Genomic DNA, 57,671 nt, shown 5'->3' with positions numbered 1-57,671 from the left:
CGGCTGGTCGCCGACGGTGATGTCGGTGCCGGTCCCCGCTGCACGGATATTGTCCCCGAAGTCGAGATTGAACTTCATCGCGATGTCGCGCGTCAATTCGAGATGCTGCTTCTGGTCGTCGCCGACCGGCACATGCGTGGCGCGATAAAGAAGAATATCGGCGGCCATCAGGCTCGGATAGGCGAGCAGGCCGAGCGAGGCATTCTCGCGGTCCTTGCCGGCCTTGTCCTTGAACTGGGTCATGCGGTTCATCCAGCCGATGCGCGCGACGCAGTTGAAGATCCAGGCGAGTTCGGCATGGCCCGGGACGGCCGACTGGTTGAACACGATATGCTTGTCGGCGTCGATGCCGGCGGCGAGATAGGCGGCAGCGATCGAACGGGTCTGTTCCTTCAGGTCCCTGTGGACCAGCTGGGCGGTCAGCGAATGCAGGTCGACAACGCAATAGATGCAGTCCATCTCCTCCTGCAGGGCGACGAAACGGCGGATGGCGCCGAGATAGTTGCCGAGGTGAAGGTTGCCGGTCGGCTGAACGCCGGAAAATACGAGCGGCTTGAAGGTCATGCGAAACTCCTGGCGGACTTGTGGAGGGCCCGCGCCCTCTTTGTAAAACGGCTGCGTGTATGAGGCCGGGCGGATGAACCGTCAAGGCCCACCCGCCGTGCGGCGTCATGCGTGCGATCAGGCCGGGTTCTTCGGCCGGCGGCGGATGCCGCGCTTGAGCGCCCCCGCATCGGCACCGCCGATGGCAAAGGCGAGCGCGACGTAGAGCAGGAAGCCCGCTCCGAGAAAGCCCAGAAGCGCCACCAGCTGCTGCCAGAGCGCCGATGACGGCTCCACCCACGGCGCGATGTGATCGACACCGAAATGGAAGAAGGCTGCCAGCATCGCGGTGGCGATGACGAGCTTGACGATGCGCATCACGGCCAGGCGTTCGATCTTCCAGTGGCCGCGTCGTACGAGCGTGACGAAGAGCAGGGTCGCATTGGTCCAGCCCGCGCAGATTTCCGCCGTGGCGATGCCGCGTTCGGCGATGATCGGAAACAGCGTGATGGCGAGCGTCACGTTGAGCGCGACCGAGATGCCGGCGAAGATCATCGGCGTGCGGGTATCCTCGCGGGCGAAGAAACCCGGCGTGAACGCCTTGATGAGCACGAAGGCCGGCAGGCCGATGCCGAAGATCGACAGCACCCCTCCGACCGTCGCCGTTGTCTCGGGACCGAAGGCGCCGCGTTCATAGAGAAGGCGGACGATCGGATCGCCGATGGTCAGCAGGGCCGCGGTCGCGGGCAGGGTCAGGAACAGCGCGAATTCGACGGAGCGGTTCTGCAGGGTGGCGGCTTCCACCATGTGGCCGGCCTTCAGCGCGCGCGCGAGTTCGGGCAACAGAACGACACCGACGGCAATGCCGACGACGCCGAGGGGCAGCTGGTAGATGCGGTCGGCATATTGCAGAACCGAAATCGCGCCGTCCTTCCCGGAAGCAATGATCTGGCCGATGACCAGATTGATCTGGGTGATGCCGCCGGTGACGGCCGCAGGCGCTGCCAGCCAGAGGAGCCGCTTGACGTTGGGGGTCAGCGCGGGACGGCGGAATCCGATCTTCATGCCCGCCTTGCGCACGGCGAAGGCGACGATGCCCAATTGCAGGATACCGGCGGCGATCACGCCCCAGGCCATGTGGGTGACGACGGTTTCCGGTTCGATGCCGGAATAAAGCGCATAGACCAGAACGGCGATGAGGATGACGTTGAAGAAGACGGGCGCGAAGGCCGCGGCAAAATATTTGTGCAGCGAATTCAGGATGCCGCTCATCATCGCGGCCAGCGACATGCACATGAGATAGGGGAACATGATGATCGCCAGCCGAACCGTCAGATCGAACTTGTCGGCATCATCGGCAAAGCCGGGCGCGATCACCGTCTTGACCAGGAAGGGCATGGAAAGTTCCATGACGATGGTCAGGATCAACAGCACCGAGAAGAGAACACCGAAGACTTCCTCGGAGAAGCGCTTGGCGCCGTCCACCCCGCCGCCCTCGATCTCCTTGGCAAAGAGCGGCACGAAGGCGGCATTGAACGCGCCTTCGGCAAACAGCCGGCGGAACAGGTTGGGGAAGCGGAAGGCGGCATAGAAGGCGTCGGCCACCGGACCGGCGCCGAGTGCGGCCGCCATCAGGGCCTCGCGGGCAAATCCGAGGATGCGGCTCGCCATCGTTGCCGAGCCGACGGAGAGGAACTTGGAGACGAGGCTCAAGCGGATCGTCTCCGGCTGGACCGGCGGACCGTGGTCCCGACAGGCGCGATCACGCCGGACGGCATGCGGTCGCGCACCTCGTCCTGCTCATCGGCGAGAACCGCCGTCAGCCGCGCAATGATATTGGCCTGGCGCGTTTCGTTGGTCACCTTCATCCCCACGAGGTCCTTCACGTAGAAGGAGTCCACCACCTTCTCGCCGAAAGTGGTGATGTGGGCCGAGGAAATGTCAAGCGAGAGATCGGAGAGCACCGAGGTGATGTCGGACAACAGGCCCGGCCGGTCGAGGCATTCCACCTCGATGACGGTGAGCTTGTTCGACAGCGTGTTCGAGATCGTGACCTGCGGCTTGACCCGGAACGCCTTCGCCTTGCGGCGGTAGGTGCGCTTGCGGGCGATTTCTTCCGGCATGGAGGTTTCGCCGGCAAGCACCTGTTCGATCATGCGGCTGACCGATTTGGCGCGGCGCAACTCGTCCTCGTCGGTATCGAAGGCGCGGTTGATCAGAATCGTGTCGAGCGCGCGGCCGTCGCGGGTGGTGTAGATTTCGGCATCGGCGATGTTCGCGCCGGCGGCGGCACAAGCGCCCGTGACGATAGAGAGAAGTCGCGGGTGGTCGGGTGCCAGAAGCGTGATCTCGGTGATCGCGTGAAACGCATGGGTGCGCACCATTGTCGCCAGCGCATGGCCGGCCTGATCGGCTTGGCGAATGAACTCGGCATGACGGATCTGGTCTTCGTGCGAGACCGAGAGAAGATAGTTCTCATAGGGCAGGCGGATATAGGCCTTGCGCTCCTTCTCGCTCCAGCCGCGCTCGGCCAGGACGTCGATAAGAGAGGCACGGATGGCCTTGGCGCGCTCCTTGCGGGAGGCTTCGGAGAACCCGCCGGAAATCAGCAGTTCCGTCTCGTAATAGAGCGTGCGGAGAAGCTGGCCCTTCCAGCCGTTCCAGACCCCCGGGCCGACCGCGCGGATGTCACAGACGGTGAGAACCAGAAGCAGCTTCAGCCGGTCGAGCGACTGCACCCTGTCGGCAAAATCGACGATGGTCTTGCGGTCGTTGAGATCGCGCGTCTGGGCGACCATCGACATGGTGAGATGTTCCTCGATCAGCCAGGCGACGAGCTCGGTCTGGTGCGGCGACATGCCGAGCCGCGGGCAGAGCTTGCGCGCGACCTTCGCGCCGGCGGTCGAGTGATCCTCGGGCCGTCCCTTGGCGATGTCGTGAATGAAAACGGCGACATAGAGCACGTCGCGGTGCTCGATCCCCGGCATCAGTTTCGTGGATAGCGGAACCTGGCCGGATTCCTGTCCCTTCTCGATCGAGGCGAGGGAAGCCACCGAGCGGATAAGGTGCTCATCGACCGTGAAGTGATGATACATGTTGAACTGCATCATCGATACGATCTTGCCGAATTCGGGAATGAACTTGCCCAGCACGCCGGCCTCGTTCATCCGCCGCAGGATGTCGGCCGGATCGCGCGGCGAGGTCAGGATCGACATGAAGAGGCGGTTGGCTTCCTCGTTCTCCCTGAGCGCCGGGTTGATCAGCCGCAGCGAGCGGGTGACCTGCTTGAGCGTTTCGGGATGGATGTCGAGCGCGCGCAGATCGGCCAGATGGAACAGCCTGATCAGGTTGACCGGATCTTTCTTGAAGGCGTCCTTCTCGGCAAGCCGGATACGGCCGCGGTCGTCGAGGAAGTCGAGCGTGCCGGGTATGCGCTTGGGCTTGCCCGCAAAGCGGCCGATGACGCCGTTGATCAGCCCCGGGGCGGTCTTGGCCTGCTCGTCTTCCAGCTCGGCGCAGAAGATGCGGGTAAGGTCACCCACGTCCTTGGCCACGAGGAAGTAGTGCTTCATGAAGCGTTCGACCGCCGAAAGGCCGGGGTGGTCCTGGTAGTCGAGGGCGGCGGCAATCTCGCGCTGGACGTCGAAGGAGAGCCGCTCCTCGCTCTTGCCGGTGAGGAAGTGAAGATGGCAGCGCACCGCCCAGAGGAAATCCTCCGCCTTGGCGAAGAGATCATATTCCCTTCGCGACAGCACGCCCAGCTTGACGAGATCCTCGGTGGAACCGATCCGGTAATAATAGCGCGCGATCCAGAACAGCGTGTTGATGTCGCGCAGCCCGCCCTTGCCTTCCTTCACGTTCGGCTCGACCAGATAACGCGTGTCGCCGATCTTGCGGTGGCGTTCATCGCGCTCGGCAAGCTTGGCGGAAATGAATTCCGGCCCGGTGCCCTCGACCACTTCCGTGCGGAAGCGGGTTTCCAGTTCGCCATAGAGCGCCCTGTCGCCGCACAAATAGCGGGCCTCGAGGATCGCGGTCCTGATCGTCATGTCCGAGCGCGACAGGCGCACGCATTCGTCAATATTGCGGGTGGCGTGGCCGACCTTCTGGCCGAGATCCCACAACAGATAGAGGATCCATTCGGCGACCTGCTCCGTCCAGGGCGTGGAGCGGTAAGGCAGGACGAACAGAAGATCGATGTCCGAGCCCGGCGCCAGCGTGCCGCGACCGTAGCCGCCGACCGCTGAAACGGCCAGGCGTTCGGAGGTCGAGGGGTTTTCGACCGGATAGACGTGGCGGGACGCATAGTCGAAGATCGCCGAGATCAGCACGTCCTCGAGATGGCAGATGCGGCGGGCGCACAGCGTTCCGCCTCCATCATCCTCGAGCATGAGGCGGGCGCGCTCGCGGCCTTCGGCATTGGTTTCCTTGATCCGCGCAAGAACCTTGTTTCGCGCCTCGAGGCTGGCGCCGCCATGTTCGGCGGCGATCGCATCGAGCGCCTGCTTCAGGTCCCCGGCCTTGACGACGTCGCCAAATTTCAGCTCATCGTCGTTTTGGTCTGTCATGCAATGGTCCGCTGTCTTGTCGGGACGGCCGGCGTGAGCAGGCCTCGATTCGGCAGCGTTCCCCACCGCCGTTTGCGCCTGCCTATAGCCTGTTTGCCGCCCCGGCAAAAGGCCCGGGAGCCAGTTGCGGGGTCCGTGCATGGCCCTAGGAGACGATCCGCTCGACGAACCAGTTGGTCAGCCGGGTCCAGACTTCATCCTTCTCCGCTGCATCCTCGACGCCATGATCGAGGTTCGGATTGTCGTTGACCTCGATGACGAAGACACCGTCATCGGTTTCCTTGAGGTCGACGCCATAGAGCCCGTCGCCGATGCAGCGCGCGGCACGAAGTCCGGCATCGAGCACCGCGGGAGGCGTATCGGCGAGCGAGAACGACTTGAAACCGCCCTCGACGGGTCGACCGCCGGGATCGTGCCTGACGATCTGCCAGTGCTTCTTGGCCATCATGTATTGCACGGCGAACAGGGGCTTGCCGCCCAGCACGCCGATGCGCCAGTCGAACTTGGTCGGCATGAATTTCTGCGCGATCAGCACGTCGGAATCCTCGAGCCAGGCGGCGACGAGCTTCTTCAGTTCCTCCAGCGAGCCGACCTTGCTGACACCGCGCGAGAACGAGGAATCCGGCACTTTCACCACCATCGGAAAGCCCAGAAAATCGGCGGCCCGCGGGATGTCCTCCGCCCCGATGATCATCACCGTGTCGGGAACGGCCACGCCGTTGGCCCGCATCATCTCGTCGAGATAGACCTTGTTGGTGCAGCGGATCATCGAGACAGGATCGTCGATGACCGGCATGCCTTCCTGCTGGGCGCGGCGTGCAAAGCGATAGGTGTGGTTGGAGATCGAGGTGGTCTCGCGGATGAACAGAGCATCGAAATTGGCGAGCCGCGACAGATCCTTCCTGCCGATCGGCTCGACCGCGACACCCATGCGCCCGGCAATGCGCGCCCAGTGCTTGAGGCTTGCGATCGAGGAGGGCGGCAACTCCTCGTTGGCGTCGACCAGCGTCGCGAACGTGTAGCGGGCCGGTGTGCGCGAGCGTGCATCCTTCCACTGACGCGCCGTATAGCGCTCCATGGCGGCGAAGAAGTGAGCGCGCTCCTCCTTTTCGAGCTTGGATTCGGGCAGCAGCGCGATCTTCGTGATCTGGCACCACTTGCCGGGTTTGAGGGTGACTTCGAGCACCGGGGCACGGAACCAGTCGAAGAGCAGCCGGGCGAACTTGTCGAGCTTCTGGTCCTCGCAGGACCCGAAATGGATCCGGAGGCGCGCGGGCGCATGGGATGCCTTCTCCCCGAGCCCCTTGTTGAGCGAATCCTCGAGTTCGGGAATTGCGTTGTCGTAGAGTTCGCGCCGCGAGAGATCGATGATCGTCTCGACCGACGGGATCACCCGCTGGCCGCGGGCCGCCGCCAGAAGCGAGGCATAATAGCCGCGGCTCTGATAGGCGTAGGAGCGCGACAGGTTGATGATGTTGGGACGCGCGCCGCGGAACATCTCCGGCTTGGCCAGATAGTCGCGCGTGCCGAGCACCTTGTGCCGGGTGGCGGCATGATCGAAGCCGCTGACGGTGGAGGCGAGGATGACCCAGTCAGACATGGGCGGTTTTCCCTTCGAGGATGACCGCTGCCCTCAGGCCTGAGCGGCCATAACGGGCGATGCGGTCGAAAATGGCATAGGGCACGGGAATGTTGGCGGCATCGCCGGCGGTTTCGCCGCGTTCCTCTTCCACCCACGGATCGTGAACGATGATGTGGCGGCCGTCATCGGCATGGGCCAGCACCCAGTGCGGCACTTTCGAGCCCATCATCAGATAGCCGCTGACAAGCACGATGGCGACGCGGCCCTGAGCGAGATTGTCGCGCAGTTCGTCGAGCGCAAAGGCGCGGTGGCGGACGGCAACGCCGGCAGCAAGCGCGCGGGCGCGGAAGTCGGTCTGCGCCAGTTCCATCACCCGGCGCTTTTCCGGATCGCGGACCGTATCGAGAAACAGATAGCTTTCCGACGAACACCAGATTTCGGCGGCAAGCCCGTGATCGGTGGCGACGGTCGCCAGCCCGTAGGGTTCGCAGCCGCCCGGGCCGGCCAGCATGAAGACGGTCGTCGCCTCGCGCCAGAAACGCACTTCCCAGACCGGATCGAGATAATCCGGGGAGACGAAGCGGGCAAAGGCCATCGCAAGGCAGGCCGCACCGCAGGTGAAGTCGGTGGTCTGCTCGTAATAGGGCGTCTGCGCGATCACCGGCCGGGCGGCATCGCGGAGCACCTTTTCGAAACGCAGCGCCGCCATGCCGTCCTGGTAGTAGTCGGCAACGCGACCGATCGCGCGATAACCCATCTTCCGGTACAAGGCGATGGCGCCTGAATTGTCTTCCCGCACCTCCAGCCGGAGGAACAGCCGGTCGTGTTCGTAGGCGGCGTCTTCGGCGGCTTCCAGCAATTGGCGGCCGATGCCCTGTCCTGCATGATCCGGATGGACGGCAAGTGAATAGAGCCGCGCCATGCCGGTGCCCGCACGAAACAGGATCATGCCGTAACCGGCGATGCGACCGTCGCGCTCGGCCACCAGCGTCTCGGCCGTCTCGCGCGCGATCAGCGAACGGAAGGACCGCCGTGAAATCCGGTCGGTCGCAAACACCGCCTGTTCCAGCGCGTCGAGTTCATCAATGTCGGAGAGTGTGGCGGGTCGAATCCGCTGCGCGGACATCCAGGTTCCGAAGACGAAAGCGCGGACCCAGCGCCCGCGTGAGCCACGCAGATGGAGATCAAAACACGGCGGAATTGTGTTGAGGCGCAACAGATTTGCGTTTTAACCGTCGAGCGATCTCACTATTTCGGCGCAAGCCGAAATCGCTGCCGCTTTCACCCTTGCGTTCCCCGCCAAGATTTCACAGATGTTTCCTCGCAATGAGATCTTGCCGGCCCCCAGCCGCCCGACCTCGGTTGCAGGCAAATCCCTCGGATAAAGCGGACACAGAGAAAAGAGCCCCCTCGAAATGCCCATATCGCCTGCCGATATCGACCTGCCCAATATCGATCCCGACCATCTCTCCCCCATCGATCCGACGCTGTTCAAGAGCCCCGACGACCCCGGCCACCCGCCGCGTATCCTGCTTCTCTACGGGTCGCTGCGAAAACGGTCCTTCTCTCGCCTGGTGGCGCTGGAGGCCGAACGGTTGCTCAAATGGCACGGCTGCGAAACGCGGGTCTTCGACCCCTCCGGACTGCCGCTGCCGGACGCCGAGGATACGAGCCATCCGAAGGTGCAGGAGCTGCGAGAGCTCGCCATGTGGTCGGAAGGGATGGTCTGGGTCTCGCCGGAGCGCCACGGCGCGATGACCGGGATCATGAAGGCGCAAATCGACTGGATTCCGCTCTCCGTCGGCGCGGTACGGCCTACCCAGGGCAAGACGCTCGCCGTCATGCAGGTGAGCGGCGGCTCGCAGAGCTTCAACGCGGTCAACCAGCTGCGCATCCTGGGCCGCTGGATGCGCATGGTGACCATTCCCAACCAGTCTTCCGTCGCCAAGGCCTTCACCGAGTTCGACGATAACGACCGGATGAAGCCGTCGGCCTATTACAACCGTATCGTCGACGTGGTCGAGGAACTGGTGAAATTCACCTGTATGGTGCGCGGCCGGTCGGCCTGCCTGGTCGATCGCTATTCGGAACGTGTCGAGAGTGCGGAGGAACTCTCGAAGAGGGTCAACCAGCGCTCCATCTGAGCAAAGCGGCACCCGGCGCGCGACGCACACCAGCCGCTTGAATGTTGAACTCGACGGACGATACGCCCACATCAGCAGCATCGAAACAGGGATGCGAAACCGAGCCATGATCTTTGAAGCTGCCCGCAGGGGTGCCGCCAATCTCTTGTCACCCGCCTCGCGTTCGGCGCTGTTCAAGTCGCTCGGCATCACCGTCCTGATCCTGATCGGCTTGTGGTTCGGTCTGAGCGGTACCTTCGAGCACTACGCCATGCCCTGGCTCGCACAGCTGGTCCCCGGATTGCCCGACTGGGCCGGATGGCTCGGCTTCGTGGCCGGCATCGTCGCGGGGCTGGGGCTGGCGCTGGGGCTCGGCATCCTGATCGCCCCGATCACGGCCATCGTGGCCGGCCTGTTTCTCGACGACATCGCCGAGGTGATCGAGCGGGAGGACTATCCCGCCGATCCGCCCGGTCGCGCCATGCCTATGGGTGCTGCGATCACCCAGTCGGCGCAATTCATGCTGGTGGTGATCGCCGGCAACGTCTTCGCACTGTTCCTGCTCCTGATCCCCGGCATCAACATCGCCGCATTCTTCCTGGTGAACGGCTATCTGCTCGGCCGGGAATATTTCGAGTTCGCCGCCATGCGCTTTCATTCGCCGCAGGAAGCCCGCCGCCTGCGCTCACGCAATGGCGGCAGCGTGTTCCTCGCCGGCCTTATCATCGCGGCATTCCTCTCGGTGCCGATCCTCAACCTGCTGACACCGATGTTCGCAGCCTCGATGATGGTTCATCTGTTCAAGATGACCGAGCGGCGGCGGCTGGCGGCGACGTAAGGCCTGCCGACCGGCGTGAGCCCGCCTTCGATGGCGGGACTAGGTCGGAAGAGCCTTCTCCGCGTACTGGGCGGCGAAGGCCTCTGTCGGAGGGATCGGTTTGATGACATCGATCAGGACGCCGTTCGGATCCGTCGTGATGAAGTGTCGCTGGCCGAAATCCTCGTCGCAAAGCGCCTTGAGAATCGGCAGACCGGCGGCGACGAGTTCATCGTAGACCCGGTCGACGTCGGTGACCTCGAAATTCAGAAGCAGGCCCGATATCTTCCCACGCGCCTCTGCCGGGATGGTCGAATGCGTGCCGTCGAGAACAGCGAGCGCTACATTCTCCTGTTCGCTCGACTGCAGATGCACGTACCAGTCGCTCGAAAACGCCGCCTCGAAGCGGAAATGCTTTCTGTAGAAGTCTGCCGTGCCCGCGACGTCGTCAGTCATGATGACGGGATAATAGCTGGTGGCTCTCATCTTTCCTGCTTTCCATGTTCATCATACATTCAGCCTGTATCTATATATTAACAAACATTCTGTATGTATGTAAAGAGGAAGCATGTCCATATCCAACAAGGCGCGTTCGGAAGCCATGCGGCGCACCCTCGTGGAAGCCGCGAGGAGCCTGTTCGTCGAAAAGGGCTATGCCGACACCGCAACGCCCGACATTGTGGCCAGGGCCGGTGTCACGCGTGGCGCGATGTACCATCATTTCGAGGACAAGAAGGCTCTGTTCAGGGCTGTCGTCGAACACGAGGCGGCAGCCGTTGCCGCAGCAATCGACGACACCCCCTTTTCCGGCGGCAATCCGCGCGAGGCGCTTCTGGAGGGAACGAGGCGGTATTTCGACGCCATGACGTCCGATGGCAGGACCCGGCTCATGCTACTCGACGGGCCGTCCGTTCTCGGCTGGGAGGCGATACGCGAGCTCGACGAACGGACCGCCGAATCACGTCTCCGTGCCGGGCTGGAAGAGCTTCTGGACGGCACGCCGAACCGGGGCAAGGCGGATGAACTTGCCATGCTCCTGTCGGCGGCGTTCGACCGTGCCGCCTTGGCCATCGCGGGAGGTGCCGACCGGCGCAGTTGGGAGCGCGCCATCCTTGCCTTGATCGACGGCCTCGCCGCTTGAATGACGTCAAATCACCTGCGCCGGCAGTTCGACCAGTGGCGCGGGAATGTCGGTGGTCTTTTCCTTCGACTTGCACAGATCGGCGATCACGCATTTCTCGCATTCGGGCTTGCGCGCCTTGCAGCAGTAGCGTCCGTGCAGGATGAGCCAGTGGTGGGCGTGGTAGAGCCAGTGGTCGGGGATGATGCGCATGAAGCGCTCCTCCACCTCGTCGGGCGTCTTGCCGGGCGCCAGCCTGAGCCGATTGCCGAGCCGCAGGATATGGGTATCGACGGCAAGGGTGGGGATGCCGAAAGCCATCGACATGACGACATTGGCCGTCTTGCGCCCCACGCCGGGCAGCGTCACCAGTTCCTCGCGCGTCCTCGGCACCTCGCCGCCGAAATCCTCGACGAGCTTCCGGCTGAGCGCGATGACGTTCTTCGCCTTGTTGCGATAGAGACCGATGGTGCGGATATGGTCGCGAACCTTTTCCTCGCCGAGCGCCAGCATCTTTTCAGGCGTGTCGGCGACCTTGAAGAGTTCCCTCGTCGCCTTGTTGACGCCCGCGTCGGTCGCCTGGGCGGAGAGTGCCACGGCCACCACCAGCGTGAACGGATTGACATGGGCGAGTTCGCCCTTCGGCTCCGGCCGCTGGATCGAGAAACGACGGAATATCTCCTCGATCTCCGCCTTGGTATAGGGGATGCGCGGCGCCGGCTTGCGGGGCGCTGCCTTGGCGCCTGATCTCGATGCCGGTTGGCGGGAGGGCTTGTCTTTTGCTGCGGGCTTATCCATCATTTCCCTATAGCCTTGCGCCCGCCGCAGTGGCAACGCGGTAACCGCCATCGAGATCACGCAACCCGTCCGCCCGGGAGACGATGATGAAAGAGGAACCTGTTTTCGAAGCCATGCTGAGCCCGCACCGTTCGCTGGGCAGGACCGGGCTTGTCATTCTCGTGGTCCTCACCGCGTCGGCCTCGATCTTCCATCTCGGCTTCTTCGCGATCGCCGGCGCCTGGCCGATCGTCGGCTTCTTCGGCCTCGACCTCGCACTGCTCTATGGCGCCTTCTGGCTGAGCTACCGGTCGGGCCGCGCGCGCGAATTCGTCACCGTCAGCCGTACCGATCTCGAAGTGCGCAAGGTGGCCCCATCGGGACGGCAGTCGGCGTTTCGCTGCAACCCGTTCTGGGCACGCTTCACCGTCGAAAGGCACGAGGAAATCGGCATCACCCACATGCGGGTATCGAGCCGCGGTGACGGCACGGAGGTGGGCTCGTTCCTCAATCCGGACGACAAGGAAAGTTTCGCCTCCGCCTTCCAGCGGGCGCTCGCGACGGCGCGCCGCTGAAACTGTTCGGCGAGACGTCCAAAATCGGGTGGCGACGGATCCATCCGCGTGGTTCAAGGCTGGCAAGGAGATTTCGCCATGAACATGCCAGCCATACTCGAACGCGACATCACGCCGACCGGCAACGATTACGACCTCGTGCGCCAGGTGATCGAGCGCATTTCCCTCGACTACCGGTCGCAGCCCTCGCTGGAGGATATTTCCGCCGATCTCGGCCTGTCCCCCGCACGGCTGCAGAAGACGTTTACCCGCTGGGCCGGCCTGACGCCCAAGGCCTTTCTTCAGGCCGTCACGCTCGATCACGCGCGCCGGCTTCTCGGCACCGAAGGCCTGCCGCTTCTCGATGCAAGCCTTGAACTCGGCCTTTCCGGACCGGGCCGGCTGCACGATCTGTTCGTCACCCACGAGGCGATGAGCCCCGGCGACTTCAAGTCGGGCGGCTCGGGCCTCGTCATCCGCTACGGCTTTCATTCCTCCCCTTTCGGAACGGCGCTCGTGATGACCACCGATCGCGGGCTCTGCGGTCTGGGTTTCGCCGATCCCGGCGGCGAGGCCGAGGCCCTCGAGGACATGGCGAAGCGCTGGCCCGGCGCGAAGCTGGAACACGACCAGGCGGGAACGGCCAGCCTCGCCACGCAGGTGTTCGCGCCTGGAAGCTGGTCGGCGGACCGGCCGCTCCGGATCGTTCTGATCGGCACCGATTTTCAGGTGAAGGTGTGGGAAGCGCTTCTCAGGATCCCGCTCGGATCCGCCAGGACCTATTCCGACGTGGCCACCGAAATCGGCAAGCCGTCCGCCTCACGCGCGGTGGGCGCCGCAGTCGGCAGGAACCCGATTTCCTTCGTCGTGCCCTGCCATCGGGCGCTGGGGAAATCCGGTGCGCTCACCGGCTATCACTGGGGACTCACCCGCAAGCGCGCGATGCTCGGCTGGGAAGCGGGCCAGCTCGGCGGCTGACCCGGCAAACGCGACGGCTCAGTGCGCCTTGGACATGTCGCCCAGAACTTCCTTGGACGCCACGGTGGAATCGGCCTTGAGCTTGTAGACCATCGGCACGCCGGTCGCGAGGTTGAGCTCGAGGATCTCGTCCCTGGTCATGCGGTCGAGGATCATGACGAGGGCGCGCAGGGAATTCCCATGGGCGGCAACGAGCACCTTCTGGCCGGAGAGCACACGCGGCAGGATTTCCATCATGTAATAGGGCCAGACGCGGGCGCCGGTGTCCTTCAGGCTTTCGCCGCCCGGAGGCGGGGTGTCGTAGGACCTGCGCCAGATATGGACCTGCTCCTCGCCCCATTTCTCGCGCGCATCGTCCTTGTTCAGGCCCGAGAGGTCGCCATAGTCACGTTCGTTGAGCGCCTGGTCCCTGATAGTTTCGAGATCCGTCTGGCCGGTCTGCTCGAGGATGAGCTTGAGCGTGTGCTGGGCGCGGGAGAGATCCGAGGTGAAGGCGATGTCGAAATCGGTCAGCCCGTACTCCTTCAGCGCCACGCCGCCGGCCCTGGCTTCCTCGATGCCTTTCTCGGTGAGCGCCGGGTCGCGCCAGCCGGTGAAGAGGTTCTTCAGGTTCCATTCGCTTTGGCCGTGGCGGACGAGGACGAGGGTTCCGGACATGGTGATTTCCTTCACTGGCTGAAATCGGGACTGACAGATCAGACGGAGGCCGTGAGGCCCAGAACGTCGTGCATGGAATAAAGGCCGGGCTTCTGATGGCGCGCCCAGAGCGCCGCCTTGACCGCGCCACGGGCGAAGATCGAACGATCGAGCGCCTCGTGCCGCAACTCTACCATCTCGCCTTCGGCTGCAAAGAGGACGGAGTGCTCACCGACCACCGAACCGCCGCGAAGCGTCGCAAAACCGATCGACCCCTCCTCGCGGGCGCCGGTAATGCCGTCGCGCACACGCACCGAGGCATCTTCGAGATCGACCCCGCGACCATCTGCAGCCGCCTGGCCGAGAAGAAGCGCGGTCCCCGACGGCGCGTCGACCTTGTGCTTGTGGTGCATTTCCAGCACCTCGATATCCCAGTCGGGGCCGAGCGCACGGGCCGCCTGCCTGACCAGCACCGAGAGAAGATTGACGCCGAGGCTCATATTGCCGGACTTGACGATGCGGGCGTGCCGGGCGGCGGCCTTGATGCGCGCGTCGCAATCGGAAGACATGCCGGTGGTGCCGAGCACGTGGACGATACGGGCCTGGGCGGCGAGATCGGCAAATTCGAGCGAGGCTTCGGGGGCCGTGAAATCGACGACGCCTTCCGCATGGGCAAAGGCTGCGAGCGCATCGTCGGTTACCAGAACGCCGGAGGACGGCAGGCCCGCCAGTTCAGCCGCATCCCGGCCGATGGCATCCGATCCGGTGCGTTCGACGGCGGCAGCGAGATGCACGCCTTCGATCCCGTCAATGGCGCGGATGAGCGAGCGGCCCATGCGGCCGGACGCGCCGACCACCACCAGTCCCATGCTCGATGTCGTCTGCGTCATCCTTCGGTTCCCTTTTTCTTCTTCACGCCCGGTTCGGCGCCGCGACCGCCGATCATCTTCATTTTCTGATCACCCGCAAGCTTCTGCAGGCGCGTGTAAATGCCGGCCTCGTTGCCCAGGAGCTGCTGGTGGGTGCCGCTTTCGACAATCTGCCCGTCCTGCATGACGATGATCTTGTCGGCCTTGTAGATGGTCGACAGACGGTGGGCGATGACGAGCACCGTACGGCCGGCCATTGCGGTTTCGAGCGCCTTCTGGACGGCAGCCTCGGATTCGTTGTCGAGCGCGGAGGTCGCCTCGTCGAGGAGCAGGATCGGTGCGTTGCGGATGAGCGCACGGGCAATGGACACACGCTGGCGCTGACCGCCGGAGAGGTTCGCTCCGTTTTCACCCAGCGGCGTATCGTAGCCCTTCGGCTGGGCAAGAATGAAGTCGTGGGCCTGGGCGCGGCGTGCCGCTTCCTCGACCTCCGCATCGGTCGCATCGGGCCGGCCGTAACGGATGTTGTCGCGGATGGTGCCGTCGAAGAGATAGGGCTGCTGCGAGACATAGGAGAGCTTGTCGCGAAGCGAGGCCTTTTTCACCGTCATGATGTCGGTGTCATCGATCAGGATACGCCCCTCCTGGACGTCGTAAAAGCGCGGCAGCAGATTGATCAGCGTCGATTTTCCGGCACCGGAGGGCCCGACGAAGGCCGTCATCCTTCCCGGCTCGGCCTGGAAGCTGACATGGTTGAGAACCCGCTCGCCGTCATCATAGGCGAAGCTGACATTCTCGAATTCGATGCGGCCCGCGGTCACGGACAGCTCGCCGGCATCCGGCGCGTCGGCCTGTTTGGGTTCGGTATCGAGGATCTCGTAGATCATGCGCGCGTTGACGACCGCGCGTTCGAGCGAAACCTGCAGGCGGGCGAGACGGCGGGCCGGATCGTAGGCAAGGAGGAGCGCGGTGATGAAGGCGATGAAGGAGCCGGGAAGCTCACCCGAATAGATCAGCCGGTAGGAGGCATAGGCGACGACACCGGAGATCGCGAAACCGGCAATCGTCTCGGTCAGCGGCGAGGTCCGTTCGCTCAGGCGCGCAATCCGGTTGGACTTTTCCTCGGCGATGCGGATCAGCTGGCCCGAGCGTCTGCTGATCTGCTCTTCCATGGTGAAGGCCTTGACGACGGTGATGCCCTGGATCGCTTCCTGCATCGCGCCGAGAACGCGGCTGTTGATCACGACAGCCTCGCGGGTCACGAAGCGGATGCGGCGCGAGATATAGCGCAGCGAAAGGATCAGCGGCGGCGCCATGACGACCGCGACGAGCGATAGAAGCGGATCCTTGGCGACCATCACGACCACCAGACCCACCAGCGTAATCAGGTCGCGGGCGAAGGATGTGATCGTCATGTTCATCACATCGCGAATACCGGAGACGTTCTGCGAGATCTGCGACGCGACATGGGTGGAGCGGTTGTTGGAGAACCACGACACGTTGAGGGCCATGAGGTGATCGATCATCCGCTGCTGATATCGCGCAACGATATTGTTGCCGATCTGGGCGAGCGTCACGGCCTGACCATAAGAGGCGAAGCCGCGGATGACGAAGGCCGCGAGAATGGATCCGCAGATCAGCCAGAGGGAGTTCGGGTCCTTGCTGGCGAAGGCTTCGTTGATGATGTCTTCCATGATCCAGGCGGTAAATGCCGTGGTCCCGGCGACGAGCAGGAGACAGAAGATGGCAAAGGCATAACCGCGGATATAGTCACGCCCCGTCTCCCGCATGATCCGCGAGATGATCGCGGTCATGGTTTCAAGTTCGACGCGTTTGGTCTTGGGTCTGGGAAAATCGATCACTGAACGATCCTGGTTCGGAGTCCAAATGGGCCGGACTTCGGCCATGGCGAGTTCCGGCGGGGGCTCTATAGCCCTTTCGCTGCCATTTGCCTATGCCTTCCAGCGGCGGCCTTCCGTCGCCAGGCCGAATAGCACCGGCGTACGGGCGTAGGCCGCCATACCGCTCAGGGCTGCCAGCGGGTGGGTCACGACGAAGCTCGGGATCTGGCGCATGATCTCGCCATGCGGTGCCTTGTCCTCGAAAGCCTGACGGAAACCCGGATGGCGCAACACGGGCAGCACGATCTGGGCGATGCCGCCCGAGAGATACACCCCGCCGCGCGCCATGAAGACGAGGGCGAGATCGCCGGCCAGCCTGCCGAGATAGGTGCAGAAGAGTTCGAGTGTCTCGACCGCCACGGGATCCATGCCGTCGAGCCCGGCCGCGGTCACTTCCGCCGGGCTTGCCGCCCTCGCATCACGTCCGTCTGCCTTGCAGATGGCGCGGTAGATATTCATGAGCCCACGACCGCAGATGAGCTGTTCGCCGGAAATGCGGCCGCCGATGCGCTCGTAATGGGGAAACAGCTCGAAGTCGCGATCGCTGCGCGGGCCCACATCCATGTGGCCGCCCTCGCCGGGAACCGGGTACCAGGTGTGGCGGGCATGGACGAGACCGGCGACACCGAGACCGGTGCCGGGGCCGAGCACGACGCGGGAAGCCGCCTGGCGGACTTCGCCGCCGCCGATCTTCTCGAGATATTTCGATTCCACCGAGGTGGTGGCCATGGCCTGGGCTTCGAAATCATTGATGAGGATGACGTCCCTGAAGCCCATCTCCGCGATCATCTGCCGTGGCTTGACGATCCAGGGTGCATTGGTCAGATCGACTTCATCCTCCTTGATCGGGCCGGCAATGGCCAGGATCGCGGTGCGGGGCTGGACGGATGTCTTGTCGAGCACGCCGCGCTGGATCGCCTCGTCGATCGTCTTGTAGGAAGCCGTCGGGATGACCGGGAATTCCTTCGGCGCGGCATAGGCATCCACCAGGATGGCGAAGCGCGCATTGGTACCGCCGATATCCCCGATCAGGACAGGAAAGGCGATAGAGGGATTGGTTTCGTTGCCGGTCTGCATGTCTTGTCCTGTCAATGCTGCTCCAATTGCCCGGGCAATCGCCCCGTCTTGCGCTGGAATGACAGCTGGCCTTTTTATTTAAACCGATTTGAGTATCGGATTAGAGCTAATTCATCACATCTGTAAAGGTGGCGATGGACGGAAGGGTCCCTGGTTAGACCGCCATCATGTCAGTCAGTTGACGGGCCTGGGTGTCGGAATCGGAACGCCACTTGCCGGAGGGGCGGAAAAGGCGCTCGCTCTCACGACCGCCATTCCGGGCTGGAACGTGGCCGCGGCCTCCGATGACGGCGCGGGCGCATCGATGATGCGCGCGCAGGCCGCGGGCATTTCCGACAGCCGCATCTCGCGCTTCTTTTTCGGCTTTTCCCCGGGCTTGGCAGGCTTGGCCGGCTTCCACGGCTCGTCGGTGAACCACCAGGCAAGGGACTGGTCGCAACCGGTGCCGGACGGGCTCGGCGCCTGCGAGCGGCAGTCCTTCGCTCCTTTCGGGCAATTGATGCGGATATGAAAATGGTAGTGATGGCCCCAATAGGGGCGGATCTTGCCGAATGACGAGCGATCGCCCTTCCAGGTATCGCAAAGCTTCTTCTTGATGCCGGGGTGAACGAAGATGCGTTCGACTTCCGGGTAGCTCGCCGCGCGCACGATCAGCCGCGCATGAGACTCGGTCCAGCGATCGGGATCCACATAAAGCGTGTCATCCTTCAGCATCGAGACGGCGGAGGTATCCTCACGCTCCCGGTCGCTGAGCTTGCGGCTCGGCATGGGGTTGAGCCAGATATCGGCATCCAGCCCCATCTGATGGGAAGCGTGGCCGGACAGCATCGGCCCGCCGCGCGGCTGCGAGATGTCGCCGACAAGAAGTCCGGGCCAGCCGTCATACTGGGCCGCTTCGCGCGACAGGCGCTCGACGAGGGCAATCATGTCCGGATGGCCCCAGCGTCTGTTGCGCGACAGGCGCATGGCCTGCCAGGTCGGACCATCGGTCGGAATGGCGACGGCGCCCGCGATGCAGCCCTTGGAATAGAAGCCATGCGGTTCGGATGCGATGGCTGCCGGAAGCCGGGCCTGGCCGAAAAGCTGCTTGGCGACGGCATCGCCATCAGCGGCATGCGCGGCCGGGTTTCCTGAAACCAGGACACAGGCGAACAGGGCTGCAGATGTCAGCCGGCGAAACGGATTTATGCGGCTCAAGTCGTCCTCCGGCACGGGCCCACCGTGCAAATCACTTGAGCGCAAAGGATACTCCCCGGGGCGCGGGTTGCAACCGCCCGCACCGGACATGCCGTACCGGGTCACGCCGCACTAGGGCAGATAGCGGAATATCTCGACCGGCTTGCCCATCGTGCCCTCGACCGGCTGCAGCCAGGCCGGAACGTTGCCCTTCACGATCTGTGCATAGAGACCATCCGGGGCCACTTTCGTCACCTGTCCATCCTGCGGGTCCGCAGCACAAAAGGCTATGAGGGTGACGCCGGCCCGATCCAGATAGTCTTTCGCCTCAGCCGGCGGCGACATGGCGATATGCAATGCGCCCAGCATGCCTGCCTGGTTGCGGTGATAGGGAGCGGACAGCGTGCGGTGGCCGGTGAACCGCAGGATCGGCGCCCCCAGATTGGAGGCATTGGCGACGGCGCCATCGGGCTCGTTGCGAAGCGGCGCGAGAGCCTCCTCGGTCACGCAGTCACCCGCGGCGGAACTCATGGCCGCGCGTTCTTCCCGCACCTCCTCGGCGCCATCGAAGGCCCTGGATACGAGAAGCCCCAGGATGGCCCAGACAAAGGGCACGCAGGCAAGCGCTGCCGCGGCGAAGGTCAGCCCCTTCTTCACGTTCGTCGCATCGGCGTTGGCGCGGGCGCGCAGCAGGGCGAGCATCGGTGCGAGAACGAATATCGAAAGCAGGTTGGAGAAGACCGCGCCACGAATCTGGACCAGGGCGATTCCGTAGGCGGCAATGATCAGGGCAAGCAGGATCAGGTGTTCGCGCACCATCCGCCCCTTGCGGATGGCGAGAATGCCGACGACGGCGGCGATCAGCGGCGTGACGTAGAACGCACCGGCGGTGAAGGGCTGGTATCTGATCTGTTTCCAGACGGGCTGCGCTTCCATCACCCAGTCGAGCCACATCGTCCGGAGCAGCGGATCGAGGTTGTCGAGCGGACTGGACAGGCATTGCGGCGCGATCCGGAAAGCCGCGAGCGCAGTCGCCAGACCCACGCCGGAAAGCCCCGCAGCCCTCAGCATCCTCGAGCGCCCGGACAGGGCAAAGGCAGCCAGCGACAACCCAGCAGCCCCGGCAATACCCAGCGCGTAATAGCCCAGGGACAGCGCGTCGCAGACAACGAGACCGTAACGGGCCGGCGGAATGGTGAGATAGAAGAAGGCCGTGAGCGCCACGGCCAGCGTTATCCCGAAAGCCAGCGTCGCGCTGCGTGCCTTCTCGCCGTACCAGAACCAGTTGACGGCGACGATGCCGCAGGCGACCGCGATGAGCGGCATGGTCTCCGCGCCGATGGCGATGGCGAGCGCGGCGCAGAAACCGGCAAGCCCATGCGATCTTGCGCGTTCCGGCGACTGGACGAGACAGGCCGCCAGAACGGCCATGATCGCAAGCTGGACATTGTGATGGTCGATGGAGCCGGGACGGAAGCGGTTTGACGACAGGACGAAAAGCACAGCGCCGACAAGACCGATGAAGCCGGCGACCTGCCATTCGCCCCGGGCGACGCGCCGCGATCCCGCGGCGACGGCATAAAGGAGCGGTACGGCGGTCAGGAGCGGCCAGACGAGAAGCGCTGCGGCTTCCGCACGGGCCTGCGACAGGAACAGCGAGAAGAACTGGATGAGAAATGCAATGGGCAGGTCGATAAGCCGCGACCAGTGCATCGGCGTGCCGCCTTCCATGCCCAGGCGGTACTGCATGTTGTCGAACCAGCCCTGACCCTGAAGGAAATCGCGGACGACGACCAGACGCATGATGTCGTCGCTGTCCTGGCCGACATAATCTCCCGGCCAGATGAACTGCTTGGCGACGAAGACGAGGACGAAAAGCAGAAAGGCTATCCAGACGGGCCGGTGCAGACCGGTCAAGACGTCGGATGCAACCTGCGGCCTTCCTCCGAAATCTCCCGAAGGGCCAAGGTTTTCCCGAAATGCCAACGCATGCTCCCGACCATATTCGAACAGGGCGCAACCTAGCCTTAACCTTCTCAAGAAATAGTAAAGCGGGCGGTGCGGGCCCCTGTCCGCCGCCGTGGAGAATCCTATGAGCGACGGTCTCGTGCAAGATCTGCAAATTGCGGTGCTGCTTCCCTGCTACAACGAGGGACAGACCATCGGCAGCGTGGTGAAAGGCTTTCGCGAAGCGATCCCCGAAGCGCAGATCTACGTCTATGACAACAACTCGTCCGACGACACGGCGCTGAAGGCCGCGATCGCCGGCGCCACAGTGGTCAGGGAGCCGCGCCAGGGCAAGGGCCACGTGGTGCGACGGATGTTTGCCGATATCGATGCCGACATCTACCTGATGGCCGATGGCGACGGGACATATGCGCCCGAGGACGGGGCCGAACTGATCCGGACGCTGAAGTCTGAACGATGCGACATGGTGGTGGGGACCCGGCGCGGCGTGACGTCGGATGCGGGCCGCCGCGGACATGCCTTCGGCAATTCGCTTTTCAACCGGCTTTACCGGCTTCTGTTCGGCCGAGGTTTCACGGATATCTTCTCCGGATACCGCGCCTTCAGCAGACGTTTCGTGAAGAGCTTTCCCGCCGTCTCAGGCGGCTTCGAGATCGAGACCGAAATGAGCGTCCACGCCTCGATGCTGAAAATTCCGGTCGCCGAACTCGAGCTCGACTACGGACGACGCCCCGAAGGTTCGGAATCCAAGCTTTCGACCTTCGGTGACGGCGGCCGCATTCTCTGGATGCTGGCGATGCTGATGAAGGAAACCCGCCCCTTCTCGTTCTTCAGCTATCTCAGCCTCGGCGTCCTGGCCGCATCGATGATCTTCATGACGCCGGTCCTTGTGGAATATTTCGAAACCGGCCTCGTGCGGCGGATGCCGACCTGGGTGCTCTCGATGGCGCTCCTGATGATGGCGCTGATGCTGTTTGCGGCCGGAATGATCCTCGATTCGGTGGCGCGCGGCCGTATGGAGCAGAAGCGTCTGCATTACATGACCTTCACACCGCTCGGCGGGCCGCGCGCGCTTTCGTCCGCCGGGGAGCACGCCGGCGAGGCGGGTCAATTCGCGGAAACTGAACCCGCAGAGCTTGCAAAACACACGGTGTCGCGGTTAAAGCGCAACAAATCCAAGGCATGACGTAAGGCCAGATGCGCAAGATCATCAAATTCCTGATTGCCGGCGGGACCGGCTTCATCGTCGATATGGCCGTGCTTTTCCTGGTGCTCCACTACACGCCGTTCGGCCCGTATGTCGGTCGCGCGCTTGCCATCGCGGCGGCAATGACCTGCACCTGGATGATCAACCGGCGCTTCACGTTCGATGCTTCCGGGCGGACGCTGAGAGCGGAAGGTGCCCGCTATGGCAGCGTCGGCCTGGCCTCCGCTCTCATCAATTACGGCGTATTCTCGGCGATCATCGCGCTGGCGCCGGGCATCTCGCCCTTTCTGGCGCTTATCGTCTCATCGGCGTCGGCGACGGTGTTTTCCTATCTCGGCTATTCGCACTTCGTCTTCGGCAAGCCGAAGGCCGAGACCGAGCTCAACTGAGCCCGGCCCGGCGGCATTCGTCGACAGGGCTCAGACCTGTTCCCAGCTGTCCTTGTCCGACGCACGGTAGATGGCGTCGATAAACTTCTGGTTCTTGACCGATTCCTCGAGCGTGAAGATCGGGTTGCCCTCGCCCTGAACGTGGCGGACGAAGTTCTCGGCCTCGGTGCGATACTGGCGCACACCGGCGAAGCGGAAGATTTCCTCCTTGTCGTGACCGGCGGAATGTAGCCTGACCTCCGGCATGCCCCATTCGATCGCATTGAAGGGCGCCGTTACCTCGATGAAACCCTTGTCGCCGTGGAAGACCATCAGCTGACGCGCGGCGAGCTGGGTCGAGACGTAGAAGCTCATGGTGAAATCGCCGAAATCGGCGGTGACGTCGGCAAAGATGTCCGTACCGAAATTCGGGTCCCGATGAACGATCGAGCGCACCTTCTGCGGCTCCTTGCCGGTGGCGAAGCGCGTCGACACGGTAGGATAGACACCGATATCCGGAAGCCCGCCGCCGCCGAGTTCCGGCCGGTTGCGCATGTTGTCGGGATCGACGTTGAAATAGGAAAATGCGCCCTGAACGTGCACGAGCCTTCCGATGGCGCCGTTCTCGATGAGTTCGCGCACCTTCAGCCATTGCGGATGGTAGGTGACCATGAAGGCTTCCGAGACGACGACGCCGGCCTTGTCGCGCGCTGCGATGACCGGTTCGATTTCCTCCGCCCTGAGGGCGATCGGCTTTTCGCAGAGCACGTGCTTGCCAGCTTCCGCGGCCTTGATCGACCATTCGATATGCTGCGATGTCGGCAGCGGAATGTAGACGCCGTCGATTTCGGGATCGCCGAGCAACTCCTCGTAGGAACCATAGGCCCTTTCGATCTGGAATCGCTTGGCGAACGCGTCGGCACGCGAGATATCGCGGCTGGCGACGGCGGCGACAATGCCGTTCTCACTGTCCTGGATCTGCGGCACCACGAATTCGCGACCGATCTTGGCGGTCGACAGAATACCCCAACGAAACATGATTTCTCTCCCGATATCAGCCGTCATGCGGCCCGTTCCTGATCGGCGCGCAGGAAATCCGCTTCGCGCTGAAATTGCAAGGCGGCGCAGGCGGGCGATTTCCCGACTTCCCCGCAAGGACGGCCCGAACTAGGGTGGTGCCCCATGGAGACAATTTCCCATCCGGGTGCCGATCCCGCCCGACCGAACACACTGCCAAGGGACGTTTCGGCGACATTCTGTCCGCAGAACCGGCGGCGGCATGTCCTTTTCGCCGCAATCCTGGCGTCCGCGCTCGGCTTCATCGACGGCTCGGTGGTTTCCGTCGCCATGCCGGCGATCCGCGCCGATCTCGGCGCTTCGCTTGCCGACGCGCAGTGGATCTCGAACGCCTATGCGCTGACCCTTTCCGCGCTCATCCTGGTGGGCGGTGGAGCCGGCGACCGTTTCGGCCTGCGCAGGACCTTCATCGCAGGCATAGTCCTCTTCGTTCTCGCGTCGATGATCTGCGCCGCCGTGCCGACGGCAGGCACGCTCATTCTTGCGCGCGGCGTGCAGGGCGTGGGGGCGGCCCTGATGATCCCGGGCAGTCTTGCGATCATCGCCAAGGCCTATCCGAAGGGGGAACGCGGGCGCGCGATCGGCATCTGGGCGGCGGCCTCGGCGCTTACGACAGCGATCGGACCGGTGATCGGCGGCGGCATGCTGTCCGTCCTCGGTGACGGCGCATGGCGACTGATCTTCGCCATCAATCTGCCGCTCGGCGCAATCGCGGTCGCCCTTCTGCTCCGGGTGCCCGACGATCCGCCCGGCGAACGCAGGAGGCTCGATTTCGGCGGCGCGGCACTTGCAATACTGGCGTTCGGCGCGCTCGCCTGGGGGCTGACCGACATGGTCGCGGAAAGCGGCTCGCCCGCGCCGTACCGGTCGATCACGGCCAGCCTCATCGGTCTTGGCGCGCTCACGATCTTCGTCGTCTACGAATTGCGGGTGAAGGCGCCGATGGTGAACCTGTCGCTGTTTTCGATCCTGCCATTCGCGGGAGCCAATGCGGCCACCTTCGTTCTCTATTTTGCCTTGAGCGCCAACCTGTTCTACCTGCCCATGCTGCTGATTGCCGGCTGGGGTATCGAACCCGCAACGGCCGGGTTCGTCTTTCTGCCGCTCTCCGCCTCTATCGCGCTCCTCTCGGGCCCGGTCGGGCGGCTGTCGGACCGATACGGTCCGCGATTGCCTATCACGGCGGGCAGCGCCATGGTCGGGTGCGCCTTCGCCGGTCTAGCGGTGGCGGTCGGGATGGGCCTTCATCTTTTCTGGGAAGCGGTGTTCCCCCTGATGATCGTGATGGGGCTCGGCATGTCGCTCGTCGTCTCGCCGCTATCGACCGCGGTCATGACCTCGGTCGAGGACGACGATACGGGCGCGGCCTCCGGCATCAACAATGCGATCGCGCGCATTGCGGGACTGGTGGCGGTTGCGGCGATGGGCAGTCTGGCCGCCCTCGTCTACGCCAGCCACCTGGGCGAGGCGCCGGACCATATACCGGGTTTCGGGGAGCCGGCCAGCGGCCTGCCCGCGGCAAGCGAGGCGATGCGGCTGGCCGCTGGCGATGCGGCCTTCGCGGCGATTGCCTGGACCATTGCCGCCTGCTGCCTGCTCGCAGCCTTGCTCGCCTGGACGACGCAGACCGCCGTGCGGCCGGAGAAGGGCTGAGAGCCTATTTGCCGTTGGCCCGATTGCGGATCTCGCCAAAGGTCCAGTCGACCAGCAGCTCGCCATTCTCCCAGACAGGCTTGAGCATGTTCTCGCGATCACCGAGATCCTTGAGCGGCACGGAGATGGGCGCGCCGTTTTCCATCACCACCGCCTGGCGATAGCGCTTGGAGGCCTTGCCCGGGTCGGTCTTCGGGTTCTTGTTGATGCCGTGCCATTCGCCGTCCTTGTCCTGCCGGGCATTGGCCTTCATGGCAAAACGCAGCGTGTCGCGATTGACCTTCTGGAGAAGGCCGGCGCCCATGCCGAAGGCCATGTTTTCGGCCGACCAGCCGAGGTCCTCCATACGGCCGAGAATGACCCTGATCGTCTCCGGCGTGATGCCGTCGCCCTGGATGACGCGGACGGCGGGGTTGAGAACCTTGAAACCCTTCTGGTTGGTGGTGAAGCCGAATATTTCGCCGAGCATGACAAGTGTGTCGACCGGTACGCGGCTCGCATCGCCCGAATCCGGGCGGACGACCAATGTGCCGCCGGTGGCCTCGACCTCTGCCTTGAGTTCCTCGCCCCAGATGTTCTTGACCGCGCGATAGAGGTCGTAGGAATCCGAGACGACGGCGACCAGCTTGCCGGGTCCGCCGAACTGGGTGAGCATGTTGCGATAGGCTTCCGTCTCGCGATCCTCGCCCCAGCTCGTCATGGTCGAGTGCTCGGCCGCGGGGATGGAGAAGCCGGCCATCGGCTCGTGGTAGTAGCGCCGCGCGGCAACGACGCCGGCCACGGTGTCGGTTCCGAGGAAGCTCACCAGATGCGCAACCCCGCCGAGACCCGCCTGTTCGAGCGAGGTGGTGCCGCGCGCGCCGAAATCATGGAGGCGGAACGGCAGCACCTCGTCCGGCGTGTCGCAGGTGCGCTCGAGAGAGGCCGAGATGATCTTGCGGACACTGTGCGAAAGCGTCGCGACGGTGGACGGATACCAGATCGCGCGCAGCAGCGCGGTTTCCAGAAAAGTCGGCAGCCAGAAGAAATCGGGATCGGTATTGCGCACCTGGATAAGCGGCGTGCCGACCGGCACGACCTGCCCTTCGGGCAGTGCCTCGATCAGCAGCGGCAGCTTGCCGCCATGGCGCTCGACCAGCGTCTCCCAGCCTTTCCGGTTGAAGGGCAGGCCGTGGGCGGTGATCAGCTCGTTGGCCTCCTCGACATCCTGCATCGTCACCCGGCCGGAAAGATACTCCTTGAGGAACATCTGCAGGCCGAAGAACAGCACATTCTCGTAGGGCCCTCCCCGCCGCGCCTCGGCATAGGCCGAGATCGTCGCCGTCTCCGGCGGGTACTGCAGGAAGTGGGAGTATTTGTAGCTGTCCGAATTCAGGATGAGGTTCATGAAAGGCCTTCCAGGGAAATGTCTGCGAGGTTTTACAACCATCCTGCATGTTTCGGCTAGCCTCGCGGGCCGATCGCGCGACTGGAGAGACACGATATCGGTCGCCCCGTCAAAAAGTGAAGAGGCGCTTGTCATGCCGTTCAGCTTCGTCTAATCCAGAAACGTTACGTAATAACGTTACGATTCGTGCCAGCGCGGATCATCTGCATGTCCAGGAGGCTACTGAATGACGATTTCCCTTCCCAAGACCATTTTCCGCGCCTGTGCTCTCGGCCTGGCCCTCACTGCCGCATCCGCCGCCGCGGGAGCCGCCGACAAGACCGGTCATTCCCACGCGCATTCCCATGGCGACGACAACAAGGATATTCATGCCGGCTACTTCGATGACAGCCAGATTGCCGCACGCGATCTCTCCGACTGGGAAGGCGACTGGCAGTCGGTCTATCCCTATCTTCGCGACGGGACGCTGGACCCGGTCTTCGCGCACAAGGCAGCACATGGCGACAAGAGCGCCGAGGATTACAAGGCCTATTACGAAGCCGGCTACAAAACCGATGTCGAAGGCATCGAAATCGATGGAAACGAAGTCACTTTCGAGCGCGCCGAGGGCTCGGTCAGCGGGCGCTATGAAAGCGACGGTCACGAGATCCTGACCTACAAGAAGGGCAACCGGGGCGTTCGTTTCATCTTCAGGAAGGTCGAGGGGGATGAGAGCGCGCCGGACTACATCCAGTTCAGCGACCACAGGATCGCACCCGAAAAGGCGGATCACTATCACGTCTATATGGGCAACGACCGCGCTGCCCTTCTCGAAGAAGTGACGAACTGGCCGACCTATTATCCGGCGTCGCTGGACGCCGCGGGCATCGTGAACGAGATGCTGGCCCACTGACGCAAAACGAGAAAGTGCGGGGCAAACTCAAATGCCCCGCACTTCAAATCTGGACCGTTCAGATCGAAACCGCTGAGAGCGAAGGACCTAGCCCCTGAGCGTCCCGCCGGTCGACTTCTCGACATTGGCGACGACCTTGGCCGAGACCTTTTCGAGCTCTTCCTCGGTCAGCGTCTTGTCGCGCGGCTGAAGCGTGACCTCGATCGCCACCGACTTCCTGCCTTCGCCCAGCGAGGCTCCCTCGAAGATATCGAAGACCTTGACGCCGGTTATCAGTGCCTTGTCCGCACCGGTCGCGGCCCGGACGATGTCGCCGGCAGCCACGTCGCCATTCACCACGAAGGCAAAGTCGCGGCGCACGGCCTGGAACGGCGAAAGAGCCAGAACCGGCTTGGTGCGGGTCGCCTTGGCCCGCGGCTCGGGGATCGCGTCGATATGGACCTCGAAGCCGCAAAGCGGTCCCGTGACGTCGAGCGCCTCGAGGGCGCGCGGGTGAAACTCGCCGAAATAGCCGAGCACCACCTTGGGACCGAGCTTGATGACCCCCGAACGGCCCGGATGGAACCAGTCGGGCGCGCCGCGCTCGATCATCAGGCGGTCGACCGGCGCGCCGCAGGCCTCGAGCACCGCGAAGGCATCGGCCTTGGCATCGAAGACGCCGACGGCTTGCGCCGCGCCGTCCCAGTGCCGGCCAGCCCCTTCGAGCGTGGCGGTACCGCGGCGGATACCGCCGGCGACACGCCGCTGCCCTTCGGGAAGATCGCTTTCATAGGTGGCTGCGACCTCGAAGACCGCCGTATCGCCGAAGCCCCGGTCGGCATTGCGACCTGCGGCTGCCACAAGCCCCGGCAGCAGCGAGGGGCGCATGTCCGACATGTCCGCCGAGATCGGGTTCGACAGCTTCAGCTCGGGCTTGCCGCCGCCGAAGGCCCTGGCATGGTCTTCCGGGATGAAGGACCAGGTGACGGCTTCGTGCATGCCACGGGCGGCAAGCGTGCGGCGGGCCAGCCGGGTGCGGATCTGCAAGGTCGTCAGGATCCTGCCATTGACCGCCGCATGGCTGCCGAGCGGTCTCATCTCGATTTCGTTGACGCCGTGGATGCGCATGACCTCTTCCACCAGATCGGCCTTGCCGTCGACATCGGGACGCCAGGAGGGAACGACGAACCGGATGGTGTCGCCATCAATCGCGCCCTTGGCCTTGAAGCCGAGCTTTTCGAGGATGGCGATGCTCTCCTCGCGATCGACATCGAGGCCGGTGAGGCGTTTGGTTTCAGTCAGCGGGAAGTCCACCTCGTGATAGTGATGTCCGCTCTCGCCGACGAGTTCGCCCTCCTTCGAGGTGGGCTCGCCATACTTGATCAGGGTTTCCGACGGGGTGCCGCCGCAAAGATCCGTCACCAGGCGGGTGGCGAGCTGAATGCCGTCGGCCATGAATTCCGGATCGACGCCACGCTCGAAACGGTAGCGCGCATCGGTGACGATACCGAGATCGCGACCGGTACGGGCGACATTCATCGGATCCCAGAGGGCGGATTCGATAAGCACGTCGGTGGTGGTCTCGTCGCAGCCGGAGTGTTCCCCGCCCATGATGCCGGCAATGGATTCCACGCCGTTGTCATCGGCGATCACGCACATGTCGGCGCCGAGCGTGTATTCGCGGGTGTCGAGCGCCAGCACCGTCTCACCGTCTTTTGCCCGGCGAACGACAAGGTTGCCTTTGACCTTGGCGGTATCGAAGACGTGCAGCGGACGGCCGCGGTCGAAGGTGACGTAATTGGTGATGTCGACAAGCGCATTGATGGGGCGCAGGCCGATGGCGATCAGCCGCTTCTGCATCCAGAGCGGCGACGGGCCGTTCTTCACGCCGCGCACCAGGCGCAGCGCGAAACCGGGGCAGAGATCTGTTGCCTCGATGGTGACGTCGACCGGGCAGGCGCCCTCGCCCGTGACCGGTTCCACCGAACCGTCCTTGAGCGTGCCGAGACCGGCAGCGGCCAGATCGCGGGCGATCCCGTAGATGCTGGTGCAATCGGGGCGGTTGGGCGTGAGGTTGATGTCGATGACCGGATCATCGAGACCGGCATAGGCCGCGTAGGGCGTGCCGACGGGCGCATCTTCAGGCAGGTCGATGATGCCCTCGTGATTGTCGGAAATCTCCAGCTCACGCTCGGAGCACATCATGCCGAAGCTCTCGACACCGCGAATGGCGGCCGCTCCCAGCGTGACGTCGATCCCGGGCACATAGGTGCCGGGAGCCGCGAAGGCGCCGATGAGACCCGCGCGCGCATTGGGCGCGCCGCAGACGACCTGCACCGGATCGCCCGAACCGGTATCGACCTTGAGCACCTTGAGCTTGTCGGCATCGGGATGCGGTTCGGCGGAAACGATCTTGGCGATCGTGAAGGCCTTGAAGGCCGCCTTGTCGTCGACCTCTTCGACCTCGAGGCCGATCATGGTCAGTGTCTCGACGATCTCATCGAGCGAGGCGTCGGTTTCAAGGTGATCCTTGAGCCAGGAAAGCGTGAATTTCATTTCAATTGTTCCCGTTCATAGCCACAGGGCGGGATGTCGTTGTGTGTCGGCTCACGCGCTCAGCCCCGCAAACAGGGTGGGGATGTCGAGCGGGCGGAAGCCGTAATGGTCGATCCAGCGCACGTCGGCGTCGAAGAAGTCGCGCAGGTCCGGCATGCCGTATTTCAGCATGGCGATGCGGTCGATCCCCATGCCCCAGGCAAAGCCCTGATAGACGTCGGGATCGAGCCCGCCGGCCTTGAGCACATTGGGGTGAACCATGCCGCAGCCAAGAATTTCCATCCAGTCATTGCCCTCGCCGAAGCGCACTTCGCCGGGCTTCGAGCGGTCGCACTGGATATCGACCTCGAGGCTCGGTTCGGTGAAGGGGAAGAAGGACGGACGGAAGCGCATGTTGAGCGACGGCACCTCGAAGAAGGTCTTGCAGAACTCCTGCAGCGTCCACATCATGTTGCCGACATTGGCGGTCTCGTCGATCACGAGCCCTTCGAGCTGATGGAACATCGGCGAATGGGTCGCATCGGAATCCTGGCGATAGGTCTTGCCCGGGATCACGATGCGGATCGGCGGCTTCTGGCTCTCCATCGTGTGGACCTGAACCGGCGAGGTGTGCGTGCGCAGCAGTTTCCTCTTTCCGTCGGCATCCGGCGGGAAGAAGAAGGTGTCGTGCATCTCGCGCGCCGGATGGCCTTCGGGGAAGTTGAGGGCGGTGAAATTGTAATAATCGGTCTCGATATCCGGGCCTTCCGCAACCGCGAAACCCATGTCGGCGAAGATGGCGGTGATCTCGTCGATGACCTGGCTGATCGGATGAATGCGGCCACGTTCCGACGGCGAGGTGCGGACGGGAAGCGAGATATCGACGGTCTCGCGCGCCAGGCGCGCGGTGATGGCGGCGTCCTTCAGCTCGACCTTGCGTGCCGAGATCGCATCCGTCACACGCCCCTTCAGGCCGTTGATCGCGGGACCGGCCGTCTGACGCTCCTCGGCGCTCATGCCGCCGAGGCCCTTGAGCAATTCCGAGACCGAACCCTTCTTGCCGAGCGCGCCGACGCGGACAGCCTCGATCGCCGCTTCATCGCTCGCATTTTCGATATCGGCCATGATGGCCTTTTCGAGTTGTTCCAGATCGCTCATCGTCTCATCAGCCCTTTCCGGCTTTGTTCATTGTCGATGCGCCTCGCAGCTCCGGTCGAGCGGGCGCCTCTTCACTGCCCTTGCCGGCGCCATGTTGCAAGGCATCGGAGAGAAATCGTGTTGCGTTGAGAAACCGCTTGCCGTCCTTACCGAGCCCGCGATGCTTGAAAAGCCCCACCAGCGGTAAAAACGGCTTGACCGGCGCGATGATCGGCCCGACCCGCGGCAACACGCCCAAGGGTGCAGCGGCGCGGTAAGCGGCGAGCGCTCTTTCGGGCGTCTCCGGCTTCGGCGGGTCGGCACAGATCTGCATGAAGAGAAGCCAGACGTCGCGGGCCTGAGCATCGGCAAGCGGCATGCGTGCTTCCGGCTCTTCCTCGAAATCGTAAAAGCCGATCCGGCCGTTCCCGGCGACGAACATGTCGCGCGGATGCGGCCGTCCGTGACACAGACCGGCGGCATGGACCGCGCCGAGAGAGGACGCGATACGCAGGATCAGTTCCTCGGCAAGTTCCGTTTCGCCGGCTTCCACCAGCGCCCGAAGGCGCTTCTGTACATCCGCGCCGGTGTCGGAAAAGACCAGCGCCCGGTCACCTTTCAGAACGATGCGCGGAACGGGAATGCCCGCTGACGCAAAGGCTTCAAGCTTGCGCTGCTCGCGCTCGAGCTGAGCTGCGGGATCGGCAAGCGCGGCCGAGCGCAACGCGGCAACGGGGATCAGCGGGCTGAGGGCTGCGTGCGCGCGCTGGACAAGGCGAACCCGTTCGATGCCGAACCGCTTGACCCAGAAAACCCCCTCGCTTGCGTCGTTCGGGGCGGCGGAACCGGTCGCTCCCGGCAACACGACCCGGACGACGCGCTTGCCGTCGTCGGCCGTCAGCACCTGCATCAGCAGAGCCAGCGCATCCGACGCCAGGTCGTTCTCCGGTATGTTTGCCGTGTCGTCCATCGTGTCCGTTACGAAGGTGTCCAAAACGAAAAGATCCCGCGTCAGCCCAGGCCGCCGCGGGATCCCAAATGGTCAGATTTTATGCCTCAGGGAAAGCGCCGGCTTATTGAACCGCGCCTTCAAACTCGTTCGGCGTACCGGTTTCCTTGAGGTACTCGAGAGCCTTCTTGGAAGCCGCGACCAGAGCGGCGAATGCTGCCGGCTCATGGATAGCCATGTCCGAGAGAACCTTGCGGTCGATCTCGATACCGGCCTTGCCGAGGCCATCGATGAAGCGGCCGTAGGTCAGGCCATGCTCGCGGACGGCAGCGTTGATACGCTGGATCCAGAGCGCCCGGAAATTCCGCTTGCGCGCCTTGCGGTCGCGATAGGCGTACTGCATCGAGCGGTCGACAGCGGCCTTGGCCGTGCGGATGGTGTTCTTGCGACGTCCGTAGAAGCCCTTGGCTTTCTTGAGGACCTTCTTGTGCTTGGCGTGGGCGGTAACGCCCCGTTTTACGCGTGCCATGTCATGATCTCCTTAGATTGGGTCCGGTTCTCAAAGCCCGTTGGGCAGGAACTTCTTGACGATCCTGGCATCCGGCTCCGAAAGAACCATGGTGCCGCGGGCGTCGCGGATGAACTTGTTGGACCGCTTGATCATGCCGTGGCGCTTGCCGGCCTGAGCCGACTTGACCTTGCCGGTCGCGGTGATCTTGAACCGCTTCTTGGCAGACGATTTCGTCTTCATCTTGGGCATTTCGCTACTCCTTGCAGGCATTGATCGCTTCTCCCTCGCGGGTAAGCGACAGCCCTTGTTGTTCGATTGAGACGGTTGAAGAGACCGTCAAGCGTGTAGAACCGCCTCGGCATGCCCTGCCGGACGGTTCGGACGCGGCCTTATAGAGTGAAGGCGCCCAGGATGCAAGGGCGAAAGGGCAAGCGGAGAAACCGTTATCATCCGCTGCGCACAAAAAGAAAAAGACCGCAATGAATGCGGTCTTTCATCGGTAGGGGGCGAGTGGATCTGAACCGGGCCCCGCATCCTTGTCGCGGTCAGAGCCTCAGCGCGGCGCCAGGACCATCATCATCTGGCGGCCTTCGAGCTTCGGCTCGGCTTCCACCTTGGCGATTTCCTCGGTTTCAACCTTCACCCTCTGCAAGAGCTGCATGCCGAGTTCCTGGTGGGCCATTTCGCGGCCGCGGAAGCGAAGGGTGACCTTCACCTTGTCACCGTCGTCGAAGAACCGTCGCATCGCCTTCATCTTCACCTCATAGTCATGGGTGTCGATGTTCGGACGCATCTTGATTTCCTTGACCTCGACGGTCTTCTGCTTCTTGCGGGCCTCGGAGGCCTTCTTCTGGGACTGATATTTCAGCTTGCCCAGATCGACGAGCTTGCAAACCGGCACCTCGCCATTGGAATTGATCTCGACGAGATCGAGTCCCGCTTCCTCCGCGAGGTCAAGTGCCTCGGTGGTCGGGATTATGCCGCGGTTCTGGCCTTCTGCGTCGATAAGCTGAACCTTGGGGGCACGAATATCTCTGTTGGCGCGCGGCCCGTCATTCGTGGTAGGGGGCGCTCTGAAAGGTCTGCGAATGGCTCTGGTCTCCTGGACTATTGATCGGACGCGTGTTTGACAGCGGTCGGCCCCTTTGCGGGCTTCCGTCTGCCATGTCTACAAGACAACGCCGGTGTCAATAGCATGGTTGCGTGGAAAAATCACCTGCCACGCAAAGAGACTGTCAAAAGTCGCGTCTGCGCCGTGAGAACGCCGGGGACGGACATCCGAGAGCCGCACCGACACGGCACCGCCGGGACGAGAGATAGGGAGCAAAAAGCGTAATGACAATGAGCGATGTCCAAGAGAAACGCATCACGGTCGGCGAAAACGGACAGGCGCGCGAGATCGCCGCGCTGATCCGTCCGGCGACGTCGGTCGGACGTCCGGGAACGGTCTGGCTCGGCGGTTATCGCTCCGACATGACTGGCAGCAAGGCCGAGGCGATCTGCGTCCATCAAGGCTCGAGGGCCGCCTCCAGTATCCGCTTCGACTATTCGGGCCACGGCGCATCGGGCGGCGCCTTCACCGACGGAACCATCTCGCGCTGGCTCGAGGAAAGTCTCGCGGTGTTCGACCGCTTTGCCGAGACCCCGCAGATCCTCGTCGGCTCATCGATGGGCGGATGGATCGCGCTTCGCATGGCGCAGGAGCTAAAGAAGCGCGGACAGGCCGACCGCATCGCCGGCATGGTGCTGATCGCTCCGGCTCCGGACTTCACCCACGAACTGATGGAACCGGAGCTGTCCGCGGAAGAGCGCCGGTCGCTTGAAACCCGGGGCTATTTCGAGGAGCCCACGCCCTACGGCCCCGATCCCAACGTGTTCACCAAGGCGCTTTTCGACGACGGACGCGCCAACCGGGTTCTCGACGGCATCATCGAGGTCGACGCGCCGGTGACGATCATACAGGGGATGGAAGATCCGGATGTGCCGTGGCAGCACGCACTCAGGCTCGTCGAGCACCTGCCCTCGACCAATGTCGACGTGCAGCTCATTCGCGATGGCGACCACCGCCTCTCGCGTACCGAGGACATTCAGCGCATTCTCGCCGCTGTCGACAGGATCGCCGACGCGGCTTGATCCCGGGGTTTCGACGCGGCGTTTCCGCCCCGGAAACACCCCGATGTGTGACTTAATCTCCGCACTCGCCCCTCGGCGGTAACCATATTCCCATTCTAAGCGGAAGGCGGAATTGACAGTTCCGCTTCCCCGTATTTACCCTTTGTTAACTATCGGGCATGGGTAGGACGGGGAACCAAAGCATGATGAGCCTTCACCGGACGATGGTTCTTGCCATCGGCGTACTGGCCGGCGCTGCAGCCAACCAGGCAGCCTCTGCGCCTGCCCTTTCGGATTCCGCCGCGCCCGAGATCCCCGCGAAAACGATTTCCATGAAGACCGGCCGCATCACCTCCCAGCCGATCGGTCACTATGAATTCTGCAGGTCCTACCGCTCGGAATGCGGCCCGGTTTCCAGCCCGGCGGCTCCGCCGCGGGTGACCGATTACGGCTGGAAGGTCGTCCACGAGGTCAACGAGGCCGTCAACTTCTCCATCATGCCAATGACCGACATGGAGATCTACGGCCAGGAAGAAGTCTGGGCCTACCCCGATATTGCCGGAGACTGCGAGGACTATGCGCTCCTCAAGCGTCACATGCTCATCGAGCGCGGTTTCTCGGCCGGCGATCTGCTGATCACCGTCGTTCGCAAGCCGGATGGCGAAGGCCATGCCGTGCTGACGCTCCGGACCGCCGAAGGTGACTATGTCCTCGACAATCTGCAGGAGCAGGTTCTCGCCTGGACCGATACGCCCTACCGCTATCTCAAGCGTCAGTCGTCGGAAAATTCCGGCCGCTGGGTCACCATCGAGAACGGCACGGACCTGCTGGTGGGCTCGGTCGAGTAAGAGCCGTCAGGCTGCACGCCTTAGGTCCGGAAATTCCGCGACCTCAGACGCTGCCGATCAGCATGCCCGCGGCGAAAACCAGCGCGCCGCCCAGCACCACCTGAATGATGGCCCGGCTCCAGGGCGTTTCCATCCAGTGATTCTGGATCCAGGCGATGGCCCACAATTCCACGAAGACGACGGCAATGGCGACAGTCGTTGCCGTGCCGAAATGGGGTATCAGATAGGGCAAGGCATGACCCAGGCCGCCAATGGTGGTCATGATACCCGAGGCGAGCCCGCGCTTGACGGGAGAGCCTCTTCCGGAAAGCACGCCGTCATCATGGGCGGCTTCGGTGAACCCCATGGATATACCCGCGCCCACCGATGCCGAAAGACCGACGATGAAGGTCGTCGCCGTGTCCTGCGTGGCAAATGCGGTCGCAAAGATCGGCGCGAGCGTCGAAACCGAGCCGTCCATCAGGCCGGCGAGCCCGGGCTGGACATAGGTGAGGATGAAGCGTTTGCGCTCGGTCGATTCTTCCTCTCGCGCGACATCCTCCGGCGCGTGGGTTTCGGCGAGCCGTCGGGCGAGCGATTCATGCGCCTTTTCCTGCACCGCGAGATCGCCGAGCAGCTTGCGGGTCTCGGCATCGGACGACCGTGCGGCAGCCGCCAGATAGAAGCGGTGCGCCTGGCTTTCCATGTTCTCGGCTTCCGCACGGATACGGTCGAGCGGCAGGTTGCGCGCCAGCCAGTCGGGCTTGCGATCGTAATATCCGCGCACATGCTCGCGGCGTATCAGCGGAATGCGGTCGCCGAACTTCTTCTGATGCAGTTCGATCAGCCGCGCCCGATGGGTGTTTTCCTCCTCGGCCATGTCGTCGAAGATCCTGGCGGAATGCGGAAAATCGTCACGCAGCATGCCGGCATAGGCGAGATAAATCCGGGCATCGTCCTCCTCGGACGAGATGGCCAGAGCCAGCACTTCCTGCTCAGACAGCGTTTCGAAGGATCGTTTGCCGAAACTGAAAAGGGGAGCGAACATTTGGAGCACCTTTTTAGAATAATTCTAAAGTAGGATCGTTCGCGCCGGACGTCAATATGGATGGCGGCGCATTCGCAGGGATGGCGTCTTGAAACAGACAGGCTTGACTGCGATGACACAGCATGACCGACGAGATGAAAACAGGTGGCGGGACGGTCCTCGACTGGATCGGTCACAAGCTGGCCAACTGGCTCGACGAACCGACCTCCGGCTACGAGCCCTACACGCCCTCCGATCCCGATACGCTGCGCCGCACGCTCCGGCCCGGCGACGTGCTGCTTGTCGAAGGCAACCGCCGCATCTCCAAGACCATCAAATACCTTACCCAGTCGACATTCTCGCATTCCGCCCTCTATGTCGGCGACGCGCTGGATGAAGAAGGCGACGATCGCAATGACCGGCCGAGCCTTGTCGAGGTCAATCTCGGGCAGGGCTGCATCGCCGTTCCGCTTTCCAAATACGAGACCTACAATACCCGGATCTGCCGACCCGTCGGCCTGACGCAGGAGGACCGCGACCAGGTGGTCCGGTTCATGATCGGCAAGCTGGGCCTCAAATACGATCTGAAGAACATTCTCGACCTGATCCGCTACACCTGGTCGGCGCCACCCGTCCCCGTCGCATGGCGCAGGCGGATGCTGGCCCTCGGCTCGGGCGATCCCACGCGGGCGATCTGCTCGTCGCTGATCGCGCAGGCCTTCCAGAGCGTGAACTACCCCATCCTGCCGGAAATCACGCGAGCGCCCGGCCGGGCCGCGGCGACTTCCGATCACTCGCGACGCGAGATCCTGCACATCCGCCACTATTCGCTGTTCACGCCGCGCGATTTCGACCTTTCGCCCTATTTCCGCATCGTCAAGCCGACCATCGAGTTCGGCTTCGACTACAAGGAAATCGAGTGGGGTCCGGCGGGCGTGCCGCAAAACAGGACGATCGAGACCGGCAAGGCGGGAGATTGACAAGCCCCGCAGGGGCGGCGCATCACAGATGGCGAGGAGATGCGGATCGCCATGAGTGAGAACACCGGCAATGAGGCGGCGGAAAGCCAGGCAGCCGCGGACGGGAATGTCCGCGACCGGGTCTTTCACCCAAAGATCCTGACCACGCTTTCCGACTACAATCTTCCGACTTTCGGCTCAGACCTCATGGCCGGGCTGACGGTCGCCATGGTGGCGCTGCCGCTGGCCATGGCAATCGCGATCGCCTCCGGCGCGGAGCCGGGCGCCGGGCTGGTGACGGCCATCGTGGCCGGACTGGCGATCTCCGCATTCGGCGGCTCGCGCATCCAGATCGGCGGCCCCACCGGCGCCTTCATTGTCGTCGTCTACGACGTGATCGCCCGCCACGGCTATGACGGATTGCTGGTGGCCACGCTCATGGCCGGCGTCATCCTGATCGTCGCCGGCTTTCTGAAGGCCGGACGCTTGATCCGGCATGTGCCCGAGCCGGTGATCAACGGCTTCACCATCGGGATCGCGGTCATCATCGCCACGAGCCAGATCTCCGATTTCTTCGGCATCGACGCCGGCAAACTGCCCGCTGATTTCATTCCCAAACTTGCGGCCCTGTGGCAGGCGCACGGCACCTGGTCTGCAGCAAGCACCGTGATCGCCCTCCTGACGCTGTTGCTGATCGTCGTGTTCAGGAAGGCCGCGCCGAAACTGCCCGGACTGCTGGTCGCCGTGGCGCTCACTTCCGCAGCGGTGCCACTTCTCGGGCTGGATGTGGATACCATCGCCAGCCGCTTCGGCGGCATAGCCTCGGCACTGCCCACCCCTTCCCTGCCGGCGGTCGATCTCGACACGCTCCATACGCTGCTTCCCTCGGCCATCATCATCGCTTTTCTGGCGGGCATCGAATCCCTGCTTTCCGCGCTCGTGGCCGACCGGATGGCGGGGACGGCGCATCGCTCCAATACCGAACTTACCGCCCAGGGACTGGCAAACTGCATCTCCGCCGTCTTCGGCGGACTTCCCGCCACGGGCGCGATCGCGCGGACCGCGACGAATATCCGCGCCGGGGCTAAAACGCCTGTCTCCGGCATTGCGCATTCCCTGTTTCTTCTCGGGTTCATGATGCTGGCCGCTCCTCTGGCGGGCATGCTGGCACTTCCCGCTCTCTCCGCCGTTCTCGTTCTCACCGCCTGGAACATGGCCGAACCCCAGCACCTGAGGGAGCGGTTCAGGGGTGATCGCGCGGATATCTTCCTGCTCGTGATGACGTTGCTGCTGACGGTTCTCGCCGACCTGACGATCGCAATCGGCGCAGGCGTGGCTGTCGGGCTCATGCTGAGGCTCAGACGGCGAAAGGCTCCGGAGCCGGAATGGAAGGTGCCCGAACGCTAGACCATGCTGCCTTGAATTGTATAAACCACAACCTGCACCATCCCGCAGACGACACTGCGCCCACATCCCATGCGAGTCCGAATGTCCAAACATGCGAGTACCAGCGCGAACGAGGTGACGGTGGGCGATCCAGGCGTCTATCTCATCAATCTCGATCGCGCCGTCGAGCGCAGGGTGTTCATGGAAGAGCAGTTCGAACGGCTCGGGATCGATCACAACCGCATCACCGCAGTCGACCGGCAGGACATCGACGCATCATGCCCGGATTTCGACGCCGGCGCCTACGCCCGCCTGCACGGCCGCCGGTTCAATGGCAGCGAGATCGCCTGCTATCTCAGCCATATCGAGGCGCTGAGGGCCTTTCTGAAGACCGGCGCCGGCCATGCGCTCATACTCGAGGATGATGCGAAGCTGCCCGATGACCTTGCGGACGTCATGAAGGCGGCCATCGCCCGCTCGGGCGAATGGGACATTCTCAGACTTTCCACGGTCAATGACGGTATCCGGCTTCCCTATTCGCATCTCACAGGCAAATACGACCTCGCCATCGCACTCACCCGGGAGAAGGGGGCTGCCGCCTACATGGTCAACCGCCGCTGTGCCGAGCGCTTCATCGAGAAGCTTCTGCCCATCCAGGTTGCCTGGGACATCGCCTTCGATCTCGAATATCTTCACGGCTTGAGGTCGGTCTTCGTCGAACCGCCGCCTGTCGATCAACGCAGTCATTTTCCGACCCAGATCCAGAATACCGTCCGGCAAAGCAAGCTTCCCTCCAGCCGCTACCTGACCGTCTTCCCGTTCCGGGCGAAGATCGAAACACTTCGCTTTCTCACGCGCGGGGCAAGGCTGCTTGCATTGAAGCTCGGCAAGAACCCGAGCGGCAGCGGGAAGCCGACGAAGAGGTGAGAATGGATTTCCGGTCCGGCACCCTGCTCCATTTCCTTCTCCTGCGCCGGCGGGTCGATCCATGGCTGCTGACGATCGCGGCGGCATCGATCCTGGTCGTCGAGAAGGTTTCGATCGTGCTGTTCGCGTGGTTCGTCGGCACCGGCATCTATTACGCCATCTTTCGTCCCCGGACGCTCCGTGCGGTTGATCCCGGTCATGCGGTTGCGGCCATCGGCCTCGCGGCCGGCGCTGTCGCGATCCACCTTCTCAATGGCAGCCTGCCCGAAGATGGCCGCTATGCAAGCTACCCGCTCTATTTCGCCGCCTTCCTGCCCATGGCGGCGGGCATGACGCTGGTTCGCGATCCGGTCCGGCAGGTCGTGATCGGAATGCGGGCAGGCCTGCTCATGGTGGCCGTCTGGGCGGTCGGCGCGTTGATCGTGAACGCGCTCGAGGGGGGAGCCGGGCCTTTCCGCTACGGCTTCGGCGTTACCCAGACCAATGCGGCTTTCGCCATCACCTTCTGCGCCATCTGGAGCCGCATGAAGGTCACGGGCCTGACCGGCGGGCTCGCCAACCGGAGAATCTGCTTCTATCTCGCTCTCGTCCCGGTGCTCGCCACCGGAACGCGGGCAACATTGCCGGTCTTCCTGATTGCCGGCCTCATGGACATCGTTCATCTGTCGCGCCGCGCGCGCACCGCGCTGCCGTCCCGCAAGGTCGTGACGGCAGCGGGACTGGGCTGCGTTCTGGCCGTTGCGGCGGCGGGCTGGCTGCTGGCCCCCAGCCTCGAAAGCCGGTTCGACGACACGATAAGGGAGGTCTCCGCGCTGGCTCATGAGCCCGACCCGACCAAGGGCGGGGCGCCCATCCGCGCGATCCTGTGGGGAGCGGCGGCGCAGGTCATCGCCGCGCACCCCGTCATCGGCATTGGCGGGCAGCGCACGATCACCGAACTCGATGCGCACCTTCCCGAGCAACACCGCACCATGCTCGAGCCGCTCACCTTTTCGCACAATGCGCTTCTCGACGAATGGATGCAGCGCGGCATACTGGGCATATGCCTTCATGCCGCCTTCTTCGGTTTCTGCTTCTGGCGCATCTGGCGCGACGGACCGCCGGATATCCGCGAGAACGCCATCCTGATGGGCACGCTCACCGTCGCATTCGGCGCGCTTCACTACCTGCTGCTGGTCGACCGCCATGTCGCGCTTTACGCGCTCTATTTCGCCGTGGTGATCTCATGCCTCCGGGGTGTCCGGCCGCCCTTCAGGCCCAGGGTCAGGATCTGCGAACAGAACTGGAATGGCGCGGGCGATCGCAGCCAGATCGGCAGCTCCCGCCCCTGAGGTCCGCGAAGTCCCGATATTTCAGTAGCTGAGGCAGCCTGGGCGACAATTCAAAGATTGCCTTTTTCCGCCGGACTGATAAATCCCGCCTCATGACCGACACCCCGCTTTCCCACATTCGCAACTTCTCGATCGTCGCCCATATCGACCATGGAAAGTCGACGCTCGCTGACCGCCTGATCCAGAGTACCGGATCGATCGAGCAGCGCGAGATGAAGGAACAGATCCTCGACTCGATGGATATCGAGCGCGAACGCGGCATCACCATCAAGGCCCAGACCGTGCGCCTGGAGTATGATGCCGAGGACGGCCAGCATTACGTGCTGAACCTGATCGACACGCCCGGACATGTCGACTTCGCCTACGAAGTCTCGCGGTCGCTGTCGGCCTGCGAGGGCTCGCTGCTGGTCGTCGACGCCTCGCAAGGGGTGGAAGCCCAGACGCTCGCCAATGTCTACCAGGCCATCGACAACAATCACGAGATCGTCACGGTTCTCAACAAGGTCGACCTTCCTGCCGCCGACAGCGAGCGGGTGAAGGAACAGATCGAGGAAGTGATCGGTCTCGACGCGTCCGACGCGATCCCGATCTCGGCTAAGACCGGCGTCGGCGTGCCCGATGTTCTCGAGGCCATCGTCAAGCGGCTGCCTGCGCCGAAGACCGGCGATCCGAATGCGCCCTTGAAGGCGCTCCTCGTCGACAGCTGGTATGACGCCTATCTTGGCGTGATCGTGCTGGTGCGCATCATCGACGGCAAGCTGCGCAAGGGCCAGCAGATCCGCATGATGGGCACCGACGCACGCTATCCCGTCGATCGCGTCGGCGTGATCACACCCAAAATGGTGATGGTCCCCGATCTCGGACCCGGCGAAATCGGCTTCATCACCGCCTCCATCAAGGAAGTGGCCGATACCCGCGTCGGCGACACGATCACCGATGACAAGAAGCCGACGGCGGAAGCGCTGCCGGGCTTCAAACCGGCGCAGCCGGTGGTGTTCTGCGGCATCTTCCCGATCGACGCGGCGGACTTCGAAGACCTGCGCTCGGCCGTCGGCAAATTGCGGCTCAACGATGCGAGCTTCTCTTTCGAGATGGAGACGTCGGCAGCGCTCGGCTTCGGCTTCCGCTGCGGCTTCCTCGGCCTTCTGCACCTGGAAATCATCCAGGAAAGGCTCGAGCGCGAATTCAACCTCGATCTCATCGCCACCGCGCCGTCGGTGGTCTATCACATGACGATGACCAATGGCGACCAGCTGGACCTGCACAATCCGGCCGACATGCCGGACGTGGTCAAGATCGCGGCGATCGAGGAGCCCTGGATCAAGGCCACGATCATGACGCCGGACGATTATCTGGGCGCCATCCTCAAGCTGTGCCAGGAACGGCGCGGGCTGCAGATCGACCTCTCCTATGTCGGCTCGCGCGCTATGGTGACCTACGAACTGCCGCTCAACGAGGTGGTGTTCGACTTCTACGACCGCCTGAAGTCGATCTCGAAGGGCTATGCCAGCTTCGACTATCACATCATCGGCAATCGCGAGGGCGATCTGGTGAAGATGTCTATCCTCGTCAACGAGGAACCGGTCGACGCGCTGTCGATGCTGGTTCACCGGTCGGCGGCCGAAAAACGCGGTCGCGCGATGTGCGAAAAGCTCAAGGAACTCATCCCCCGCCACATGTTCAAGATCCCCGTCCAGGCGGCGATCGGCGGCCGTGTGATCGCCCGCGAGACCATTGCCGCGCTGCGCAAGGACGTGACCGCCAAGTGCTATGGCGGCGACGCCAGCCGCAAGCGCAAGCTTCTCGACAAGCAGAAGGCGGGCAAGAAGCGCATGCGCCAGTTCGGCAAGGTGGAGATCCCGCAGGAAGCCTTCATCGAGGCGCTGAAGATCGGCGAATAGGATGTTTTCCACCCGGCCGAAGACCGGCCGGAGCGCCTCTCGGGACCTCATGCAAGGATCGGCGAAACTATTTCGGCTTCATCCCGATTATGAAGTTGACATGACGGGCCGCACCGCCTAAATCCGGCCCCGTCGCCCAGATGGCGGAATTGGTAGACGCGCCAGCTTCAGGTGCTGGTACTGGCAACGGTGTGGAGGTTCGAGTCCTCTTCTGGGCACCAATTCTTTCTTCCGGCTCGCCCCGGAAAATCCAAGAAACCCCGCGAAAGCGGGGTTTTTTGTTGCTCGGCGACATCTTGCACCTGATGTTGAAACGGGCCCCTTGCCGGCGGTTCCGAGCGAGGGCGGCGGTCCGCCCCGGTCCGGCAGATCATGAGCTGCAACCGAAACGAACCGCCGATGCGACCGCATGCGGGGGAGGCCTCGCCTGCCCATGGGCTCGCGGCCAAGCGTGCCGCCGGCTGCGCAGCGGGGGCGTCCATTTCCCTCCCGCCCGATGGAAGATGCTTTATATATATTCATTGTTATTTACCGATCCTTTAGGAGATCAGAATATTCGGAATAACACAGCGACATGAAAGCACCTGTCATTTCGGTCGGTCGCTGCGATTGCCGCGAAAGGCGTCTGTGGGGCGCGGTCGTGGAGAATATCGTCCTCGTAGGCGGGGACCGGAGTAGATTCATATGAAAATCAGCGGGAAAATTCAGCTCGTCGGCGGCGTCATGGGGCTGGTCGCCGTCCTGATGGGCATCATCGCCGTCGCCGTCGTATTCGGCTACAGCGATCAATTGAAACGGTACGAAAACGCCTCCGAGCGCGCCTTTCTGGGCGAGCACCTGAACCGACAGGTTACGGCGGTCGTGATGGACGCACGCGGCGTCTACATGGCCGAATCGACCGAAAAGGCGAAGAAGTTCGCCGACAACATTCTCATAAATCTCGACGGTATCGACGAGACGCTCGCCCAGTGGGGGCCGCTCGTCCCCGCAACGCAGACAGAAGCCTTTGCCGGCGTCGTCGAAGGCGCAATGGGTTTCCGCGAGTTCCGGTCGGAAACCGCGCGCCTGGGCACCGAGGTTTCGCCCGAGGCAGCCAACCAGCAGGGCAACAACGAGGCCAACCGCGCCAACCGCAAGGCATTCCAGGCCTATATCGATGAAGTCATCGGCCAGGACCGCAGCAACCTCGATACGATCAAGGCCGATATGGGCCAGTTCAAGTCCTCCATGCTGCTGATGGTCGGTCTGACCGGCATTATCGGCCTTGCCGTGGGTCTGGGTGTCGCCTCGTTCATCGCCCGTCGTCATCTGAGCCAGCCGATCCAGAACATCACGAACACAATGAGCGAACTCGTCAGGGGCAATCTCGACGCGGAAGTCCCCTATGCGGGACGCCCGGACGAGATCGGCGAGATGGCAGCAGCCGTCCAGGTGTTCCGTGAGAACGCCATCGACAACCGTCGCGTCCACGCCCAGGAAGAAGCCCTGCGCGCCAAGAGCGCCGATCTGCAATCGTCGATCGCAGGCGTCGTCAAGGCGGCCGCTGCGGGCGATTTCTCGAGCCGTATCACCAAGGACTACGAGAACGAGGACCTCAACCGTTTCGCGGCTTCGATCAACGAGCTTCTGGCGGGCGTCAGCGACGCGGTGACCGAAACCCAGCGGGTGATCGGCCAGCTTGCCAGCGGCAATCTCACCGACAGCATGAACGGCGAGTTCCTCGGCGTGCTCGGCGACCTGCAGCGCGACGTCAACTCGGCACTGTCGACGCTGAAAGCCACGATGCTCGATGTTCGCGCATCGTCGGACTCGGTCAATTCGAGCGCCAGCGAACTGAAGGTCGCCTCCGACGACCTCGCCAAGCGGTCCGAACAGCAGGCGGCCTCGCTCGAGGAAACCTCGGCCGCTCTCGACGAGATCACCGCCGCGGTGAAGAACTCGACCGAGCGCGCCCAGTCCGCGACCGTCATGGTCGGCGATGCCACCCGCAGCGCCAAGCAGTCGGGCGAAGTCGTCCGCAACGCGATCGATTCGATGGAACGGATCGAGCAGGCCTCGCACGAGATCACGCAGATCATCAACGTGATCGACGAGATCGCCTTCCAGACCAACCTTCTGGCGCTCAATGCCGGCGTCGAGGCCGCCCGTGCCGGCGAAGCCGGTCGCGGATTCGCGGTCGTCGCCCAGGAAGTGCGCGAACTGGCGCAGCGCGCGGCGAGTGCCGCCAAGGACATCAAGACGCTCATCCTCAAGTCGGGCGAAGAAGTCCAGGTCGGCGTGCGTCACGTGCAGGAAACCGGCACCTCGCTGTCCGAGATCGAGAACCATGTGCTCAAGATCAACGATCACATCAACGAGATCGCAACCGCGGCCCGTGAGCAGTCGGTCGGCCTGCAGGAAGTCTCCACCGCCATCAACGAGATGGATCAGGTGACCCAGCGCAATGCCGCGATGGTCGAGGAGATGTCGGCAGCCACCCACAAGCTGGGCGGCGACGCCGACAGCCTCAATTCGATGGTGTCGCGCTTCCGGGTCGACAATGGTGCGGCCGCACGCCCGGCAGTCGCCCGGGCGCAGTCTCACGCTCCGGTCGCTTCGCCCGCACGAGCCATGATGGCGAAGGTATCCCGCGCGGTCGGCGGTGGCGGAGCCGCTGCTCTGGCGCAGGCTCCGGCTGCCGAGGGTTGGGAAGAGTTCTGATAGCGGCGTGACGCTACGCGAAATGAGAGCCGGCCACCGCGAGGTGGCCGGCTTTTTTGTTTCGTGCCGATGGTGAACCGGTTTTCGGCCCTGTCTTCCGGTGGTCAGGCCGTCAGGATCCGCTCGCTTGCGGCCGAGATCAGCGCCTCGGCATCAGCCTGTGTGGCCGCTTCCGCATAGACGCGCATTTCGGGTGCATTTCCCGAAGGGCGGAGGTGGAGAATACGGCCGTCGGCTAGCGTCATGCGCAATCCGTCGGTCATGTCGAAACTGGCGACCTCGCCGATCGGAGCCAGGAAGTCCGCGCGCGCCGTTTCATCGCCCGAGAGGCTGGCTACCAGCGCCTTGCCCTTCCCGGTCGGAAAATTCTCGATCCGGCCGCTCGCGGCCACCGGCAGTGCAAGCCCCTCCACCAGGGCCGACAGGGCCAGCCGGCTTCCCAGCGATACCGCGAGCATCGCAAGGATCGGCAACACGCTGTCGCGGGTCGGCAGCGCGGACAATTCCGCCTTTCCGAAGGTAAAGGGCGAGCCGGTCAGCACGCCGCCATTGGCCTCGAAACCGACAATGCGCCGCGCACCATCGCCCGCAGCCGCAGCCATCTCCGCGATGACGTAGGGAGAGCCGACCTTCGTGCGGCGGGTCCGGGCATCGACGCGGGTTTCGATGCCCGAATTCGACGTCACCGGCGTGATGACCGCATCGGCCTCCAGAAGCCGTGACACCACGAGCCCGAGCACATCGCCACGGATTACCGCACCCTTTTCGTCGGCAACCAGTGGCCGGTCTCCGTCACCATCGGCGGAGACGAGCGCATCAAGCCCGTAGCGCTCGACCCAGACCCGGATGCGGGCGCGGGTCTGGTCGGACACCGCCTCGGTGTCGACCGGAATGAAGGTCTCGGAATGGCCGACGGGAACGATCTCGGCGCCGGTCGGGGCAAGAATATCGGCCAGGACCGAGCGAATGACGGATGAGTGCTCGTAGATGCCGATGCGCCTGCCGGCGAGGCAGCCTTCGGCAAGAAAGCCGCGATAGCGCGCAACGAAGCCGGCGCGGGCGCCGGCTTCCTCTTCGGCGGGCTTGTGGTGGGCCGTCCATCGCAAGGCCGCCTTGTCGACCGTTTCGACCGAGGCTGTCATCGCGGCTTCGTCGCCCTTGTCGATTTCACCGTCCGGACGGTAGAATTTCACACCGTTTCGATCTGCCGGAATATGCGATCCGGTGATCATGATCGATGCGGCCTTGCGGGCCATCGCATGAACCGCAAGAGCAGGAGTGGGCAGGGTGCCGCAATCGACCGGCTCGAGCTTTTCGTCCTCGATTGCGGCCATGCAATGGGCCGCGATTTCCGCGCTCGAAGGGCGCAGGTCCTGGCCGACGAAGACGGGATCGCCATCGGCGATCGATCCGCTCGCCCTGAGGTGACGCAGGAAGGCCGTCGTATAGGCCGCTGCCGTGCCGTCATCGAGTTCCCCGACAAGGCCACGCAGCCCGCTTGTTCCGAATTTGGCTGCCATGGTGAGGGCCCTCCTGCGACGCCCGCAACGCTTATGCGCCGGCTTCACGCTCCTGGAAATCGAGATACTCCACCAGCGCGCAGAACACATGGTAGAAGGTGCTTGTCGGCATGTCGGCGGAAATCACGCGGCCCCGCGCATCCAGCTGATCGAACCAGCCCCCTTTGACGGGCGTGACGAGATAGCGGTTGAAAATGACATCGAGCATACGGATGAACAGGGTCTCGTCACCCGGCAGACCGTCGGCGCGGGCGCGAAGCCCCGCCTTGAGGGCTTCGGTCTGCGGCCAGAGCCGAGAGGTTCCCGACATGTTGGAGCCGTCGGGCGACATGCGGTCGCACACCGCATCGGTGCCGCGCGCATGGCCGAATGCGTGGGAGGTGGCGTAGAGCTTGCGGCAGTAATCGCGCACCTGCGTGTCGCCGGACATCTTCGCGTAGCGCAGCAGAAGCCAAATCCACTCATAATGATGTCCCGGCTCGATCTGCGCCTCGCGGTCGGTCGCCGGCGACCAGTCGGGCGCGAAATATTCGGTCACGCTCCAGGTTTCCGGGTCGAAGAAGTGGTCGCGAAACAGGTCCACCATCTTTTCGGCCCGCTGAAGATAGGTCTTTTCGCCGGTTGCCTCATACCAGGCGAGGAAGGCCTCAAGCGCGTGCATGTGCGGATTGGCGCGACGGTAGTCGGTCCCCTGCGATGCTTCGAAGAAGCCGCCGTTCTCGGTGTCGGCAAGGTTGCCGTCGATGTAGGCCACCGTGCGCTCGGCCCATTCCTTGGCCTCGGGCCATTTGGTTGCCCGCCACAGCCAGGCAAGGGCGAAGAGAACGAAGAACTGGTCATAGGTGTCGCGCCGGTCGTCCTGCACGGAGCCGTCGGTGTTGAAGGTGTGGATCCATCCGTTTTCGGCATGCCAGCCGGTGCCGGTCAGCGTGTTGAAGAGATGGTGCAGCACGTTGTCGGAATTCCCGTTCCAACCGAGCATCTTCGCGTGGGAGAAACAGTAGATCTGCCGCGCCAGGACCCTGAGCCGCTTGAAACCGGGATCGGCGGGCGTGCCGTCATGGTGGAGCGCTTCGTGGACGCCGCCATTGATGAGGTCGACGCCGGCTGTCGACCATAGAGGAAGGGCGCTTTCGAACAGCCAGCTGCGAATGTAGTCGAGCGAGGGGACTGGACGTCCCGAATGAGCGACCGCCAGCGGCGGCCAGTCCATCTTCTTCACCTTCTCGACCAGGTTCTTGACCATGTAGGACCGGTCACGATGCGTGATCAGCAGCGCATCGGGCTGGGAGACGACCACCAGGTCGTCGAGACCGGCGACGGCGAGCAGCCGGTCTTCGGAGCGCAGATAGCTGTTCTTCACATCGATCGTCAGAACATCACCGAAACGGGCGTTTCCGTGCTCGTCTTTCCTCGACGCTTCGTGGAGCTGGGTCCAGGAGCCCAGGTCGCTCCAGTCGAAGGAGGCTTCGGTGACGCCGATGCGGCTGGCGTTCTCCATAACCGCATAATCGATGGAGATCTTCGGTGCGGCGGCGAAGGCTTCGGGGTCGAGGCGTACGCATTTGCCCACGACATCCGCACGTTCGACGGCGAGGCGCGCCTGTTTCCATACCTCGGGCTGCTGGCGCTCGAGTTCGGCAGCCATGTCGGCCACCTGGAACATGAAGATGCCGCCATTCCAGAAGTAGCGACCGGACTGGACGAATTGCTTGGCGGTGCCAAGATCGGGTTTCTCGCGGAAACGCAGGACGTCGTAGACCGGACCGTCACCGTCGCCGCGCTCGATATAGCCGTATTGCGTTTCGGGCCGGGTGGGAGCGATGCCGATGGTCATGATGCCGCCGCGCTCCGCAAGGGCCTCGGCCGCGGTGCGGAGTACGCGGTGGAAGGCAGCCGCGTCGGGAATCTCATGGTCGGACGGAAGCACGAGCACGATACGTCCGGGATCGTTCTCGGCGAGATCGGCGACGGAGGCGGCGATCGCTGCGGCGGTATCGCGGATCATGGGCTCCAGGACATAGCGCTCGACAGCGGTCGTCCCCGTCTCGCCCTGCTCTACGAGCTGCTCCTCGAAGGCGATGCCGCCGACGATGCGGGCCGGCAGGTAATCAAGGCCCTTGCCCTTGTATGCAACGCGTTCCAGCGTGTTCACCAATAGCGTCTTGTCATTGATGAAGCGATGGAACTGCTTGGGCTTGGACTCGCGTGACATCGGCCACAAACGGGAGCCTGCGCCGCCGCACAGGATGATCGGTGTCAGGGCGATATTGTCCGCCATCAAATTCTCCGGAATCACTGTTCGCGGGACCTATATAATGAAATGTGCTTAAAACAGGTATACAGCTCCCGGGTGCATATTCGCAGTTTGGAATCGCTCCAAACTAGAGTGTTTGACTCCTGTTTATTCCGCCGCTATTTTCCGGCCCAGTCTCAATGATCGGGACGGACGCGCGATCGAACGCCGCCGCCTTTTCAACCGCCGGATCCGGATATGCTGGTCTGTCACTGCAACATCATTACCGAACGCGACATCGTTTCCTCCATCCAGGAACTTCTGACCGAGGATGAGTGGCGCCTGATCACGCCGTTGCAGGTCTATCACGTGATGAGCAAGCGCGGCCGCTGCTGCGGCTGCTTCCCCAAAGTGGTCGACATCATCGTCAAGACCACGGAAGCCTGGCACCGCGAAAAGGCCACGCCGGAAGCGGAAGTTGTGGATTTCGTCGGCCGGCTTCGCGCCGAACATGACCGCATGGCCCGCCAGCAGGCCGAAGCCCGCGCCCGCATGCGCAAGATTCGCGGCGCGGCCTGACTCCTTAACTTGCCGACATGATGCATTGCGTCTGCGGCATGGATCGCTAATGTGTTTCGCCATTAGCGAACAAGGAGCATTCAATCCAATGAAGGGCAACGAACAGGTTATCGAGCGGCTGAACCAGGCGCTGTTTCTGGAGCTCGGCGCGGTCAACCAGTACTGGCTTCACTACCGTCTCCTGGAAGACTGGGGCTACACGCTTCTGGCCAAGAAGGAGCGCGCCGAATCGATCGAGGAGATGCAGCACGCGGACAAGCTGGTCGAGCGCATCATCTTCCTCGAAGGCCATCCGAACCTGCAGTCGGTGGCGCCGCTGAACATCGGCCAGAACCTCAAGGAAGTTCTCGAAGCCGATCTCGCCGGAGAGCACGAGGCGCGCGACGCCTACAAGAAGTCACGCGAAATCTGCAACGAAGTGGGCGATTACGTCACCATGAAGCTGTTCGAGGAACTGCTGGCCGACGAGGAAGGTCATATCGACTTCCTCGAAACCCAGCTCGAACTGCTCGAGCAACTCGGCGAACAGAAATACGGCCAGCTCAACGCGGCGCCGGCCAACGAGGCCGAGTGACCAGACGTCGCACGGCAACGCGATATCAGAGCCGTGCCCGGCAAACGGGCACGGCGCAATGACCGACGGGAACGCCCTGGCACTGAAGATGTACCGCAGCGTGCGCGCGGCGGAGACTTTGGACCCGCAGGCATTCGATCGCCACTTCGGCCGGCAGAGGGGCCTGTTGACCCGACACGCCGCGGCGACATCTCCGTTCCACGCGGAGCGTCTGAAACACCTCGGATATCTCGACGACGGCCGCATCGATCCGGAAAGCTGGCTCGACACTTCGGTGATGAGCAGGCTCGATCTCCGAGATCATTTCGAGACGATCAAGAGCAGTTCAGTGCCCGAGCATCACGGGCAGATCACGCTCAGCCGGACCTCCGGCACATCCGGGATGCCGGTCGAGATCAACGTGACCGGGCTCGAGCTGATGATGAAGGCCGCATTCATCCTGCGCTTCTACGCCTGGCATCATGTGGACCCTCAACGCAATTACGTCTTCATCACCGGCGACGCGATAGGTCCCTATCCGGAGGGCCAGAGGCTCGATGCCGAGTGGATGCCGCATTATCTGCGCGAGGGGTCTTGCGGGTATTCGATCCGCCTGCGTCATCCGATCGAGCCCGAAAAGCAGATCGAATTCCTTTCCCGTCAGGGCGCCTGCTATATGGGCACGCAGCCGAGCAATGCGCTTTCGCTCGCCATCACTCTGGAAGAGATGGACGAAAGCCGACCCGAACTGGACGTCGGCGCGCTGTTCTCCGTCGGTGAGCTGGTGGGCGACCACCATCGCAGCGCGGTGCGGCGACAGTTCGGCTGCGAGATCCTGGACGTTTACAGCGGCAGAGAAACCGGGGTCCTGGCATGCCAGTGCCCCGCGGGGCGCCATCACGTCAATGCCGACGGTATCCATCTCGAAATCTTGCGCGATGACGGCTCTCCGGCGGAGCCGGGTGAAGATGGGCGCATCGTCATCACCTCCCTGTCCAACTGGGCGACGCCGCTCATACGCTACGACACGGGCGACATAGGCAATCTGGGCGAGCCCTGCTCATGCGGACTGAAACTGCCGGTTCTCACCCTGACGACGGGACGGAACAGGCATCTCTTCCATTTTTCCGACGGAACGCGGGTGACGGGCTTTGTGGGTTTGGAGAAGTTCCGGGCCTTCTTTCCGGCCCTGCAATGGCAGGTCGCCCAGATCGCGCCGGAGAAGCTGGAGATCCGCTACGCCTCGCGCCACCCGGCCGAAGCCCACGATCATGCGAGGGTTGCGCGCGAGATATGTGACTATTTCGGCAGGGATCTCGACGTCGCATTCGTCCGACTGGAAGCCATGCCGCATGGGCAGACCGGCAAGCTCCCGGAAGCCATACGGGAGTATGATTGAAAAAGGGCGCAATAAGCGCCCTTTCCCGTTCTGCTCGAATGTGCCGACCCAGGTCAGTCCACGGTAATCGGCGGGGTCGACGCGCCAGGCACGAAAACCCCGTCAGGAAGCGCGCTGCCTTCGGCAAAATCGAAGAGCATGCTTTCCGGATCGTCCTCACGGTGGCGGGCGATCAGGGACTTGCCGGGCGCACCGAAATGAATGCGCAAGCCGGCGTTCACGGACGTCGTATCGTCGGTGAAAGTCGCCTTGGTGTAGAGGGAAACGTTGTTGGATGCGAAGGGCAGCATCGCCTCGGCACCGATCACACCGGCCGTGCTGTCGAAGCCGTGATCAATCCCGGCGGAGATTTTCACGTTGTCGGTCACGTAATAGGAAGCCGTGAAGTCGAGCTTGGCGTAGGTCTCGTCACCGGAGACGAGATCGACCGTATCCGCGCCAGCGAAGCCCGACAGCGTGACGCGATCGAGATAGAGTTCCGCCTCGACGCCGTAACGGTAGATGTCGAATTCGGGAATGCCTTCCGCATCCACATTCACGTAATGCACATAAGCCCCGATCAGGGCCTGGTCCGGATTACGCCAGAAGAAGTGACCGCCGATGCCCGCACTGTCGATTCCGGCACCGTCGTTATCTTCCGCCTCAAAGAGGCCCGCATCGATCTGGGCGCCAAACCGTTCTCCGACCGGAGCGGAAACGGAACCGATACCGTAGAAGCCGTCTGCGCTTGCATCGAGATCAGGGATATCGATGAAGAGATAACCGAAATCAACTTTTCCATTCAGACCCGAAACGGCAGGCTTGGCGCCATCGAAACGCTCGACGAAATCTGCCGAGTAACCGTAGGCCGTCATCGCGAGCGCCATTGCACTCGACGACGCGAGCATCAACATTGTGTTTTTCATCATTCACCCCAACTTGAAGAAACCGTGCCCCATACGGCGTATGTGTTTCAGTCTACCAAGCGGCTTCTAAAACACGAGCTCCAATTCCTCGTTAATTGAACGGATTTTGTATTTTGGCTGACTGTGTGGCAGCAGGGCCACAGCAAGTATTCTTTTAGAATTCTCTAAATTATATTGACGGCACTGCCGAGCCTTACGGAAATCGAACTGCAAAGGGCGCAATGGGTGCCCCTTCCCGTCCACCCCGTCTAGGCAGAATCAAAGCAAGCCCTGAGCCACGAAAACCCCGGGAAACGCGCCGCCTTCCATATAATCAAAGAGCTGGTTTTCGGGATCGTCCTCACGGTGGCGGGCGATCAGGGACTTGCCGGGCTGGCCGAAATGAATACGCAGGCCGGCGTTGACCGACGTCGTGTCGTCGGTGAAATTTGCCCTGGTATAGAGCGAGACATTGTTGGAGGCGAAGGGGAGCATCGCTTCGGCGCCAATGACACCGGCAGTGATGTCGAAGGCGCGATCCACGCCAGCCGAGATTTTCACGTTGTCGGTGACATAATAGGAGGCCGTGAAGTCGAACTTGGCGAAGGTTTCGTCGCCGGAGACGAGATCGACCCTATCCTCGCCCGCGAAGCCTGCCAGCGTGACGCGACCGAGATAGAGTTCCGCCTCGACGCCGTAACGGTAGATGTCGAAATCCGGAATACCGTCTGCGCTGCCATTGACGTAATGCGCATAGGCTCCGACAAGGGCCTGGTCGGGATTTCGCCAGAAGAAATGACCGCCGATACCGGCGCTGCCGGTGTCGAAACCCTGGCTGTCTTCCGCCTCGAGGAGGCCTGCGTCGAGCTGGGCACCAAACCGCTCTCCGAGCGGAGCTGAAACCGAGCCGACACCGTAAAAACCGTCCGCGCTTATATCGGAATCAGGAAAATCGATGGAGAGATAACCGAAGTCGGCTTTCCCGTTCAGACCCGAAACGGCAGGCTTCGCGCCATCAAAACGCGCGAGGAAATCGGCCGAGTGCCCGTAGCCCGTCATTGCAAGCGCAACGGCGCACGACGACGCGAACATGAAAACTCTTTTTTGCATGACGAACCCCATCACCGAACATCGACAAGCCCCATGGCTTTTCTGATTCCCGAGTAGGGTCGACTGTCCTGCATTAGAATCTCAAATCCGTTACCATGAATGAGAATTAGGCTATTCTTTTTCATGTGTTGCCAAGAAGCCACAGGGCGCCGGTCATGCGTATCTCACCGTGAATGCGCACCACGTGCGGCCAGTTCGTCAAGCATGCCGATGATGACTTCGCCGTCCACCGGCTTTTCAAGCCACAGGACGGGCGCAAGGCATTCGCCCAGGCGACTTTGCTCGAGGTCAAGGCACCCCGACATCACGATAGCCGGCAATGCCACGCCGCGCTGCCGCAGCGCCCGGAGCATCTCCAGACCATTGCCGTCCGTGAGATGAACATCCATCAGCAAGCACGCCCCGTCTTCGGGAAAACGTGCCGAAGCGAAGGCGGCAGCCGTCGCATAGGGGTGAACCGTCGCGCCACATAGCTCAAGGAGCGCGGTCACGGACTCCCGGACCGATTCATCGTCATCCAACAGATATACGATCGAGGCCACGCCCGTTCCCTTCCACTGCGGGAGTCGTACTCGGCTACAGACCCTTGATGGAACAGAACCACACCGGAAATTGCAATTCGTGGAAATGCCTACAACTTCAGGAGGCGGCGGATTCCTTGGCGAGCCGCACGAGTTCCGCGGTGTTCTGGACCTCGGCCTTGCGCATGATCTTGGCGCGATGGATCTCCACCGTGCGCCGTGAAATGCCGAGTTCATGCGCGATCACCTTGCTCGCCGAGCCCTCGACGACGAGGTCGAGAACCTGCCTCTCCCGCTCGGACAGCCCCGACAACCGGCTGGCCGCCTGGCGCTGGACGGAAGCCTTTTGCCGCTCCTTGCGCCCCTTCGCCATCGCATCGGCGATGACGGACAGCAACTGTTCGTCATCATAGGGTTTTTCCAGGACGTCATAGGCGCCGAGCTTCATCGATTCGACCGCGGTACCGACTTCCGCAAAGCCGGTCACCAGAATGACCGGCAGGATCCGTTCGCTGCGGGCAAGGCAAGCCTGCAGCTCAAGGCCGTTCATCTCCGGCATGTTGAGATCCAGGATGAGGCATCCGTTGTCGCCGACAGGTTCGGACAGGAACTCTTTTGCGGAGTTGTAGGCCACGACGCGATACCCTGCGGTTTCGAGAAGGACCGTCAGGGAATCGAGAACACTCAGATCATCGTCAACGACGAAAACAATCTCATCTGCATTCATTTCACGCATGCTCCTTGGGCAAGGTGAAGGAGAACTCGGATCCGTGTTCATCCGAGTTCACGAACATGTGCCCGCCGTGAGTTTCAACTATCGATCGGGAAATCGTCAATCCTATTCCCATGCCTTGCCTTTTCGTCGTCGCGAAGGGCTCGAACAGATGCGCCATCACCTCGTCGCTCAGCCCCGGCCCGGTGTCAGCCACCGTCACGGCGACATAGGTCGGATGGTCGGTGGTTCGCACCGACAGGTTCTGCCGCGGACTGCCGTCCATCGCCTCCCTCGCGTTACGGATGAGGTTTGCGACCACCTGCTGAATCTGGACCCGGTCAAGCGGTATCGTCGGCAGATCGGGCGAATAGCTGCGCACGACGTTGAGCGACGTGCCCGCATCGTCCGACAAGGCCGTTTCGAGCGCCCCCTCCACGACCGCATTGACGTCCTCGCGTTCGATGCGATCCTGCCGGTTTCCGATGAACTGCCGCAGACGCTTTATGATGGCGCTCGCGCGCTGTCCCTGATCTGCCGCCCGGTCGACATACACGATGACTTCGTCATCCTCGGCGACCCCTCGCTTGAGGAGGATGCGACGGGCCGAACGCGCATAGTTGACCACTGCTGTCAGCGGCTGGTTCATCTCGTGCGCAAGGGCTCCCGCCATCTGGCCGGCGGCACTTATGCGCGCGGCATGGGCCGCCTCGGCCTGAAGTCGGCGCAGGCGCCGCTCGGAGGCGAGCTTGGCCGTTATGTCGCGGGCAATTCGCGATGCACCGATCACATTGCCCTGCGAATCATGGATCGGCGCCACCGTCAGAGAAACGTCGATGGGTTCCCCGGCCTTCGTCAACTTGACCGTCTCGAAGACATCGATCGATTCATTGCGCGAAATCCGCTCCATCAATTCCGCGAACTCGCCGCGGCGATCGATCGGCGTGAGTATGTTTATACTCTGCCCGATGGCCTCCCTGGCGGCATAACCGTAAAGCCGCTCGGCCGCGGGGTTCCAGGTCGTGATCAGGCCGTTCATGTCGACGGTCACGATCGAATCCACCGATGTGCCGGCGATGGCGTTGAGCAGGGAGTCGCGCTCGAGATAGCGGCTGACCGCGCGGGCGAGTTCACCGGGCTCACCGGTCGCATTGACCGGCAACGTCGCGGGCTTGCCCTCCGAAGCGGCACCGACCGCGCGGGTGATGGCTCGCAGCGGATCGGTGAGCGTGGCAGCGATCGCGATTGCAAGAAGGCCGGCGAGAACGACGGCGACCGCGCCGGTCATGGTGGCGGAACGCGCGACGGTGGCCGCCCCGCGAAAGACGATCTCGGTGGGCACGGCCTCGATCAGGGTCAGGTGTCTTTGCTCGCTCAACTGGATCGGCCAGGCGGAAACTGCGTATTCACGCCCGTCCGCATCCCTTGTCCGGCCGCCGACGGGCATCGGCGTATTGACCAGGGAGGCAATGCCCGGCCAGTCGCTCTGGAAGGTCGATGCGTTGCCGTACTCGAATGCGAAGGCCTGTTCCGGATTGGGGCTGATCAGATAGTAGCCGTTTTCATCGAGCAGATAGACTTCGCCGCCCCTGAAACCGCCCTTCGGCAACTGGGTGAACAGTTCTTCGAGGTGGAGGTTGATGACGACGAGGCCCAAAGGCACGTCGTTGTCGTCGTGAATTGCCGTGGCGAGACGGAGCGTCGGCCAGGCGGGAAGTTCGATCCTCCCCTGCTCGCGGTTGTAGCTGACCTGGGACACGTAGAGGGCGCCAACCGGCATGCTCACTGCATCGCGGAAATAATCGCGCCCCCCCTTGGACTGAAGATCCCGATCCGGCACGATCATGGTCGCGTCGGTCGACAGGTTGCGCTGGACACGCACCAGTTCGCGCCCGTCATCATCGAGGCCGATCAGGCGGATCTGGGCGTAGCTGTGCTTGGCCTTGATGAGGGCAAGCATTTCGGCAGCGAGCTGGGAGCGCCACGCGGCATAATCGCGACCGTCGATCGTGCCGCCGGTGCGCTTCAGCTTCGCCGTTGCACGCACTGCCGGCAGATCCGCCATCATCATGACGTCCTCCTTGGAGCCTGAGACATAGTCGGTCACGCCATCGGCCAGAATGCCGGCACGTGCTTTCAGGCTCTCGAAGACGACAGGGCGGGAGGCATCGTTGGCTCGCTTGTAGATAAGCATGCCGGTGCCCGCCGTGGTGATCACGACGAGAAGGATCATGGCGATGGACAAGCGCAGCGCGAGGCTCATCTATCCATGCCGGTCCGCCAGAAAACCATCTCCGCAGACATACGACTTCTCCGAAACTGGCCAGCACCCGCATGACCGGCAAACTGCATTGTCGAAGCTACGCATGACCGAAACTCCGATGCGAGTCAGTCGCCACACATTAAACGGTCGCTGCGCCGGGCGGAATAGTTCTTCACCAGGCCAACTCGCGCCGGGATAGGCTAAATATGGTGGGTTTCCAGTCCATTGAGCGGACGACCGCCTGCCGTTTTCGGGCCATGCCTGAACCGAATCAGTCGCAGGCAAGCTTCAGGGGGAACTTGGGAAAACCTGGCCTGCGTGCGCAAGGTGTTCTTCATTC

At 63.0% G+C, this 57,671-nt stretch carries 49 protein-coding genes and 1 tRNA gene (1 of these 50 running past the window's edge); 21 read left to right on the top strand and 29 right to left on the bottom strand.

The features are described 5' to 3' along the window. The 5 genes from trpS to E2A64_RS02375 all read right to left on the bottom strand — a co-directional run. On the bottom strand, positions 1-564 hold the 5' portion of the coding sequence (gene trpS, locus E2A64_RS02395) for a tryptophan--tRNA ligase (RefSeq protein WP_133282839.1). 495 nt of this gene lie to the left of the window's left edge; only the first 564 of its 1,059 coding nucleotides appear in the window; the start codon lies at positions 562-564; its stop codon lies beyond the left edge, outside the window. Between the two features lie 117 nt (positions 565-681). Beyond that, positions 682-2,256: a murein biosynthesis integral membrane protein MurJ gene (gene murJ / locus E2A64_RS02390; RefSeq protein ID WP_133282838.1), complete on the bottom strand. Its 1,575-nt coding sequence runs from the start codon at positions 2,254-2,256 to the stop codon at positions 682-684. Continuing rightward, complete coding sequence (locus E2A64_RS02385) at positions 2,253-5,111, bottom strand: [protein-PII] uridylyltransferase (RefSeq protein WP_133282837.1); 2,859 nt, start codon at positions 5,109-5,111, stop codon at positions 2,253-2,255. The genes murJ and E2A64_RS02385 overlap by 4 nt, the downstream gene beginning before the upstream one ends. A 145-nt stretch (positions 5,112-5,256) precedes the next feature. After that, positions 5,257-6,711: a RimK family ATP-grasp domain-containing protein gene (locus E2A64_RS02380; protein ID WP_133282836.1), complete on the bottom strand. Its 1,455-nt coding sequence runs from the start codon at positions 6,709-6,711 to the stop codon at positions 5,257-5,259. Next, positions 6,704-7,819, bottom strand: coding sequence for a peptidase C39 family protein (locus E2A64_RS02375; protein ID WP_133282835.1), 1,116 nt, complete (start codon positions 7,817-7,819; stop codon positions 6,704-6,706). Before E2A64_RS02375 ends, E2A64_RS02380 begins: the two co-directional genes overlap by 8 nt. A 289-nt stretch (positions 7,820-8,108) precedes the next feature. Here E2A64_RS02375 and arsH point away from each other — a divergent pair, with 289 nt between their 5' ends. Together arsH and E2A64_RS02365 are read left to right on the top strand one after the other, a co-directional pair. Beyond that, the gene (gene arsH, locus E2A64_RS02370) at positions 8,109-8,837 is read left to right on the top strand and encodes an arsenical resistance protein ArsH (RefSeq protein WP_133282834.1); all 729 of its coding nucleotides are present in this window, start codon (positions 8,109-8,111) and stop codon (positions 8,835-8,837) included. Positions 8,838-8,943: 106 nt separating this feature from the next. Beyond that, a complete protein-coding gene (locus tag E2A64_RS02365; RefSeq protein WP_133282833.1) occupies positions 8,944-9,654 on the top strand; it encodes a sulfate transporter family protein in 711 nt (236 codons plus the stop codon). 39 nt (positions 9,655-9,693) lie between these two features. Here E2A64_RS02365 and E2A64_RS02360 read toward each other — a convergent pair whose 3' ends face one another. Continuing rightward, positions 9,694-10,119 (bottom strand): VOC family protein, encoded by a 426-nt coding sequence (locus tag E2A64_RS02360; protein ID WP_133282832.1) that lies wholly within the window; start codon positions 10,117-10,119, stop codon positions 9,694-9,696. 82 nt (positions 10,120-10,201) lie between these two features. On the opposite strand from E2A64_RS02360, the gene E2A64_RS02355 reads away from it, so the two are divergent. After that, complete coding sequence (locus E2A64_RS02355) at positions 10,202-10,774, top strand: TetR/AcrR family transcriptional regulator (protein ID WP_133282831.1); 573 nt, start codon at positions 10,202-10,204, stop codon at positions 10,772-10,774. A gap of 6 nt (positions 10,775-10,780) precedes the next feature. Here E2A64_RS02355 and nth read toward each other — a convergent pair whose 3' ends face one another. Continuing rightward, positions 10,781-11,551 carry an endonuclease III gene (nth, locus tag E2A64_RS02350; protein ID WP_133284216.1) on the bottom strand — a complete coding sequence of 257 codons (771 nt, stop codon included), beginning with the start codon at positions 11,549-11,551 and terminating at the stop codon, positions 10,781-10,783. A gap of 86 nt (positions 11,552-11,637) precedes the next feature. Between nth and E2A64_RS02345 the strand changes: the two genes are divergently transcribed. Together E2A64_RS02345 and E2A64_RS02340 are read left to right on the top strand one after the other, a co-directional pair. Further along, positions 11,638-12,105 carry a DUF2244 domain-containing protein gene (locus E2A64_RS02345; protein ID WP_133282830.1) on the top strand — a complete coding sequence of 156 codons (468 nt, stop codon included), beginning with the start codon at positions 11,638-11,640 and terminating at the stop codon, positions 12,103-12,105. A gap of 78 nt (positions 12,106-12,183) precedes the next feature. Beyond that, positions 12,184-13,062, top strand: coding sequence for a methylated-DNA--[protein]-cysteine S-methyltransferase (locus tag E2A64_RS02340; protein ID WP_133282829.1), 879 nt, complete (start codon positions 12,184-12,186; stop codon positions 13,060-13,062). Between the two features lie 18 nt (positions 13,063-13,080). Here the strand turns inward: E2A64_RS02340 and E2A64_RS02335 are convergent, their stop codons facing one another. The 6 genes from E2A64_RS02335 to E2A64_RS02310 form a co-directional block, all read right to left on the bottom strand. Then, positions 13,081-13,719 (bottom strand): 2,3-bisphosphoglycerate-dependent phosphoglycerate mutase, encoded by a 639-nt coding sequence (locus E2A64_RS02335; RefSeq protein ID WP_133282828.1) that lies wholly within the window; start codon positions 13,717-13,719, stop codon positions 13,081-13,083. Between the two features lie 38 nt (positions 13,720-13,757). Further along, positions 13,758-14,588 (bottom strand): 4-hydroxy-tetrahydrodipicolinate reductase, encoded by an 831-nt coding sequence (dapB, locus tag E2A64_RS02330; RefSeq protein WP_244598118.1) that lies wholly within the window; start codon positions 14,586-14,588, stop codon positions 13,758-13,760. Then, positions 14,585-16,426 (bottom strand): ABC transporter ATP-binding protein, encoded by a 1,842-nt coding sequence (locus tag E2A64_RS02325; RefSeq protein WP_428977461.1) that lies wholly within the window; start codon positions 16,424-16,426, stop codon positions 14,585-14,587. Before E2A64_RS02325 ends, dapB begins: the two co-directional genes overlap by 4 nt. Before the next feature lie 93 nt (positions 16,427-16,519). Next, positions 16,520-17,545 (bottom strand): glucokinase, encoded by a 1,026-nt coding sequence (locus E2A64_RS02320; RefSeq protein ID WP_133282826.1) that lies wholly within the window; start codon positions 17,543-17,545, stop codon positions 16,520-16,522. Between the two features lie 174 nt (positions 17,546-17,719). Further along, positions 17,720-18,742 carry a penicillin-insensitive murein endopeptidase gene (gene mepA / locus E2A64_RS02315; RefSeq protein WP_428977440.1) on the bottom strand — a complete coding sequence of 341 codons (1,023 nt, stop codon included), beginning with the start codon at positions 18,740-18,742 and terminating at the stop codon, positions 17,720-17,722. Between the two features lie 111 nt (positions 18,743-18,853). After that, entirely contained in the window at positions 18,854-20,638 is a 1,785-nt protein-coding gene (locus E2A64_RS02310; protein WP_133282824.1) for a hypothetical protein, read from the bottom strand. Between the two features lie 175 nt (positions 20,639-20,813). On the opposite strand from E2A64_RS02310, the gene E2A64_RS02305 reads away from it, so the two are divergent. Beyond that, complete coding sequence (locus tag E2A64_RS02305) at positions 20,814-21,875, top strand: glycosyltransferase (protein WP_133282823.1); 1,062 nt, start codon at positions 20,814-20,816, stop codon at positions 21,873-21,875. 11 nt (positions 21,876-21,886) lie between these two features. Continuing rightward, complete coding sequence (locus E2A64_RS02300; RefSeq protein ID WP_133282822.1) at positions 21,887-22,285, top strand: GtrA family protein; 399 nt, start codon at positions 21,887-21,889, stop codon at positions 22,283-22,285. A gap of 30 nt (positions 22,286-22,315) precedes the next feature. Here E2A64_RS02300 and E2A64_RS02295 read toward each other — a convergent pair whose 3' ends face one another. Then, positions 22,316-23,302: a Gfo/Idh/MocA family protein gene (locus tag E2A64_RS02295; protein ID WP_133282821.1), complete on the bottom strand. Its 987-nt coding sequence runs from the start codon at positions 23,300-23,302 to the stop codon at positions 22,316-22,318. A 144-nt stretch (positions 23,303-23,446) separates the two neighbouring features. Between E2A64_RS02295 and E2A64_RS02290 the strand changes: the two genes are divergently transcribed. Further along, positions 23,447-24,994, top strand: coding sequence for an MFS transporter (locus E2A64_RS02290; protein ID WP_133282820.1), 1,548 nt, complete (start codon positions 23,447-23,449; stop codon positions 24,992-24,994). Positions 24,995-24,998: 4 nt separating this feature from the next. On the opposite strand, the gene E2A64_RS02285 is transcribed toward E2A64_RS02290, so the two are convergent. After that, positions 24,999-26,381 (bottom strand): nicotinate phosphoribosyltransferase, encoded by a 1,383-nt coding sequence (locus tag E2A64_RS02285; protein WP_133282819.1) that lies wholly within the window; start codon positions 26,379-26,381, stop codon positions 24,999-25,001. A gap of 226 nt (positions 26,382-26,607) precedes the next feature. Here E2A64_RS02285 and E2A64_RS02280 point away from each other — a divergent pair, with 226 nt between their 5' ends. Next, positions 26,608-27,273: a ZinT family metal-binding protein gene (locus E2A64_RS02280; RefSeq protein ID WP_133282818.1), complete on the top strand. Its 666-nt coding sequence runs from the start codon at positions 26,608-26,610 to the stop codon at positions 27,271-27,273. 87 nt (positions 27,274-27,360) lie between these two features. On the opposite strand, the gene pheT is transcribed toward E2A64_RS02280, so the two are convergent. The 6 genes from pheT to infC form a co-directional block, all read right to left on the bottom strand. Beyond that, positions 27,361-29,808 carry a phenylalanine--tRNA ligase subunit beta gene (gene pheT / locus E2A64_RS02275; protein WP_133282817.1) on the bottom strand — a complete coding sequence of 816 codons (2,448 nt, stop codon included), beginning with the start codon at positions 29,806-29,808 and terminating at the stop codon, positions 27,361-27,363. Between the two features lie 51 nt (positions 29,809-29,859). Continuing rightward, positions 29,860-30,945, bottom strand: coding sequence for a phenylalanine--tRNA ligase subunit alpha (gene pheS / locus E2A64_RS02270; RefSeq protein ID WP_133282816.1), 1,086 nt, complete (start codon positions 30,943-30,945; stop codon positions 29,860-29,862). 7 nt (positions 30,946-30,952) lie between these two features. Further along, on the bottom strand, positions 30,953-31,918 hold the full coding sequence (locus E2A64_RS02265; RefSeq protein ID WP_133282815.1) for a BUD32 family EKC/KEOPS complex subunit: 966 nt from the start codon (positions 31,916-31,918) through the stop codon (positions 30,953-30,955). Between the two features lie 79 nt (positions 31,919-31,997). Then, complete coding sequence (gene rplT, locus E2A64_RS02260; protein ID WP_133282814.1) at positions 31,998-32,402, bottom strand: 50S ribosomal protein L20; 405 nt, start codon at positions 32,400-32,402, stop codon at positions 31,998-32,000. 30 nt (positions 32,403-32,432) lie between these two features. Then, complete coding sequence (gene rpmI, locus E2A64_RS02255) at positions 32,433-32,633, bottom strand: 50S ribosomal protein L35 (protein ID WP_133282813.1); 201 nt, start codon at positions 32,631-32,633, stop codon at positions 32,433-32,435. Positions 32,634-32,937: 304 nt separating this feature from the next. After that, entirely contained in the window at positions 32,938-33,474 is a 537-nt protein-coding gene (gene infC, locus E2A64_RS02250; RefSeq protein WP_133282812.1) for a translation initiation factor IF-3, read from the bottom strand. Positions 33,475-33,719: 245 nt separating this feature from the next. Between infC and E2A64_RS02245 the strand changes: the two genes are divergently transcribed. Both E2A64_RS02245 and E2A64_RS02240 read left to right on the top strand, forming a co-directional pair. Further along, positions 33,720-34,517 carry an alpha/beta hydrolase gene (locus tag E2A64_RS02245; RefSeq protein ID WP_133282811.1) on the top strand — a complete coding sequence of 266 codons (798 nt, stop codon included), beginning with the start codon at positions 33,720-33,722 and terminating at the stop codon, positions 34,515-34,517. Positions 34,518-34,702: 185 nt separating this feature from the next. Next, on the top strand, positions 34,703-35,344 hold the full coding sequence (locus tag E2A64_RS02240; protein WP_174235764.1) for a transglutaminase-like cysteine peptidase: 642 nt from the start codon (positions 34,703-34,705) through the stop codon (positions 35,342-35,344). A gap of 43 nt (positions 35,345-35,387) precedes the next feature. Here E2A64_RS02240 and mbfA read toward each other — a convergent pair whose 3' ends face one another. Next, on the bottom strand, positions 35,388-36,371 hold the full coding sequence (mbfA, locus tag E2A64_RS02235; RefSeq protein WP_133282810.1) for an iron exporter MbfA: 984 nt from the start codon (positions 36,369-36,371) through the stop codon (positions 35,388-35,390). A gap of 134 nt (positions 36,372-36,505) precedes the next feature. Between mbfA and E2A64_RS02230 the strand changes: the two genes are divergently transcribed. The 7 genes from E2A64_RS02230 to E2A64_RS02200 all read left to right on the top strand — a co-directional run bounded on the left by E2A64_RS02230 (position 36,506) and on the right by E2A64_RS02200 (position 45,554). After that, positions 36,506-37,330, top strand: coding sequence for a C40 family peptidase (locus E2A64_RS02230; RefSeq protein ID WP_133284213.1), 825 nt, complete (start codon positions 36,506-36,508; stop codon positions 37,328-37,330). Between the two features lie 51 nt (positions 37,331-37,381). After that, positions 37,382-38,716: a SulP family inorganic anion transporter gene (locus E2A64_RS02225; protein WP_133282809.1), complete on the top strand. Its 1,335-nt coding sequence runs from the start codon at positions 37,382-37,384 to the stop codon at positions 38,714-38,716. Positions 38,717-38,797: 81 nt separating this feature from the next. Continuing rightward, positions 38,798-39,622 (top strand): glycosyltransferase family 25 protein, encoded by an 825-nt coding sequence (locus E2A64_RS02220; protein WP_158285662.1) that lies wholly within the window; start codon positions 38,798-38,800, stop codon positions 39,620-39,622. 2 nt (positions 39,623-39,624) lie between these two features. Further along, positions 39,625-40,953: an O-antigen ligase family protein gene (locus E2A64_RS02215; RefSeq protein ID WP_133282807.1), complete on the top strand. Its 1,329-nt coding sequence runs from the start codon at positions 39,625-39,627 to the stop codon at positions 40,951-40,953. Between the two features lie 92 nt (positions 40,954-41,045). Then, positions 41,046-42,854, top strand: a complete 1,809-nt coding sequence (gene lepA, locus E2A64_RS02210) for a translation elongation factor 4 (protein WP_133282806.1) — start codon at positions 41,046-41,048, stop codon at positions 42,852-42,854. A gap of 134 nt (positions 42,855-42,988) precedes the next feature. Beyond that, positions 42,989-43,075, top strand: a tRNA-Leu gene (locus E2A64_RS02205). A gap of 463 nt (positions 43,076-43,538) precedes the next feature. Next, complete coding sequence (locus E2A64_RS02200; protein WP_133282805.1) at positions 43,539-45,554, top strand: methyl-accepting chemotaxis protein; 2,016 nt, start codon at positions 43,539-43,541, stop codon at positions 45,552-45,554. 104 nt (positions 45,555-45,658) lie between these two features. On the opposite strand, the gene E2A64_RS02195 is transcribed toward E2A64_RS02200, so the two are convergent. Together E2A64_RS02195 and E2A64_RS02190 are read right to left on the bottom strand one after the other, a co-directional pair. Then, positions 45,659-47,074 carry a phosphomannomutase gene (locus tag E2A64_RS02195; protein WP_133282804.1) on the bottom strand — a complete coding sequence of 472 codons (1,416 nt, stop codon included), beginning with the start codon at positions 47,072-47,074 and terminating at the stop codon, positions 45,659-45,661. Positions 47,075-47,105: 31 nt separating this feature from the next. Then, complete coding sequence (locus E2A64_RS02190; protein WP_133282803.1) at positions 47,106-49,355, bottom strand: AGE family epimerase/isomerase; 2,250 nt, start codon at positions 49,353-49,355, stop codon at positions 47,106-47,108. Between the two features lie 213 nt (positions 49,356-49,568). Between E2A64_RS02190 and E2A64_RS02185 the strand changes: the two genes are divergently transcribed. From E2A64_RS02185 to E2A64_RS02175, 3 genes are all read left to right on the top strand, one after another. Further along, positions 49,569-49,889, top strand: coding sequence for a (2Fe-2S)-binding protein (locus E2A64_RS02185; RefSeq protein ID WP_133282802.1), 321 nt, complete (start codon positions 49,569-49,571; stop codon positions 49,887-49,889). 88 nt (positions 49,890-49,977) lie between these two features. Then, the gene (gene bfr / locus E2A64_RS02180; protein WP_133282801.1) at positions 49,978-50,463 is read left to right on the top strand and encodes a bacterioferritin; all 486 of its coding nucleotides are present in this window, start codon (positions 49,978-49,980) and stop codon (positions 50,461-50,463) included. A 58-nt stretch (positions 50,464-50,521) separates the two neighbouring features. Continuing rightward, a complete protein-coding gene (locus E2A64_RS02175) occupies positions 50,522-51,841 on the top strand; it encodes a phenylacetate--CoA ligase family protein (protein WP_133282800.1) in 1,320 nt (439 codons plus the stop codon). A 53-nt stretch (positions 51,842-51,894) separates the two neighbouring features. On the opposite strand, the gene E2A64_RS02170 is transcribed toward E2A64_RS02175, so the two are convergent. From E2A64_RS02170 to E2A64_RS02150, 5 genes are all read right to left on the bottom strand, one after another. Beyond that, on the bottom strand, positions 51,895-52,746 hold the full coding sequence (locus tag E2A64_RS02170) for a hypothetical protein (protein WP_158285661.1): 852 nt from the start codon (positions 52,744-52,746) through the stop codon (positions 51,895-51,897). A gap of 258 nt (positions 52,747-53,004) precedes the next feature. After that, complete coding sequence (locus E2A64_RS02165) at positions 53,005-53,817, bottom strand: hypothetical protein (RefSeq protein WP_133282798.1); 813 nt, start codon at positions 53,815-53,817, stop codon at positions 53,005-53,007. A 182-nt stretch (positions 53,818-53,999) separates the two neighbouring features. Then, a complete protein-coding gene (locus E2A64_RS17775; protein WP_158285660.1) occupies positions 54,000-54,377 on the bottom strand; it encodes a response regulator in 378 nt (125 codons plus the stop codon). A 97-nt stretch (positions 54,378-54,474) separates the two neighbouring features. Continuing rightward, a complete protein-coding gene (locus E2A64_RS02155; protein ID WP_206662412.1) occupies positions 54,475-55,083 on the bottom strand; it encodes a response regulator transcription factor in 609 nt (202 codons plus the stop codon). 1 nt (position 55,084) lies between these two features. Further along, positions 55,085-57,331 (bottom strand): sensor histidine kinase, encoded by a 2,247-nt coding sequence (locus E2A64_RS02150; protein ID WP_133282795.1) that lies wholly within the window; start codon positions 57,329-57,331, stop codon positions 55,085-55,087. Between the last annotated feature and the right edge of the window lie 340 nt (positions 57,332-57,671).

The organism is Pseudohoeflea suaedae, assembly GCF_004354915.1.
Classification (GTDB): Bacteria; Pseudomonadota; Alphaproteobacteria; order Rhizobiales; family Rhizobiaceae; genus Pseudohoeflea; species Pseudohoeflea suaedae.
This window is presented reverse-complemented; position numbering and strand designations above follow the sequence as displayed.

Excerpts from the sequence above, each read along its gene's own strand:
- E2A64_RS02385 (WP_133282837.1), bottom strand. The coding sequence starts at position 5,111 with ATGACAGACCAAAACGACGATGAGCTGAAATTTGGCGACGTCGTCAAG.
- E2A64_RS02380 (WP_133282836.1), bottom strand. The coding sequence starts at position 6,711 with ATGTCTGACTGGGTCATCCTCGCCTCCACCGTCAGCGGCTTCGATCAT.
- E2A64_RS02375 (WP_133282835.1), bottom strand. The coding sequence starts at position 7,819 with ATGTCCGCGCAGCGGATTCGACCCGCCACACTCTCCGACATTGATGAA.
- arsH (WP_133282834.1), top strand. The coding sequence starts at position 8,109 with ATGCCCATATCGCCTGCCGATATCGACCTGCCCAATATCGATCCCGAC.
- E2A64_RS02365 (WP_133282833.1), top strand. The coding sequence starts at position 8,944 with ATGATCTTTGAAGCTGCCCGCAGGGGTGCCGCCAATCTCTTGTCACCC.
- E2A64_RS02360 (WP_133282832.1), bottom strand. The coding sequence starts at position 10,119 with ATGAGAGCCACCAGCTATTATCCCGTCATCATGACTGACGACGTCGCG.
- E2A64_RS02355 (WP_133282831.1), top strand. The coding sequence starts at position 10,202 with ATGTCCATATCCAACAAGGCGCGTTCGGAAGCCATGCGGCGCACCCTC.
- nth (WP_133284216.1), bottom strand. The coding sequence starts at position 11,551 with ATGGATAAGCCCGCAGCAAAAGACAAGCCCTCCCGCCAACCGGCATCG.
- E2A64_RS02345 (WP_133282830.1), top strand. The coding sequence starts at position 11,638 with ATGAAAGAGGAACCTGTTTTCGAAGCCATGCTGAGCCCGCACCGTTCG.
- E2A64_RS02340 (WP_133282829.1), top strand. The coding sequence starts at position 12,184 with ATGAACATGCCAGCCATACTCGAACGCGACATCACGCCGACCGGCAAC.
- E2A64_RS02335 (WP_133282828.1), bottom strand. The coding sequence starts at position 13,719 with ATGTCCGGAACCCTCGTCCTCGTCCGCCACGGCCAAAGCGAATGGAAC.
- dapB (WP_244598118.1), bottom strand. The coding sequence starts at position 14,588 with ATGACGCAGACGACATCGAGCATGGGACTGGTGGTGGTCGGCGCGTCC.
- E2A64_RS02320 (WP_133282826.1), bottom strand. The coding sequence starts at position 17,545 with ATGCAGACCGGCAACGAAACCAATCCCTCTATCGCCTTTCCTGTCCTG.
- E2A64_RS02305 (WP_133282823.1), top strand. The coding sequence starts at position 20,814 with ATGAGCGACGGTCTCGTGCAAGATCTGCAAATTGCGGTGCTGCTTCCC.
- E2A64_RS02300 (WP_133282822.1), top strand. The coding sequence starts at position 21,887 with ATGCGCAAGATCATCAAATTCCTGATTGCCGGCGGGACCGGCTTCATC.
- E2A64_RS02295 (WP_133282821.1), bottom strand. The coding sequence starts at position 23,302 with ATGTTTCGTTGGGGTATTCTGTCGACCGCCAAGATCGGTCGCGAATTC.
- E2A64_RS02290 (WP_133282820.1), top strand. The coding sequence starts at position 23,447 with ATGGAGACAATTTCCCATCCGGGTGCCGATCCCGCCCGACCGAACACA.
- E2A64_RS02285 (WP_133282819.1), bottom strand. The coding sequence starts at position 26,381 with ATGAACCTCATCCTGAATTCGGACAGCTACAAATACTCCCACTTCCTG.
- E2A64_RS02280 (WP_133282818.1), top strand. The coding sequence starts at position 26,608 with ATGACGATTTCCCTTCCCAAGACCATTTTCCGCGCCTGTGCTCTCGGC.
- pheT (WP_133282817.1), bottom strand. The coding sequence starts at position 29,808 with ATGAAATTCACGCTTTCCTGGCTCAAGGATCACCTTGAAACCGACGCC.
- pheS (WP_133282816.1), bottom strand. The coding sequence starts at position 30,945 with ATGAGCGATCTGGAACAACTCGAAAAGGCCATCATGGCCGATATCGAA.
- rplT (WP_133282814.1), bottom strand. The coding sequence starts at position 32,402 with ATGGCACGCGTAAAACGGGGCGTTACCGCCCACGCCAAGCACAAGAAG.
- rpmI (WP_133282813.1), bottom strand. The coding sequence starts at position 32,633 with ATGCCCAAGATGAAGACGAAATCGTCTGCCAAGAAGCGGTTCAAGATC.
- E2A64_RS02245 (WP_133282811.1), top strand. The coding sequence starts at position 33,720 with ATGACAATGAGCGATGTCCAAGAGAAACGCATCACGGTCGGCGAAAAC.
- E2A64_RS02240 (WP_174235764.1), top strand. The coding sequence starts at position 34,703 with ATGAGCCTTCACCGGACGATGGTTCTTGCCATCGGCGTACTGGCCGGC.
- mbfA (WP_133282810.1), bottom strand. The coding sequence starts at position 36,371 with ATGTTCGCTCCCCTTTTCAGTTTCGGCAAACGATCCTTCGAAACGCTG.
- E2A64_RS02230 (WP_133284213.1), top strand. The coding sequence starts at position 36,506 with ATGAAAACAGGTGGCGGGACGGTCCTCGACTGGATCGGTCACAAGCTG.
- E2A64_RS02225 (WP_133282809.1), top strand. The coding sequence starts at position 37,382 with ATGAGTGAGAACACCGGCAATGAGGCGGCGGAAAGCCAGGCAGCCGCG.
- E2A64_RS02220 (WP_158285662.1), top strand. The coding sequence starts at position 38,798 with ATGTCCAAACATGCGAGTACCAGCGCGAACGAGGTGACGGTGGGCGAT.
- E2A64_RS02215 (WP_133282807.1), top strand. The coding sequence starts at position 39,625 with ATGGATTTCCGGTCCGGCACCCTGCTCCATTTCCTTCTCCTGCGCCGG.
- lepA (WP_133282806.1), top strand. The coding sequence starts at position 41,046 with ATGACCGACACCCCGCTTTCCCACATTCGCAACTTCTCGATCGTCGCC.
- E2A64_RS02200 (WP_133282805.1), top strand. The coding sequence starts at position 43,539 with ATGAAAATCAGCGGGAAAATTCAGCTCGTCGGCGGCGTCATGGGGCTG.
- E2A64_RS02195 (WP_133282804.1), bottom strand. The coding sequence starts at position 47,074 with ATGGCAGCCAAATTCGGAACAAGCGGGCTGCGTGGCCTTGTCGGGGAA.
- E2A64_RS02190 (WP_133282803.1), bottom strand. The coding sequence starts at position 49,355 with ATGGCGGACAATATCGCCCTGACACCGATCATCCTGTGCGGCGGCGCA.
- E2A64_RS02185 (WP_133282802.1), top strand. The coding sequence starts at position 49,569 with ATGCTGGTCTGTCACTGCAACATCATTACCGAACGCGACATCGTTTCC.
- bfr (WP_133282801.1), top strand. The coding sequence starts at position 49,978 with ATGAAGGGCAACGAACAGGTTATCGAGCGGCTGAACCAGGCGCTGTTT.
- E2A64_RS02175 (WP_133282800.1), top strand. The coding sequence starts at position 50,522 with ATGACCGACGGGAACGCCCTGGCACTGAAGATGTACCGCAGCGTGCGC.
- E2A64_RS02170 (WP_158285661.1), bottom strand. The coding sequence starts at position 52,746 with ATGAAAAACACAATGTTGATGCTCGCGTCGTCGAGTGCAATGGCGCTC.
- E2A64_RS02165 (WP_133282798.1), bottom strand. The coding sequence starts at position 53,817 with ATGTTCGCGTCGTCGTGCGCCGTTGCGCTTGCAATGACGGGCTACGGG.
- E2A64_RS02155 (WP_206662412.1), bottom strand. The coding sequence starts at position 55,083 with ATGAATGCAGATGAGATTGTTTTCGTCGTTGACGATGATCTGAGTGTT.
- E2A64_RS02150 (WP_133282795.1), bottom strand. The coding sequence starts at position 57,331 with ATGAGCCTCGCGCTGCGCTTGTCCATCGCCATGATCCTTCTCGTCGTG.